Source organism: Devosia indica (genome assembly GCF_003056405.1).
Lineage (GTDB): Bacteria > Pseudomonadota > Alphaproteobacteria > Rhizobiales > Devosiaceae > Devosia > Devosia indica.
On sequence record NZ_PYVZ01000023.1, the window covers coordinates 1 to 41909 of the forward strand.

36 protein-coding genes and 3 tRNA genes are annotated in these 41909 nt (G+C 60.3%); 14 read left to right on the forward strand and 25 right to left on the reverse strand.

Annotated features, from left to right (window positions below; translation table 11 throughout):
* The first annotated feature begins 142 nt into the window (after positions 1–142).
* Positions 143–1018, forward strand: coding sequence for a phage head spike fiber domain-containing protein (locus DDE76_RS17880; protein ID WP_104894071.1), 876 nt, complete (start codon positions 143–145; stop codon positions 1016–1018).
* Here the strand turns inward: DDE76_RS17880 and DDE76_RS20165 are convergent.
* The 17 genes from DDE76_RS20165 to DDE76_RS17965 all read right to left on the reverse strand — a co-directional run bounded on the left by DDE76_RS20165 (position 987) and on the right by DDE76_RS17965 (position 20220).
* Positions 987–1523, reverse strand: coding sequence for a serine O-acetyltransferase (locus DDE76_RS20165; RefSeq protein ID WP_104894072.1), 537 nt, complete (start codon positions 1521–1523; stop codon positions 987–989). The two genes, DDE76_RS17880 and DDE76_RS20165, sit on opposite strands and share 32 nt — an antisense overlap.
* Complete coding sequence (locus DDE76_RS17890) at positions 1510–2892, reverse strand: lipopolysaccharide biosynthesis protein (RefSeq protein WP_104894073.1); 1383 nt, start codon at positions 2890–2892, stop codon at positions 1510–1512. Before DDE76_RS17890 ends, DDE76_RS20165 begins: the two co-directional genes overlap by 14 nt.
* Positions 2885–4222, reverse strand: a complete 1338-nt coding sequence (locus DDE76_RS17895) for a hypothetical protein (RefSeq protein WP_104894074.1) — start codon at positions 4220–4222, stop codon at positions 2885–2887. Before DDE76_RS17895 ends, DDE76_RS17890 begins: the two co-directional genes overlap by 8 nt.
* A complete protein-coding gene (locus tag DDE76_RS17900) occupies positions 4222–5040 on the reverse strand; it encodes a glycosyltransferase (protein ID WP_104894075.1) in 819 nt (272 codons plus the stop codon). Before DDE76_RS17900 ends, DDE76_RS17895 begins: the two co-directional genes overlap by 1 nt.
* A complete protein-coding gene (locus tag DDE76_RS17905; protein ID WP_104894076.1) occupies positions 5037–6104 on the reverse strand; it encodes a glycosyltransferase family 4 protein in 1068 nt (355 codons plus the stop codon). The genes DDE76_RS17900 and DDE76_RS17905 overlap by 4 nt, the downstream gene beginning before the upstream one ends.
* A gap of 27 nt (positions 6105–6131) precedes the next feature.
* On the reverse strand, positions 6132–8264 hold the full coding sequence (locus tag DDE76_RS17910) for a GumC family protein (protein WP_104894077.1): 2133 nt from the start codon (positions 8262–8264) through the stop codon (positions 6132–6134).
* A 100-nt stretch (positions 8265–8364) separates the two neighbouring features.
* Complete coding sequence (locus DDE76_RS17915; protein ID WP_157955899.1) at positions 8365–9168, reverse strand: metallophosphoesterase family protein; 804 nt, start codon at positions 9166–9168, stop codon at positions 8365–8367.
* 20 nt (positions 9169–9188) lie between these two features.
* Entirely contained in the window at positions 9189–10571 is a 1383-nt protein-coding gene (locus DDE76_RS17920) for an O-antigen ligase family protein (protein ID WP_104894079.1), read from the reverse strand.
* 3 nt (positions 10572–10574) lie between these two features.
* The gene (locus DDE76_RS17925) at positions 10575–11240 is read right to left on the reverse strand and encodes a hypothetical protein (protein WP_104894080.1); all 666 of its coding nucleotides are present in this window, start codon (positions 11238–11240) and stop codon (positions 10575–10577) included.
* 260 nt (positions 11241–11500) lie between these two features.
* Positions 11501–12430, reverse strand: a complete 930-nt coding sequence (locus tag DDE76_RS17930) for a LysR family transcriptional regulator (protein ID WP_104894081.1) — start codon at positions 12428–12430, stop codon at positions 11501–11503.
* A 31-nt stretch (positions 12431–12461) separates the two neighbouring features.
* Positions 12462–13079: a flavin reductase family protein gene (locus DDE76_RS17935; protein ID WP_104895004.1), complete on the reverse strand. Its 618-nt coding sequence runs from the start codon at positions 13077–13079 to the stop codon at positions 12462–12464.
* Between the two features lie 31 nt (positions 13080–13110).
* Entirely contained in the window at positions 13111–14460 is a 1350-nt protein-coding gene (locus DDE76_RS17940) for a lyase family protein (RefSeq protein ID WP_104894082.1), read from the reverse strand.
* Positions 14447–16456 carry an ABC transporter ATP-binding protein gene (locus tag DDE76_RS17945; RefSeq protein ID WP_104894083.1) on the reverse strand — a complete coding sequence of 670 codons (2010 nt, stop codon included), beginning with the start codon at positions 16454–16456 and terminating at the stop codon, positions 14447–14449. The genes DDE76_RS17940 and DDE76_RS17945 overlap by 14 nt, the downstream gene beginning before the upstream one ends.
* A 2-nt stretch (positions 16457–16458) precedes the next feature.
* Positions 16459–17364: an ABC transporter permease gene (locus tag DDE76_RS17950; RefSeq protein WP_104894084.1), complete on the reverse strand. Its 906-nt coding sequence runs from the start codon at positions 17362–17364 to the stop codon at positions 16459–16461.
* Positions 17361–18278: an ABC transporter permease gene (locus DDE76_RS17955; protein ID WP_104894085.1), complete on the reverse strand. Its 918-nt coding sequence runs from the start codon at positions 18276–18278 to the stop codon at positions 17361–17363. Before DDE76_RS17955 ends, DDE76_RS17950 begins: the two co-directional genes overlap by 4 nt.
* Before the next feature lie 63 nt (positions 18279–18341).
* A complete protein-coding gene (locus DDE76_RS17960; RefSeq protein WP_104894086.1) occupies positions 18342–19883 on the reverse strand; it encodes an ABC transporter substrate-binding protein in 1542 nt (513 codons plus the stop codon).
* A 261-nt stretch (positions 19884–20144) separates the two neighbouring features.
* Positions 20145–20220, reverse strand: a tRNA-Thr gene (locus DDE76_RS17965).
* Positions 20221–20530: 310 nt separating this feature from the next.
* Here DDE76_RS17965 and cysD point away from each other — a divergent pair.
* A complete protein-coding gene (gene cysD / locus DDE76_RS17970; protein WP_104894087.1) occupies positions 20531–21439 on the forward strand; it encodes a sulfate adenylyltransferase subunit CysD in 909 nt (302 codons plus the stop codon).
* A gap of 2 nt (positions 21440–21441) precedes the next feature.
* The gene (gene cysN, locus DDE76_RS17975; protein WP_104894088.1) at positions 21442–23328 is read left to right on the forward strand and encodes a sulfate adenylyltransferase subunit CysN; all 1887 of its coding nucleotides are present in this window, start codon (positions 21442–21444) and stop codon (positions 23326–23328) included.
* Between the two features lie 54 nt (positions 23329–23382).
* Here the strand turns inward: cysN and DDE76_RS17980 are convergent, their stop codons facing one another.
* Together DDE76_RS17980 and DDE76_RS17985 are read right to left on the reverse strand one after the other, a co-directional pair.
* A complete protein-coding gene (locus tag DDE76_RS17980) occupies positions 23383–24807 on the reverse strand; it encodes a mannose-1-phosphate guanylyltransferase/mannose-6-phosphate isomerase (protein ID WP_104894089.1) in 1425 nt (474 codons plus the stop codon).
* A gap of 193 nt (positions 24808–25000) precedes the next feature.
* Positions 25001–26233 (reverse strand): ROK family transcriptional regulator, encoded by a 1233-nt coding sequence (locus tag DDE76_RS17985; protein WP_157955900.1) that lies wholly within the window; start codon positions 26231–26233, stop codon positions 25001–25003.
* 229 nt (positions 26234–26462) lie between these two features.
* Here DDE76_RS17985 and xylF point away from each other — a divergent pair, with 229 nt between their 5' ends.
* The 7 genes from xylF (at position 26463) to DDE76_RS18020 (ending at position 32976) form a co-directional block, all read left to right on the forward strand.
* A complete protein-coding gene (gene xylF, locus DDE76_RS17990; RefSeq protein ID WP_104894091.1) occupies positions 26463–27497 on the forward strand; it encodes a D-xylose ABC transporter substrate-binding protein in 1035 nt (344 codons plus the stop codon).
* A gap of 112 nt (positions 27498–27609) precedes the next feature.
* Entirely contained in the window at positions 27610–28929 is a 1320-nt protein-coding gene (locus DDE76_RS17995) for a sugar ABC transporter permease (RefSeq protein WP_104894092.1), read from the forward strand.
* A 10-nt stretch (positions 28930–28939) separates the two neighbouring features.
* Entirely contained in the window at positions 28940–29722 is a 783-nt protein-coding gene (locus DDE76_RS18000) for an ATP-binding cassette domain-containing protein (RefSeq protein WP_104894093.1), read from the forward strand.
* 94 nt (positions 29723–29816) lie between these two features.
* Positions 29817–30944, forward strand: a complete 1128-nt coding sequence (locus DDE76_RS18005; protein WP_104894094.1) for an S-(hydroxymethyl)glutathione dehydrogenase/class III alcohol dehydrogenase — start codon at positions 29817–29819, stop codon at positions 30942–30944.
* Between the two features lie 73 nt (positions 30945–31017).
* Entirely contained in the window at positions 31018–31569 is a 552-nt protein-coding gene (locus tag DDE76_RS18010) for an AAA family ATPase (RefSeq protein WP_104894095.1), read from the forward strand.
* Positions 31562–32026, forward strand: a complete 465-nt coding sequence (locus DDE76_RS18015) for a YaiI/YqxD family protein (protein WP_104894096.1) — start codon at positions 31562–31564, stop codon at positions 32024–32026. The genes DDE76_RS18010 and DDE76_RS18015 overlap by 8 nt, the downstream gene beginning before the upstream one ends.
* Positions 32027–32274: 248 nt before the next feature.
* Positions 32275–32976: a polysaccharide deacetylase family protein gene (locus tag DDE76_RS18020; protein ID WP_157955901.1), complete on the forward strand. Its 702-nt coding sequence runs from the start codon at positions 32275–32277 to the stop codon at positions 32974–32976.
* A 10-nt stretch (positions 32977–32986) separates the two neighbouring features.
* On the opposite strand, the gene DDE76_RS18025 is transcribed toward DDE76_RS18020, so the two are convergent.
* From DDE76_RS18025 to DDE76_RS18040, 4 genes are all read right to left on the reverse strand, one after another.
* Positions 32987–34237, reverse strand: a complete 1251-nt coding sequence (locus DDE76_RS18025; protein WP_104894098.1) for an FAD-binding protein — start codon at positions 34235–34237, stop codon at positions 32987–32989.
* Positions 34234–34626 (reverse strand): hypothetical protein, encoded by a 393-nt coding sequence (locus DDE76_RS18030; RefSeq protein ID WP_104894099.1) that lies wholly within the window; start codon positions 34624–34626, stop codon positions 34234–34236. The genes DDE76_RS18025 and DDE76_RS18030 overlap by 4 nt, the downstream gene beginning before the upstream one ends.
* Entirely contained in the window at positions 34623–35378 is a 756-nt protein-coding gene (rlmB, locus tag DDE76_RS18035) for a 23S rRNA (guanosine(2251)-2'-O)-methyltransferase RlmB (protein ID WP_104894100.1), read from the reverse strand. The genes DDE76_RS18030 and rlmB overlap by 4 nt, the downstream gene beginning before the upstream one ends.
* A 75-nt stretch (positions 35379–35453) precedes the next feature.
* Entirely contained in the window at positions 35454–35837 is a 384-nt protein-coding gene (locus tag DDE76_RS18040; RefSeq protein ID WP_157955902.1) for a hypothetical protein, read from the reverse strand.
* A 224-nt stretch (positions 35838–36061) separates the two neighbouring features.
* On the opposite strand from DDE76_RS18040, the gene DDE76_RS18045 reads away from it, so the two are divergent.
* Both DDE76_RS18045 and DDE76_RS18050 read left to right on the forward strand, forming a co-directional pair.
* Complete coding sequence (locus DDE76_RS18045; RefSeq protein ID WP_157955903.1) at positions 36062–38206, forward strand: sensor histidine kinase; 2145 nt, start codon at positions 36062–36064, stop codon at positions 38204–38206.
* Positions 38203–38841: a LuxR C-terminal-related transcriptional regulator gene (locus DDE76_RS18050; RefSeq protein ID WP_198650946.1), complete on the forward strand. Its 639-nt coding sequence runs from the start codon at positions 38203–38205 to the stop codon at positions 38839–38841. Before DDE76_RS18045 ends, DDE76_RS18050 begins: the two co-directional genes overlap by 4 nt.
* Positions 38842–38881: 40 nt before the next feature.
* Here the strand turns inward: DDE76_RS18050 and DDE76_RS18055 are convergent.
* A tRNA-Tyr gene (locus tag DDE76_RS18055) sits at positions 38882–38966 on the reverse strand.
* Between the two features lie 199 nt (positions 38967–39165).
* On the opposite strand from DDE76_RS18055, the gene DDE76_RS18060 reads away from it, so the two are divergent.
* Positions 39166–39239 (forward strand) — tRNA-Gly (locus tag DDE76_RS18060).
* A 144-nt stretch (positions 39240–39383) separates the two neighbouring features.
* Positions 39384–40766 (forward strand): DUF6538 domain-containing protein, encoded by a 1383-nt coding sequence (locus DDE76_RS18065; protein WP_157955904.1) that lies wholly within the window; start codon positions 39384–39386, stop codon positions 40764–40766.
* Positions 40767–40929: 163 nt separating this feature from the next.
* Here DDE76_RS18065 and DDE76_RS19650 read toward each other — a convergent pair whose 3' ends face one another.
* Entirely contained in the window at positions 40930–41487 is a 558-nt protein-coding gene (locus DDE76_RS19650; protein ID WP_157955905.1) for a hypothetical protein, read from the reverse strand.
* Positions 41488–41909 lie beyond the last annotated feature (422 nt).

The window sequence follows — 41909 nt, forward strand, 5'->3', positions numbered from 1 at the left end:
GGCGCCGCCGCCCCGTGTCCACAATCTCAAGCCGCTCAACACGGCTTCTGTCTGTAAGGATATCCATAGCGACAGTCAGCTATCAGACTGACCGCTCAAGCCAAGACGGCCACCAACGGAGGCTTACATCAATGGCACCTATGTGCCCGCCGCGTCGGCTTTCTCGGTCGCGCGCAGTTCGACCAAGCTGGCGCAGGATGCTTCTGGACATTGGTGGAGCTTTGCCAATGACGTTGCCGCGCTCACCAATCGCGGGCTGCTGATCGAACCGGCGGCCACCAATGTCTTGCGCAATGCGTCAGGGCAGGGTGCCGTCGCGGGCAGTCCGGGCACGTTTCCCACGCATTGGGCCCGGTTCGCCGGAGGCGGACCTGTTCTTTCCGTGGTGGGAACGGGCACCGAGCTCGGCCTGCCCTATGTCGATATCCGCCTGCATGGCGAGGCTGCAACCAGCAGTGGCGCTGCCATTCACTTCGAACAAACGACAAGCGCCGCGGCCGCCGCCGGCCAAGAATGGACCAGCTCGGTCTTCGTGCGACTGATTGCGGGTTCACTTGGCAATCTGTCCAATTTGCGGCTGAATATTCAGGAGTTCAATGGTTCGGGCGCAGGCACATACCTCCACTACGGGGCTGATGTGCGGGAGCAGGTGTCTCAAATCCCTATCAGAGTGGTTGAGACCAAAACACTACTTACAGGTGGTACCGAATTTCTCAGGTGCAGCCTTGAATTCACGTACTTGGAAGGAAAATCACTAGATTTGATACTCCGGCTATTCTGCCCGCAGCTAGAAGAAGCCTCGTTTTCTACCTCCCCCATTTTGACTAGCGGGGTCTCTTCAACTCGTGAGGCGGATGTACTGGACCTGCCTTTGGCAGAAGGGTCTCATGATGTGACGATTTATCGTGCCGAGGGATCGCAAGTGCAACTTTTGGGTGTTCTGGGAGGGGGATGGACTAGCATTCCGATGGAAGGTTCAAACCTCATTAAGAGGATCCTGTCAGAGGCGGAGGGCTGACCATTGCACTTAGGGGCCGCGCCGGATTTCCGGCAACTGTCGAGTTCGCAAGGACGCTCTTATTTACAACTGAGTTGGCGCCAATGGTGCAGTTGTCTCCAATCTCTATCCCACCAAATATTGTCACTCCCGCGTAAATCGTGACGTTGCATCCAATCTTCGGGTATTGGCCTGTATTGCCGGACTGGCCAATTGTGACGTTCTGGAAGATGCGAGCGTTCGGACCAATTTCGACGCCATCGCCAATCACAATTCCTGTTGGATGGGGCAATTCAAGCCCATCACCTAGGCGGCTCTTGGGGCTTATGTGGCAACTGGATACTAAGATACTGAATCGCCAGGTTAGCTTTGATGCTGCTTTAAGAACAAACGACCTCTTGTCGGCCCAAGAATAAAACCGATAGAGCTTTGCGCTCATGTACCCAGGGTTCACTAGGAAATATAGAAGCGCATTCAATGCTCCGGACTTTCCGGAATTGGCTTCGAGGTCGCTACGGATCTTCATTGCTTGTGCTTCTAAGTGAGTTGCGAAAGTCCCGAAGTTTGAAAGTGTGGGCCGCGGAACGAATGCCACTAGATGTCAGGCATCTTCGGCTGGCATGGATGTTCCAGCAGATGGTTGCCACTAGCGTCGAAACCGCGGCGCCCAGCACGCCAAAGCTTGTTGCGGCGAAGTAGCTGGCGGACACTCCTATAGTGCCCCAAATGGCCCAGATAGCAGTGAGTTGATTTTGGCCCCCCGTCATAAGCAGGGTCACGACATTCGACCCGGCATAGGTATTGGCCAATTGCGCGGCGGCAAGTACGAGCAGAACCGGATAGGCGCTGGTGTATTCCTGACCGAAGAGCCCAAGCAATTGGGTGCCGAGGAGGCCGTAGACCACCAGGCCGGCAAACGTCACCAGGGTGGCCATGGCGCTGGTTGCTGACGCAATCGTCTGAGCGCGACCCAGGTCACCGCCATGGTAGCTCCTCGCCAGAAGGGGGGCGGAAATCTGTTCGGTGCTGATCAAAGCCATTGCCAGGAGCTTTGCCAGACGATCGGCGGCAAAGTAGGCTGCGGCCGCGGCGGGGCCAAGGGCGAAGGCCACCACGATGGTCGCGGCATAGTCGACAATGGGCTTGATGCTCGTGCTGACCCAGAACTGGCCCACCTCTCTTAAGTAGGCCCCGGAAAACGTGTCGAAAAGTCCACCGGATCTGATGGAACGCACAAAGCCGACAAGCAGGGTAAGTAGTTGCGGAGCGATGGCCAGTGCGAGTGCGAGTGTCGTCAAGGCGGTCGCAATGGTCGCGTCGATTGGCCAGCTATTGCTGGCGAAATAGGCAATAAGGATCATGGCGATTACCCGCCAGGCGATATCTCGGGGTGCCAGCGCGAAAACGATCCGGCCACGTGCACGCAGAACGCTAGCGCAGTATTCGGCGATAGCCAGGGCCACCATGAGCTGCGCCGACAACACCCATGTGTTCTGGCCTGAGACAGTGTTGATTTCGGGAAGCCAGCTGGTCTGGCTGCTCACCAGAATGATTGTCCCCAGCAACAAGCTGCTACATAGGAGAACAACAGCCAGTCCGCGAGACACCACATCGCGTTCTGCCCCGACACCATGGCTTGCGTGGGTGGCGGGAGAGGCCTTGAGTATCGCCACATGCTGCCCCGCATTTGCGACGTAGCCTAGTATGGTGGCTATCGAATAGACGGTCGAAAAAGCGCCGAAGGCCTCCGGGCTTGTATTGCGCGCCAGCAACAGGAAGAAAAGGAAGGTCAGTCCGGCACCTGCGACGCGCAGTCCGCCTGCGATCGCGGCCCCGCCCAGCAAGTTTCCAATGAGGGATCGTGTCCCGCCCGTGCTGTCGTGAATGTCATTCATTGGCAAGCGACTTTCCCGGGGTCCGTGCTTGCTGCACAGTCAGGGCAATCAGAACCCAGCCAATCCAGTATTGAGCAATTCGGATCGTTTCGATCGAGAAGGCAATTGCGAGAAATTGCGAGGCCATTAGTGCAGCAACGAGAAAAAGCCTTTGCGTGAGCGGATCAGTTGATCGGCGAGCACGACCGAACAGCGCTGCCAGGCTCAGGCTGAAGCTGATCCCCAGCGCAATGAAGCCGAGTACCCCAAACTCCCCAATGGTCCGCGCATACCAGGAAAAGATCGGCGGTAATTCGCCGTGTCGGCTGCCTGCGAAGAAGTCGACAAGCTCCCAGCTGTATTGAACGGCCGATGATGTGTTCTGCACCATATAAAAGCCAACCTGTCCGAAACCCTGGCCCCAGAGCTGGCTCCAGCCCGCGTCGATGGCGCCCATCATCAAAAAGCTTCGCGTAATGTTGGAAATGCTTTCGCCCGGACCAATCTGGTTGAAAGCATAGATTGGAACAATGATGCCCAGGGCAAAGGCCGAGACCACCATGAGCCCTCCATCCCAGCCCTTGGGAAGGGCGGACCGCAGCATGCCACGCCAAAGCAGATAGCCTGCGGCCATGGCGGCCAGTCCCACATAGGCGGTACGGGCGCCCGAGAGCAGGCAGAGCAGCACCAGCAGAACAAGCAGCAGATGGCGCATGCGTCTTGCCCTGTTTCCCCCATTGTCCAGCGCCAGCCAGGGGATGCAGGCGAGCAAGGCGAAGGCATTGAAGGACGGCTCAAGAGAGACGCCATCGAGCCGTCCAATCACGGATGTCGCATCGGCGGCGACGATGCGGCGCATGGTTTCCCAGGCGGGCCGGATGGTCGTTACAGACCACGAAATGACTTCCACCACGCCAAGGGCCGCAAGGCCGGTGGCGAGGGCGGTAAAGGCGCGCGTGAGCCAGGCGAGGAAGCGATCGACCCCTGAATTTCGGGCATGGGCATAAAGGGCGACGGCGAGCAGGAAATAATAGGCGAACACCATGACGCTGAGGGCATAGCGTTCCATGCCGGTGCGCGTCCCGTAACTATTGGCGAGGATCGAGGGCAGGTTGATGAGCAGGGACAAGACGATCAGGATGATATAGACGCCCTGGCTGCGCAGCAGCGGGCCGAAGATATCGAGGCGAGGGCGCTGCAGCCAGGCGAGCACCTGCAAGGCGAGGTAGGGTAGCGAGGCATAGAAGAAACCATCGCGCGACAATTCACCAATCTGCAGGGGCGCAGGAATCCCATTGAACGGAATGGACAGGATCAACAGGTAGAGGGCCCAGCGCCGAAGTGTCTCCATCAGCTCGTCCGACCGGCTTGCTGTGCTCCCCAGCTGGCCAGCGAAATACGCTTGGCCAGGCTGTGGGGGGTTATCATGGTTGCCAAAGTGCGCAGCACACCGGCATACCATCGTGGCTTCAGCGGAGCAGGGTGGGCCAGCATGGCCTTGAGGCGCATGCGCAACTGGGCATTGCGCTTTCGGGTGGAAAGACCTGCAGGATCATCGACATAGTCGATCAGGACGTCGTCCAGGCAATCGACCACACCACCCAAGCGCACGATACGCAGGGCGAGCTCATAGTCCTGTGCAACGGGCCAGTCGGCGCTGTAATTGCCGAACCGGCGCAATGAGTCCAACCGGACAAAGAAGGTCGAGTGCTTGAACGCGGCGTTCTTGCATAGATAGTTCCGCACGCTTTCGGGGCCACCCGAGGTGCCATGGATGAACAGCAGCTTTCCGGCAGGATCGATGACCCTGGAATGCGCTCCAAGCAGATCGGTCTGCGGGTGCCGGTGCATGTGCCGGAGCTGTCTGGATACCCGGCTGGGATAGGCATTGTCGCCAACATCAAGCCGGCAGACATATTCGTAGCCATTGGCCAGGGCATGATCGACACCGGCGCGCAGGGCGGCGGTAATGCCGCCATTGGGGGTCAGGCGCAATATTGTCAGCCCGGGCCTTGGGGGCAGGATCTCGCTTACGGGCGTGGGACTGCCATCGTCGATCACGCAAATATCGACCGGGCTGTCCTGGGCCTCCAAAGACGCAATGGTGGCCTGCAGTGCTGCCGTGTCTGGTGCATAGGCGGGGACAAGGGCGAGAACCGGAGTGGTCATGAGCGGGTGTCCATCAATTTGCGATAGACCTGATCTGTTCGGGAGAACATCAGGTCTGCGGTGTACAGCTCTTCGTAGCGTCTGCGGCCGTTCAGGCCCATTTCGCGCAGGTCCATGCCGGCCAGTCGGTCAACGCCGTTCAGCAAGGCGGCTGGGCTTTCGGGGGGCACCAATATGCCGGTGTCACCATCAATTATGGCTTCGGGGAGGCTGCTCACGCTGGCCGCAATGACGGGGCGGGCGGCGCGCATCGCCTCCAGGGCAACCAGGCTGAATCCCTCCCAGCGGGACGGCATGATGATGGCGTCGGCTTCGTTCATGGCCGCTGCGACGGCGTCGGGTGGTTGCCAGCCGCGATGATCGACATCTTCCGGGATGGTGGCGACCGCGGGTTTGCCGATCACCGCTCCTCCGATCATCGTTAGGGTAATGCCGCGCTCGCGCAGAGACGGAGCGATGCCGACCAGCAAGTCTGCGCCTTTTTGGCGGTCGTAGCGCCCGACAAACAGCAGCCGCTTGAGTTTGGTGCCCGCCGGAAGCGGGGTGAACGGTGCGTCGCTGATGCCATTGTGCACCAGGTGGCATTTGTCCAATGCGACCCGGGCCGCGCGAGCGTGACGTTCTTCGCTATGCGAAATGTTGATGATCGCATCGGTTCGTCGTGACAGCACGTTTTCGACCATGCCATAGGCGGCCCGCGCGGGGGCGGAGGTTCGCATTCCCTGGGCCCAGCCATGCGGGCAATAGACTATGGCTGCGCCCCTCGAGCGGATCGAGCGGCCTATGGCGCCAGCGAACGAGCTATGCAGGTGCACGATGTCATAGCGATTGGACTGGAGGTGCCGTTGCAGGTGGCTACGGACCCCCAACAGGGAACTCAGGCGACGACGTGAGGGCGGGTAGGTGTGAATTTTCAGCCGATCATGCGGCCTGATCAGCGTGTCCTGCTGTTCCGGCACCAGCACAGATATGCTGTCATAGGCCGTCCCCTGGCGGGGGAGCAGCTCATTGAGGTAGCTGGCGATGCCGCCATGATAGCTCTCGGCGAAATGCAATACACGCATGTCCTGACCTTTCCGGAAGGCTTCGACCTAGTCGGAGGTGTAGGAGTAGTAGCTGCCGTAGCGCCTGTAGTAGGCGGAGCGCGTTTCGTCCTGTTGATTGAGGACGGCCAGCACCTGAGTATCGGGCTGGCGCGCTGCCATCAATCCGGTCACGGCCTTGCGCACATCGGACTGCGAGGTCGTTGCCCAGCGGGTCACGAAGACAATGGCGTCCGCATGGGGGGCCACGTAGTGCCCGTCAATGACCGGGCCGACCGGTGGGGTATCGAGCACGATGACTTCGAAGCTGTTGCGCGCTGCTCTTATCAATCTGGCGAATGAAACGGCGCTGAGCAATTGGTCGGTCGGGAGATTGCTGCGGCGCGCGCCAAGAATGGTGGTGACTGAGGTCAGCGGATCGCTGGAAATGATCGATTGCAGTGCAACGCCGTCGCCATCTGAACTGAGATAGTCCAACAGGCCGGTGGAGGACTCGATGTTAAGATGGCGGTGCAGGCTCGGCTTTCTCAGGTCGCAATCGATGATCAGGGTCCGCTGACCGGTCAGGGCATAGGAGCGGGCAAGCGACAGCGAGAGAGTGGTCTTGCCTTCATTGGGCGCGGTGGAGGTGACCATGATCACCTTTGTTGCCGGGGGCTTGTCGGGGCTGGCATGGCGGACCGACTGGTCGACATTGGCGCGGATGCGCCGGATAGATTCCGAGAATCCCGACAGGGGAGCGGTGACCACCGTATTGGCGAGGCTCTCCTTTTCCGACTTGGCGCGCTGCCGGGGCACCGTTGCCGCCACTGGCAGCTTGAGAACCTGGGCGAGTTGCTCGTCACCAGTAAAGCCACCAATCAGGTTCTCATAGAGGAAGGCGAGGGCGAGGCCGAGCAGAATTGCACAGAACCCGGCCAGAGCTAGGATCAGGGTTTTGTTCGGAAAGGCTGCATATTGCGGCGCGAGAGCTGGAGAGACAACACGGCTATCGGCAATCTGCAGATCAGCCTGGGCTTCGACGTCCTGAATGCGCGAGAGCAGTGTTTCATATTGGCGCCGAGCGATTTCCGAGCCGCGCTGGAGTTCATAGAGCTCAGTCAGGACATCGGCTGACAAGGACTGGTCCAACACCAGGGATCTGAGTGATTGGCGCAGCGTATCCTCAGTGTCCTGGCTTTCCTGGATCTGGTCGGCCAGGCTGGTCGTTGCAATCCGCGCTTCCTCCAGCATGCGCTGCTCGATGGCAGCGAGTTCGTCCCTGAGATTGATGGCGGTTGGCGTGCCATCCGCTGTGCTTTCCAGATTGGCGAGCAGATCGGCGCGTTGCTGGTCCAGTTCAGCAATCGCATCGGACTGCAGGTCGCTGACAATTGTTTCGAGGTCCTGTGTACGCAGGGCCATCTGCATAGAGTTCACCAGCGAGCTGTTCTGCGTGCGCGACGAACGCAGTTCATCGATCTGGCGCTGCAGGGCGATCAGATCGGTGCGTCCACTATCCTGGCTGATCCTTGCAATATTACTTTCGACGAAGTCATCGAAGCTATTCTCCGAGGCCACAATGGCCTGGCGGGCTTGCTCGGCTCGCGCCTGCAGGATGTCGCGGGAGGCCAGAATGCCCTCGATCTTGGCGTCGACCTGGTCAGCAATGTAGGTCTGGGCGACAGCGTTTGCCAAATCCGCCGCGAGTGCACGATTTTCCGCGCTTGCCTGGATGGAAATGAGATAGGTCAGGGCGCGCCGCTGGACATGGATCGCGCCGCGCAGCTTGGACAGGGTCTGATTGACAGCATCTTCGCCCGAGGGCAGCGTCGGTTCCGCCAGGCGCAGGAAGCTCAGGATCCGGGCCCAAGTCCCCAGCGAAACCCCGAACTCGGGATCGGCAATTAGATTTTTCTCCTGGATAACCTTGAGCAAGACGCTGTCTGACCGGGCCAGTTCGACTTCGGAGTCAATTCTGGCACTGTCCGCACTGGCGCTGTTGATCTGGTTCTGCGGGTCGAGCAGATCCTTGTTGCTCGGATCCACCATGATCAGCGCCGAAGAGGTGTAAACCGGGGTCAGCGAGAAGGCGACGACTGCAGCCAGGCTCATCACAGCGACGATTGTCGTCAGGATCAAACGGAACTGTCTTCGCAGAAGTCCGAAGATGCTACGAAGTTCAAATTCACTGTGGTCCATTGAAGAAAACCTTCTTCCGCAAGTCTGGGGTCACGCTTGCAGGCTGATGCCTGAGGTCGTGTTGTGGGTGCGATAATAGAGTGAGGTTACAAAGAGGATGCTAACCTTGTGGTCCCGACGTCGGGGAAATTGAGGACTGAAGGATATTTATGGCGCCATCCGGTGTCAGTCTTACGGCACTGAGGATGCCAGTGGCAAAAGCCCCGGTATCGACGCAAATGCGTCCTTCGGCCTGAACAACGGCAGGGCCAGGAGTATGACCATGAACGACCCGGAGCCCGGGCGTGGGAGGAGCGTCAAAGAAGTCGCTTCTGATCCAGAGCAGGTCCGACTCTGACTGCTGGTCAGGCGCAATGCCGGGCCTGAGCCCCGCATGCACGAAGACGTTGCCCGGTACGGACAAGGTCAGGTGCAGGTCACGCAGGAAATCGAGATGTTCGCGTGGAATGTGGCTCCTGACGATGTCTCCGAGGGCGCGGGCAGATGCTCCGGACCATGCGGATTGCTGGATACCGTAGGAAGCGAGCGTCGTGTCACCGCCAAATTGCAGCCAATGGGCATTGGCGCGCGGTGCATTGAAGAATTCGAGGGCCATGGCCTCGTGGTTTCCGGCCAGGCAGATGCGCCGGATACCGGCCGGAGGTGGATCGATCAAGCGGTCGAGTACGGCGGCTGAGTCAGGGCCGCGATCCAGAAAGTCGCCGAGATAGACAATCCAGCAATCACCCTCATATGACGCGGCGTCAGCACATATTTTGGCTTCAAGATCGGTGAGCTGGTCGATGCAGCCATGAATGTCGCCGATGGCATAGATAGCCGGCGGCCAGTTCGGCTCGACCAGATGCTGCCAGTTGCGCGGTGATTGTCCATCGCCGCCCCCGATCAGCCCAAGCAGTCTACTCAAAACCATGACATCCCGGCCTTTCAGTCAGAAGTCGTTGCTGCGGATATGCCTAATGCCAGTAAAGCTACAAACAAAACGGTAACAGCGGGTATCTCCAGGCTGAAATCGACCAGAGCGTGTGTGCTGCAAACAGTAATTGCGCCAATAGAAGTGGCCTTGGTTGCCCATCCTTTCAGGGTCCCCCCTAAAGAACGTAGAATTTTCCAGGCGAGATACCCGATCCCCAGCATTGGCAGCGTTCCAACCAAGAGACCCATCTCAGTCCACAGGGTGAGGTAGGTGCTATGGGCGTAAGCCCATACGTATTCAGGACTGAGTGGCAGGGTGTGAACGAGCTGGAAGGCCTGTTCGAAACTGCCGCCGCCAAAACCTGTTAATGGACGAAGGCGGAGCAGATCCAATGCCTGCTGGTAGATGAGCAACCGGTTGCTGGTGGACAATTGATCATCGCCAATCCGGCTGAGCAGCCCGTCTCCGTAGAGAATGAGGGCGATGGCGATCGGCACGATCATCGCCGGCACTAACCAGGTGAGCTGGCGCAATTTGCGCGTGGTCGCCAGCGTGAGAACCAGAATCGCGATGGAGCCGGCAATTGTGGCGACGAGCCCCATGCGGGATTGGGTGGCAACCAGAACCGTGAGGAGGAACAGGTAGGCCACGATATGCAGGATCAGTTCGCTGACGAGGTGCTTGATCAGCCCATCGCTCTTGTGGCGCTGGGACTGCCGGACCACGAGGGCGCAAGCGCGACCCAGCGCAATCATAGCGCCCATGCCAAGAAATGTTGCGAACGCGTTGCGATTTACAAAGGTGGAGGTGGCAGAGCCCAGATAGGCCCATTTGGGCATGCCCAATATCGTGTCGCCCGATTGCAGACCAACAATGCCATAAAGAGCATAGCCTAGGACGATTGCGAGCAGAGCATAAGATATCAATTGGCGTCGCCGACTGTTTGCCGACACCTGCATGAACAGCAGAAAGAGCAAGCCATAGGTGAGCTGCTTGAGCAGCGTCAGCAGTGTCATGTTCGGTGACACCGATATCTGGGCGGTGCCGAGTGAAACACCATCCCGGACGGGCAGCGGGAAGCTGCCAAGCGGGACGAGCTGGATGGCCAGATAGGCGTAGGTTGCCAGGAACAACAGCGCTGCTGGCCAGATGACATTGGGCGGAACACGCCATTGGTGTTTCCCGGCCAACATGACCACGGCATATGTCAGCGCGACGAGACCGAGATAGACAGACCAGATCGCCCAATAGAGCGGACGGGCACTGGCAAAGGGCAGTGGAACTGCTGCCACCATGAGCACCAGTGCAATGGAGGTGAACAAGTGCAGCCTGGCCGGGCCGCCGCGCCGGGATACTGGGCCCGTGAGAGAAGGAGCGGTTCGCTTTTGGGTCATGGGTTATTGTCCAGCCCGCGCAACGGTGCTGACGAACCGTCGCTGTATCAAGGGCGGCTCGGTCTCCAGACGGGATTCAATGAAATCGCGCGCAGGGGGCAGCGACACATAGTGTTCCGCCAATAGACGTGCGCCCGGCTCAGTGCCGGCAAGCATGCCGACATCCATCTCCAGGGCCTCGATTGCGGTCGGACCAAGCTGATCGAGATGCGAGAGGCCCAGTTCGAGCCGTATGGTGGCCAGCCAATTCTGCGTCGGGGCGGCTGCCTGAGAGGCGCTCAGATCAGCATCCACGCGCTGCCATGATCCTGTTTTCGCCGCGGCCATTGCCCCAACCAGCCACGCATGTGCGTCAAGGGGCGACGCCGCGGTCAGCGCCGCGGCCAGATCGGCGCATTTCTGATCCAATTGCAATTTCTGCTGTTCATCGAGAAACCGCAGGCTCAGCGCGTTCGGATGGCGCAGGGCTTCGAGGCAGAGCGTCAGTCCGCCCTGGTGCGCGGAATAGGACACACCTGCGATTGCCGTGGGGTTGGTGGCCTCAGTCAGCGCGGCGAGGCTCTGTGCGCTCAATTTGGGGGGTACTGCGGCCAATTCCCTGATGGCAACGAGAGAGCCGCCGATAATGCAGACCAGGGCAAGGACCAAAGCCAGAGAAAGCTCGGTCAATCTAAGCATTTTTCACCGACGCCCCCGACAGTCAATTCCTGCAAAGGACTTTATCTTTTGAACGCGGTCAAGGGGTTGGCACTTTTCTAGGTTAAGTTGCGTCCGGCAGAGACAACAACGAAATATTCTGGCGGGTTAACTTGGCTGTTCTGACGGCCTGCTTATTTTGCAGGGTGTTGAGACACTGGACGCCTATAAGTGAGCGCCGGAGGTGGCGTTCGCCGATTGCGTTACCCCGGCTGGAACAGGGGCTGTTCGGTTCACATCAGGCGCAAGGTGGCAGCGATGTCAGGGCTTCGGTGTCGTTCGGCATCGACGAACTCCTGCATGCTGCGAACGAAGTGCTGCTCAAGGGAGGGGCGTGGTCCGCGTGGATGAATTGTGGCGTAGGTGACCCAGCGCTCTTGCGCCAGGGGCCGAAGCACCAGCGGTTCGCCCTCCAGGATGCGCCCACAGACCCGGTCGACGATGGTCAGTCCCAGCCCGTCGCGCACCAACTGAGTGACTACTGGCGTTGAGGTGGTTTCGTATGGAATGGGTGGCGACAGGCCCGCCCCGGAAAACACCTCGTCCATTCGGGCCCGCCAACGTTGCCCCTTGCGCAGGGCAACCAGCGGCTGGTCGACAATATCTTCGGGGCTGATCGTACTCCGGTCAGCCAGCGGATGATCCGCCCGCATCAGTACGCCGATCCGCGCCTCCAGGAAGGGTTCAACCGTCAGCTCAACAATGGCATTTTCAAGGGGTACGGAGATGATGCCGAAATTATAGGCTCGTGCAGCAACCTTGCTCTCGATGCCGAAGCGTGTTTCGACATTGATATCGCACTCGAAGGCCATGCCCTGCTGGCGCATCAGTGCCAGGGTCGGCGCGATAACCCCCATGGCCAGCGGTGCCGCTGTGACCAGGCGCAACCGATTGTTGGTCTGTTGCCGGATGTCCTGGGAAACCGCGCCCATTTCGTCCAGTCCGCGCAGAATATGCTCGGTCTCCCGATAAAAACGGTCTCCCTCCTCGGTCAGTTCAAGACGGCGCTTGTGACGGGCGAACAGGGTCAGGTTCAGCTCGGATTCGAGCAGGGAAATCAGCCGGCTGGCGGCCGAGGGCGAAATATTGAGCTCACGGGATGCCTGAGCCAGCGAGCCCAGGGTGACGATGCGGCGGAAGATGCGCAGCGATCTCAGATTCAAGACGATGTCCCCGGTCGTGCGCGGAGCAGGCCTAATCCAGCCTGGGGCGCAGCATTTCGAAGGTTTCGGTCACCGCAACATAGTCGCCGCGATAGCCGCAGCGTGCAATGGTGCCGGCCCGGACGATATCGAACATGCCATCGACAAGCAGGTCCTGACGAATATGGACACGCACGACCTGGCCGATGACCAGGTGGCTTGAAACCGGCTGGCCATCGATATCGAGCAACTGGCGGATTTCGAGCAGCTTGCATTCCATGGAAGCGGCTGCACCGGCCACGCGCGGGGCGGCAACCACCGCGCTGGGTACTGGCGTCAGCCCGGCCTTGTCGAATTCATCGACCTCGGGTGGATAGGCGCCGGACGACTGGTTCATCCGCTCGGCAAGATCGCGTGTCGCAAGGTTGAAGACGAATTCGCGCGTCTCCTCGATATTGGAGACAGAGTCCTTGCGGCCCTCGCTGCCGAAAATCAGGATCGGCGGCTTGTGGCTGAAGATGTTGAAATAGCTGTAGGGCGCCAGATTGACGTGCCCGGCAGCACCGACCGATGAGATCCAGCCGATGGGCCGTGGCGCAATGATGGCCTTGATCGGATCATGCGGCAGGCCGTGGCCCTTTGCGGGATCAAAGCTGTGATACTGGCTCACGCGGCGCACTCCCCGTTCTGCGCGGCAGCACTCAACTGGCCGAGCGCCGCCGTAGCTCCATAGACAGTTCTGCCGCAAGCGCGGCCGACTGTCTGGCGATGGTCGCGCTTTCCCCCAGATAATTGGCCGGGTCGAGCGCGCGCTCAAGCGCATCCCGGCTGATCTGATCTGCAACCTCTGGAAGGTCGAGCAGCAAATCGACCAGTGGGCGGTTGCTGGCGGTAGCGTCGGCGACAGTGTGGTGCACCACGTCATGCGCCCGCGTGCGGCCAATCTTTGGCGCCAGCACCATCATCAGGTTCTCTGAAGCAATGACATTGGCGCTCAATGCCAGATTGTCCGACATGGATTGGGGGCGGATCTCGATCCGGGCCAGGGTGGACTCCAGTCTTTGCGCCAGCTCCCAGCCCAACATGCAGGCGCTTTCGAGGGTCCGCGACATCAACTGGTTGCTTGGTGCATCGCCCTCATGGCCGGGAAGGCCTGCCTCAAGAGCCGGCGCCACCCGGGAGCGCAGTTGTGCGGCCGTGGAAATCAGATGCACAACATGCTTGGGATTAATCTTGTGCGGCATGGTGGAGCTGCCGATCACCCCTTCAGCCAGCAGTTCAGCCACTTCGTCCAACTCATTGGCCATGAGTCTATAAAGCTCATTGCCGATGCGGCCGGCGGCCATAGCGAACAGCCCCAGCGCGGCCACATATTCGGCCTGGCTGTCGATCGAGGCGCGCGAGGGCACAAGGACAGTATCAAGCGCCAGCCGGCGGCCAAGCGCCCGTGCCAAATCGGTGCCGCGCCCGTCAAAGGAATGCATGGCGCCGATGGCTCCTCCAAAATAGAGCGAGAACACGCGCTTTTCGCATTCCGCGAAGCGCTGGTTCTGGCGCGAGAGTTCTTCGATCCAGCCCGCCACCTTGAAGCCAAAACTGATCGGCAGAGCGTGCCGGTTATTGGTCCGCCCGGCCATGAGAGTTTCAGCGTGTTCTTCTGCCCAGATGCCCAATGTGTCGATGGCGCCGGCCAGGTGACCGAGCATCTGACTATGGCCCCGCCGTACCAGCAGAATGAGGCCGGTAGACATGATGTTCTGCGTGGTGCCGCCCCAATGGACATAGCGTCCGGCGTCTCCGCAAACGTCAGTCAAAGCGCGTACGAGCGAAACGATTGGCGCCATGGTTTTGGCAACCGACCGCTCCAGCGCCTCCAGATCGAAGAGCTCGAGCCGTGCCTTGCTGGCAATTTCGTCTGCCGCCCATTGCGGGATCATGCCAATTTCGGCCTGGGCCTGGGCCATGGCCGCTTCGACATCGAGCCAAGCCTGCCAAAGATTTGTGCGGGAGAACAGGGTTTGCGGCGTCAGGCCAGCATCATGAAAGGTCATGGGTGACCACCTCGTCGCGAATACAGCGGGTCAATTGCGGACCGGCATGAGCCGGACGCAGTTCGGGCATCTGAGCCCGACAGGCATCGACAACATAGGCGCAGCGTTCCGAGAAACGGCAGCCTGGCGGCAGGTCGAGCGGATTGGAGACGATGGCCGAGCCGGGCCGCCGCGGCTTGCTGATGCCATCGAGTTCGGGAACCGATGAGAGCAGCAATTGCGTATAGGGATGCCGGGGGGCCGCGAGCACATCGGTGGCATCACCCATTTCAACGATCTGGCCCAGATACATCACCGCGATGCGTGAGGCGACCTGATGCACCACGCCGATATCGTGGGTGATGAGCAGATAGGTCAGCCCCAGATCGCGCTGCAGATCCGAAAGCAGGTTGAGGATCTGCGCCTGAACCGAGACATCGAGCGCCGATGTCGGTTCATCGCAGACCAACAGGGCCGGCTTCATCACGAGGGCGCGGGCGATGGCCACGCGCTGGCGTTGCCCGCCCGACATCTGGTTGGGATAGTTGTGCATGACCCGGCTGGGCAGGCCCACCCGTTCCATCACCTCGACGACAGCGGCCTCGCGACTCTGCGCATCGCCAATACCGTGGATTTCGAGCGGCCGGCCGATCAGGCGGGCGATGGTGTGGCGCGGATTGAGGGAAGAGTAGGGGTCCTGGAAGATCGGCTGCATCAGCCTGGCGCGCTTGAGCCGGTCCATGGCGGCGATGGGTTCGCCCTCGAGCAGGACTTGGCCATTGGTCGCCGGGTTGAGGCCAAGCAGGATCTTGGCAAGTGTCGTCTTGCCTGACCCGCTTTCGCCGACCAGCGCAAAGGTCTCACCGCGGCGAATGTCGATCGAGACATCCTCCAGCGCATGCAATTGTCGCGTGCGGGCAAAGATCGAGCGCTTGATGTCAAAGACTTTTTCGATGCCGCGCCCCTGCATGAGCACGGCATCAGGCGCCGCCTTGAGCGGGGGCATCTCGATTTCCGGCTGCGCAGGAGGTAGGGCAGCGACCTCTTCGGGGGTCAGCACGCAGGCATAGTTGCGCGCACCAAGCTCGCGCAAAGGTGGGCGCTGTGACCGGCATTCGGCCCGTGCCTGGGGGCACCGGGAAGCGAAGACGCAATAGGTCACGTCGCCGATCAGCGAGGGCACAATGCCGGGTATCGCTCCGAGCCGCCGCGGTACGTCCGAGATTTTGGGCGCACTGGCGAGAAGCCCGCGCGTATAGGGATGGAGCGGGTGGTGCAGGACCTCGTCGCAGCTGCCCTGTTCGACGATCTCCCCGCCATACATCACCGCTACCTTGTCGACCGTGGAGGCGACCACGGCCAGGTCATGGGTGATCAGGATCATCGCCATGCCGAATTCGCGGCGGAGATCGGCAAGCAGGTCCATGATCTGAGCCTGCACGGTCACATCAAGCGCGGTCGTTGGCTCATCTGCGATAATCAGGTCCGGCTCGTTCATCAGCGCCATGGCGATCATCACGCGCTGGCGTTGTCCGCCCGAAAGCTGGTGCGGGAATTGTTGCAGGCGCCCGGCGGGATCGGGAATGCCGACCTTGGCGAGTAGTTCTATGGCCCTATCGTGGGCGGCGGCCTGGCTGAGCCGGCCAATGCGCGTTGCCGCCTCGGTCATCTGCCGGCCAATGGAATAGACCGGATTGAGTGACGTCATGGGCTCCTGGAAGATCATGGAGACCTTCTGCCCGGCAACCTCATTGGCAAATTGCCGATCACTCATGGTGCCCAGCCGGTCGCCGCAAAGGGTGATGGCTTCGGCCTTGACCTGGGCATTGCGTGGCAATAGCCGCATCAGCGCCAGGGCGGTCATCGACTTGCCAGACCCGGATTCCCCCACAATTCCAATGGCTTCGCCGGCCTTGAGGTCGAGGCTGGTGCTGCGCACTGCTCTAAGTGGCCCCGCAGGCGTCGGCAGAACGACCTCGAGGTCGCGTACGGAGAGAATTGTGCGATTGTCGAGCATGGTCAGTTCCTCCCCTGCGGTGAGGTGACGTCGCGCAGCCCGTCACCGAGCAGATTGGCGCCAATGACCAGCAAGAACAGCATCAGGCCGGGAAACAGGACGAGGCTGGGGCGGAAGAACAGCGCCTGCTTGCCCTCTGCGATCATCAGGCCCCAGGAGGGGATCGGAGGCTGAATGCCAACGCCGAGGAAGGAGAGCGAGGATTCTGCCAGGATGGCGATGCCCAGCTCGAAGGTGAAGATGACGATGATCTGGCTTGATACATTGGGCAGGATTTCGCTGCGCAGCACCTGCCAGCGGCTGGCGCCCATGGCATTGGCGGCGGCCACGAAGTCCTGCGATTTGAGACGCTGCGTCGCCGAACGCGTCACAACCAGATAATAGGTCCAGTGCAGGACGCCGATGATGCCGATAACCACCCAGACCGACGGGCCGATGATGAAGACCAGAGCCATGGCGAGCAGCAGGCCGGGCAGGGCAAGCTGTGCGGTGAGTACAAATGAAACCACCGTATCGATCCAGCCGCCGAAATAACCGGCGCAAACGCCCAGAGTGACGCCTATCACCAGGCCAACAGAGGCGGCGCCGAAGCCGATGATGAGCGAAACCTGTGTGCCGTAGATCAATCGGCTGAGATAGTCGCGGCCGACCTGATCGGTTCCCAGAATGTGATCCCAGGTGCCGCCTGCTTCCCAGGCTGGCGGCAGGAGCCGTTTGGCAAGGGATTGTGCATATGGGTCGTGCGGTGCCAACAGGGGCGCAAACAGCGCCACAAGGATCAGCGTACCGACAATGAAGCCGCCGATGAGCAGGCCCTTGTGGGACAGGGCGCGGTGCAGGAGCTGGCTGCGCGGGGAGGGGGCGAGCACGTCCTCGGGAAGCAGTTGGGGGTCTGTCTCGACACTCATCCGATGCGGATCCTTGGGTCCAGGGCAGCATTGAGAAGGTCCGCCAGCAGGTTCATCAGAACGAAGGTGATGGCGAAAATGAAAATCAGCATCTGCACGGTGGGGATGTCCGACCCGAGGATCGACTGCAGTGCAAGCCGCCCCAGGCCGTTGATGGCAAATACGGATTCGGTGATTACCGAGCCACCGAATTTCTGCCCGAGCTGGACTGCGAGGACGCTCACCACGGGCAGCAAGGCATTGCGCATGGCATGGCGGGTGAGGAGCGAGAGGCCGCGATAGCCCTTGGAACGGGCCGTTCGGATATAGTCGGATTCCATCACCTCGATCAGGCCGGTACGGGTCAGGCGCATGACCGCAGGCACCGAGCTTGAGCCGAGCACAAAGGCGGGCAGCACGAAATGCTGCCAGGTGCTGTCGCCCGAAATGGGCAGGATGGGCACCATGACGCCAAACAGGATGATCAGCAGCAGGCCGAGCCAGAAATTGGGCATGGCCTGCGCTGAGACGGCGAAGGTCAATGCGAAGCGATCAGCCCAGCTATTGGGATTGAGCGCAGCCATCGCGCCGAGTGGAATGGCGATGACGATGGTGACGAAAAGTGCCGACAGGGCCAATGTGATCGTGACCGGTGCCCGTTCCAGCACGAGCTGCCCCACAGCCTTATTCCAATAATAGCTTTCGCCAAAATTGCCCTGGGCGACCCCGCCGAGCCACTCGAAATAGCGGACCAGAACCGGCCGATCAAAGCCATAGGCCTGGCGAATACGCTCGACCACTTCCTGGGTTGCGTCTTCACCAGCGATGGCGGAGGCCGGGTCACTGGCGAAATTGAGCAGCATGAAGGTGGCAAAGGACACCACCAAGGCGACGGCCAAAGCCAAAGCCCCGCGCTGGAGAATGTATCTGAACATGGCTGTAATCCGATCTTCGACCGGCGCGGCTAAGCCCGCGCCGGTCCCTGGGCCCTGGGCCGGTTACTTCCAGCTTGCCTGATAAAGCCGGGGCAGGCCATCGGCGCTGAGCGGGAAGTCGAGATCAGGGCTCACCAGATAGTTGACCGAGTAGCTGGTGATCGGCACCCAATAGGCCTGATCCGCAATCAGGTTGACGGCCTCGGTATAGATGGCGAGGCGCTCGTCCTGATCGCTGGTTTCCTCGGCCGCCTGTACGAGGCGCGAAAGTTCGGCGTCGCCCGACAGGTTGCGGTCGGTGGTCTCGTTGAAGTGGATCGAGGCAATGGCCGCCGTGTCGGCGGTGCCACCGGAACCCCAGGTGCCGATATAGGCCGGAATATCGCGGTTGGCGCGCGCCTGATTGAGCGATTCAAGCTGTACGTAGCGCAGGTTGACATCGACACCGGCCAGTTCGAGATCAGCCGCAATTGCCTCGGCCATGGGGCGTTCACGATAGGCCCAGAGGTCGAGCGGGAAGCCGTCGGGGTAGCCCGCTTCGGCGAACAGCTCCTTTGCGCGCTCCGGATTGTATTCGTAGTTGGCGATGTCGGTGACGCAGCCAAATTGGGCCGGGTGACAGGGCGTATGGATCGCCTCTGCCGAACCGCCGACGAGGTATTGGGCGATATCGGCCTTGTTGATCGCGTGATTCATGCCCTGGCGGACCAGCTGATTGGTCAACGGGCCTTCGGGATCTGTGTAGCCAGCAGCATCGAGGACGATGAAAGCCACGCGCAGGTCGGGGCCGGAGAGATGTTCGGCGACCGGAGTCGCCCCCATGCTCTGGGCCACGTCCAGCGGCACATTATACATCCAGTCGACGCCACCACTCATCAGCTCGGCCTGCTGCGTGCCGATATCGGGGATGGTGCGGATGACAATCCTTTCAATGGCAGGATCGCCCTTGGGGCTGTCGGCATAATAGCCCTCATAGCGCTCCAGGATCAGCTCCTGGCCGGGCTCGAAGGAAGCCACCTTGTAGGGGCCAAGGCCAACGGGCTCCAGCGCGGCAGCATTGCGGACCACTTCTCCGTTTACGTGATAGGTGTTTTCGGGGCGGATGCGCACGCGGCTAGCAAGATCGCGAATGGCCAGCGGGTAATCATTGAGCAGGTGGAAACGCACGGTCAGTTCATCGACAGCTTCCACGCTTTCCAGCCAGCTCTCATGGGTGGCGCCGGCATTGGATTCGCTTTCCGGGTCGATCATCCAGTTATAGGTGTAAGCGACGTCCGCGGCGGTCAGCTTCTGGCCATTGTGGAAGGTGATATCGTCGCGCAGAGTCACTTCGATCGTGCGGTCGTCGATATATTCGTAGCCCGAAGCCAGGGCCGGCAGATACTCATTGGTCTCAGGATCGACGCTGAACAGCGTGTCGTCGATCAGGTCAGAAATGATGATGTATTCCCGCTTGGTCGTGTAGTTGTAGTCGAGTTCGAGAATTTCTTCGCTGAAGCTGACATTCAAGGTGTTGTCCGCCTTGCCGGCGAGGGCCGTGCTCATCGGCGCAACACTCATCAGGGCCGCAAGCGCGATGGCGCGAAATGGATAAGCTTTGGTCATGTTTTCCTCCCTTATGGGAAGCAACATGGCAGACGGCGTTGCCTGCCAAAAGCGCAATTGATCCAACGATAGTTGCATAAATTGGAACAGACGAGGCCTCTCTTTCCAACTTTGCTCGAACGGACGATCTTGCCGCTATTGTACGAAATGATCCGATACGCGCGGGCCAAAGGCGTTGCTTCGCGATGGCCCAGCCGCGTTGTCTGGTCCATCATTCTGCCCAAGTCTGCGGCGCGCTATTGAGAGTAATATGAGGAAGTGTGGTGCCGGCAGCAGGGTTCGAACCCGCGACCCCCTGATTACAAATCAGGTGCTCTACCAACTGAGCTATACCGGCATTGCGGTGCCGTTTATCACCGAGTGGGGCGATCGCACAACAGATAAAAATGCGCATCTCCGAGCTCTGTGCCGGCCGAACGCCGGTGAACTTTTTTTTCGCCAATCGCGGGACGCGCGCATCGTGCGATGCGGCGGCCAAGGCGCTTGGGGTGGGCTTTCATACGCGCCGCCCCGTTGGTGCACAAATTTGCCTCAAGACCCTGTAGTGCCAGCGATTCAGGCATATTTCGGGTTGCTGGACGAGGGTGCAGGAGGGTACGAAACCTGGTCAAATCTCCGCCGCCAGGCCCCAGTTCCGGATAAGAGTGTTGGACCAGAATCGACTGACGCATTTGCAGACCCTTGAGGCTGAGAGCATCGAGATCCTGCGCGAGGTTGCCGCAAGCTTTGAGCGGCCGGTGATGATGTATTCGATCGGCAAGGATTCGAGCGTCTTGCTGCACCTGGCGCGCAAGGCGTTCTTTCCGAGCAAGATTCCGTTCCCGCTTTTGCATGTCGATACGACGTTCAAATTCCGTGAGATGATCGCTTTCCGCGACAGGACCGCGGAGGAATACGGGTTCGATCTGATCACCCACACCAATCAGGATGGCGTGCGCGATGGCATCAATCCGTTCGATCACGGGTCGTCGCGCTACACAGACATCATGAAGACGGCGGCCCTGCGCCAGGCCCTGACGGCGGGGCGCTACGATGCGGCCATTGGCGGGGCGCGGCGTGACGAGGAAAAGTCACGCGCCAAGGAGCGCGTTTTCTCACATCGCAATGCCAGCCATGCCTGGGATCCCAAGAACCAGCGGCCGGAGCTGTGGCGGACGTTCAATACACGGCTTAATCCAGGCGAGAGCATGCGGGTTTTCCCGATTTCGAACTGGACCGAGCTGGACGTGTGGACATACATCTATTCCGAGCAAATCCCCATTGTGCCGCTCTATTTCGCTCGTCCGCGTCCGGTGGTCGAGCGTTCCGGCACGCTGATTATGGTCGACGACGAGCGCCTGCCGCTCAATCCGGGCGAAACGCCCAAGCAAGAAGTGGTGCGGTTCCGCACACTGGGCTGCTACCCGCTGACGGGCGCCATCCGCTCTGACGCCGCTGATCTGCCCTCCATCATCATGGAAATGCAGGCAAGCCGTACTTCGGAACGCGAGGGGCGCCTGATCGACAGCGATAGCGTTGGTTCGATGGAGAAGAAGAAGCAGGAAGGGTATTTCTAGCCATGTCCGCAATTCCTGCCACTGCCGATAACAGCCTGGATCTCTGGCTCGCCCAGCAGACAGAAAAATCGCTCTTGCGGTTTCTCACCTGCGGCAGCGTCGATGACGGCAAGTCCACTCTGATCGGGCGGTTGCTCTACGATAGTCAGCTTGTCCTTGATGACCAGTTGGCGAGCCTCAAGAAGGAAAGTCACAATCGCACGGTGGGCGATGAGGGTATCGATTTCTCGCTGCTGGTAGATGGCCTGGTCGCCGAACGGGAGCAGGGCATCACGATCGATGTGGCCTACCGGTTCTTCTCGACCGACAAGCGCAAGTTCATTGTGGCCGACACGCCAGGCCATGAGCAGTATACGCGCAACATGGCGACGGGCGCCTCCAATGCCGAGCTGGCCCTGGTGCTGATCGATGCGCGCAAGGGTGTGCTGACCCAGACCCGGCGGCACAGTTTCATTCTCTCGCTGATCGGGGTGAAGCATGTGGTGCTGGTGGTCAACAAGATTGACCTGGTGGATTACGACCAGGAAACGTTTGATCGCATCGTGGCTGAGTATCGTGCCTTCGCAGAGCCTTTGGGATTCAAGACGCTGGCCGCCGTTCCGGTGTCTGCCTTGCGGGGGGACAATATCCTGCGCCTTAGCGAGAATACGCCCTGGTATGAGGGCGAGGCGCTGGTGCCCTATCTCGAAGCCATCGACGTTTCCGAGGATCGTACGAGGGAGAAATTCCGCTTTCCGGTGCAGTGGGTTAACCGGCCGAATCTTGACTTCCGCGGGTTCTCCGGAACGGTTGCATCGGGGACGATAGCAGTGGGCGACGAGGTGCTGATTGCTGCATCGCGCAAACCGGCCGTCGTCAGCCGTATTGTCACCATGGATGGGGATCTGGACCACGCCGTTGCCGGGCAGGCGGTGACGCTGGTGCTTGATCGCGAAGTGGATATCTCGCGTGGCGACGTGCTGTCGCGGCCGGGTGAGACTCTGGACTATTCCAACCAGTTTCAGGCCAGGGTGGTCTGGATGAACGAGGAGCCGGCCTATCCGGGGCGCTCTTATCTGCTCAAGATCGGCACACAGACGGTGCCGGCGACGATCACCGACCTCAAGTTCCGAACCAATGTGAATACGCTGGAACAGACGGCGGCAACCAAGGTCGATCTGAATGAGGTTGCCACGGTCACGCTCAACACCGACAAGCCGATTGCTTTCGATCCCTATGCCAGCAATGCGCGCACTGGCGGCTTCATCCTGGTTGACCGGATCTCCAATGCCACGCTTGGGGCAGGGACCATCGAATTCGGCCTGCGGCGCGCCCAGAACCTGACCTACCAGTCCTTTGACGTGAACCGTGAGGTGCGTGCACAGATGAAGGGGCAGTCGCCCCGTATCATCTGGTTCACGGGACTTTCGGGCTCAGGCAAGTCCTCGGTCGCCAACCTGCTCGAGAAGCGGCTGACTGCCGAAGGGCGGCACGCCTATATCCTGGACGGCGACAATGTCCGGCACGGACTGAACAAGGACCTGGGGTTCACAGAAGCAGCGCGAATAGAAAATATTCGTCGCGTGGCGGAAGTGGCGCGGCTGATGGCCGATGCCGGATTGATCGTGCTGGTGTCCTTCATCTCACCGTTCGAGAAAGAGCGTCGGCTGGCGCGCGAGATTGCCGGGGATACTGATTTCACCGAGGTCTATGTGGATACCCCGCTTGAGGTCTGCGAGGCGCGTGACCCAAAGGGGCTCTACAAGAGGGCGCGTGCTGGCGAGATCAAGAATTTCACCGGCATCGACTCGCCCTTCGAACCGCCTGAAAATGCCGAGCTGGTATTGCATGGCGCCGAAGCGGGCCCCGAGGTCCTGGCAGATCAGCTCCACGCCTTCCTCAAGCTCTGAAACGGCGCGGAGTGTGGCCGGTGCCAATTGTACCGGTCAGCCTGGCGCGCAGGGTCAGACGCGGCCGAATTCATCTTCGATGCGAATGATGTCATCCTCACCGAGGTAGGAACCGGTCTGGACCTCGATCAGCTCCAGGTCGATTTTGCCGGGATTGGCGAGGCGATGCACGCAGCCGGGCGGCAGGTAGATCGACTGGTTTTCGGTCACTACGCTGACCGCGCCATCAATGGTCACCTCCGCCGTGCCACGCACGACCACCCAATGTTCAGCGCGGTGGTGATGCTTTTGCAGGCTGAGTTTCCTGCCGGGCTTAACGAACAGGCGCTTGACCTGGAAGCGGTCACCACTGAGCACCGATGAATAGCCACCCCATGGCCGATATGCGGTGCGATGCACTTCGGTCAGGCCGGTGGTTGCGGCGTCGGCGCGCATGCGCCGAACCATGTCGCCAACCTTTTGCGCGTCCGAGAGCCGACCGACATAGACCGCATCGTTGGTCGCGATTACGGCAATATCCTCTACGCCGTTGACCGCCACATGGGCGTGGTCGGTCACGACCAAGGAATCGGATACGCCATCCAGGGTAACGGCGCCCTGCGTGACATTGCCGGACGGATCGCGCTGAGCCGACTTCCACACGGCGTCCCAACTGCCCAGGTCCGACCAGGGAAAGTCGACGGCTACGACCGCGGCCTTGTCCGTCTTCTCGAATATTGCATAGTCGACCGAAATATCCGGCGCGTCCGCAAATGAGGGTGCGTCGAGCCGTATGAAGTCGAGGTCCTCGCGGGCGCCAGCCACCGCGGCTTGTGCTGCCTCAAAGGTCTGCGGCGCCAGCCTCCGGCACTCACTGAGAAAGGCGCCGGCGTCCAGGACGAACATGCCCGAGTTCCAGAAATGTCCCCTGGCGGAGAGCATCTCAATGGCCCTCTGCATGTTGGGTTTCTCAACAAAACGTTGCACGGCGCAAGGGCCCGCGCCAACCCTGGCATCCGCCTGGATGTATCCAAATGCTGTTTCCGGATGGGTCGGTACCAGTCCGAAGGTGACCAGCTTGCCTGCCTCGGCGGCCATTATGGCCTGGTTGACTGCCAGCCAATATCCCTCAGTGATTTCAACCGCATGGTCCGAAGGCACGACATGGAGGATGGCGTCGCCGTGGCATTGCACGATGTGAGCCGCGGCAGCAGCCATGGCAAGGGCCGTATTTCTCCCTACGGGCTCCAGCAGAATGCTTGAGGTCGCTATTTCGACCTCGGCTGCCTGCTCGGCAACAAGGAAGCGGTACTCCGCATTGGTGACGACGACGGGCGGGGCAGAATACAACGGACTGTTCACACGCTGCAGCGTCTTCTGGAAGAGGCTGAGGGGGCCTGTGAGGGGCAAGAACTGCTTTGGACGCGCCACGCGCGACATCGGCCAGAGCCGCGTGCCCTGGCCACCGGCCAGAATGACAGGAATTACCTTCTTGGCCATAGTTTCTGCTCCGATCGTCCAGGCGTTATCGGATAAATACTGCGCGTCAGATTTGTAGTGGCAGTGTCACAATTTCAAAACCGCTAGCTCGCGCCAGTTGATGTTTGATACTGGCGTGATGAGGATCAGACTTTACTGCAGCGCCAGGTGTCAACTCCAGAATAGTCATTGAATTGCAGACAGCGTGAACGTGTTAGACCCGGCTGCCTGTTTCGAGGGCAGCGAAGTCGGTCTGGTCGAGTGCCGACAGGGTCTTCATCATCAGGCCCCTGAAGATGGGCTCTCGCTCGTCGGGGTGAGCGAGAATCTTGGGCAGGCCATTGATCTTGCAGACCAGGGAGGCGGCCAGCGCGGCCTCGACTTCGGGCCTAAGCAAGTCCAGTGCACGCGCACCGGGTCCGACAATAAGGATGTGACTGGGGTCGAACATGGCCATCATGCGGCTCAGCCCATAGCCGATGGCACGGCCGGCCAGATTGAAGCCATGGGTTGCGTCTCGGTCGCCGGCCTCTGCGCGCTGGATCAGTGCATCGAACTGCTGCGCAGGGACAGCGGGGGCAGGGGGCGTCGTGTCGGGCACCGAGTAGCTGGTGCGCAAAATGCCATAGTCGGCCGCATAGGCCTCGATGCAGCCGCGCATGCCGCAACGGCAAAGGGCGCCGTTGGGCATATGGTTCATATGTCCGAACTCGGTGGCGCCGCCTTCGCTGCGACCGGTGATATGGCCGTGGAGGCTAAGGCCCATGGCGACCGTCGAGCCGACAAAGACCGTGGCGACGCTGGATTGAAGCAGGCCGGGGTCGAGCCAGCGCGTGCCTTCGGCCAGCAGACGGCCACGCTTGTAGAGGGCGACCGGCAACCCCGAGTCCCGGGCAAGGTCATGCGCGAAGGAAGACCCGGCCAGGCTGGCAATGGGCGACCATTTGAGGCCACTATTGTCCGGGTTGAGAATGCCTTGAACACTGATGGCGATGCGGCGGAGTGTCCGGGCGGCCTGTGGGGTACGGCCGCGAAGGCTATCCAGATGCGCGGCGAAGAAGTCGCCAGGCGGTGTTTCGACAAAGGTCGATGGTGATACGGCTATTTCGATCCGGTCCACCAGCACACCTGAATAGTCGACAAGCGACGCGCGCAGGCGATTCACGTCGATCTCGAAAAGGGCCACATAGGCGGCTGCGCGCTGGAAGCCAACCAGGGTGGCCGGCCTGCCGCGCATGCGCCCGTCGGTGCGCTCGGGGCTGGTGAGCTCTTCAACTATCCGCTGCGCAAGCAGGTCCTGCATGATGGCTGTGACGCTGGCATGGCTAAGGCCCGTAATACCTGCCAAAGCAGTGCGCGACTGAGGGCCGCCCGAGCGCAGGGCACCCAGGATCAGTCCGCGATTTTGCCGCCGGACGCTATCACTATCGCTGACGTTTCGCGTCAAGCGGCCTTCTCCCCCAACCCCAATTTCCAAAACAGCATTGTGCACGCCATATCGCAACACGCGAATTTCTTCGAGGCCCGAAAATGACGTTGACATGTCGCGGCGGCGCGTGCGAGACCTTTTTTCGAGCAGTAAAAATAATGCTCAGGGCGCAGGGAGGCGGCGCCCGGTTGGGGACAAGCCGCCAACTTGCATTGCGGGCAGCAAATCTGCCCATGGGAGGACAGATATGAAAAAGTTTGCAGCAGTCCTGCTGGCGTCGACCGTGCTTATCGGCTCGGCTGTCGCGCAGGACCAGATTGTCGTCGGTGTATCCTGGAACAATTTCCAGGAAGAACGCTGGAAAACTGATGAAGCCGCTATCAGGGCTGCGCTCGATGCTGCCGGCGCCGAATACATCTCGGCAGACGCCCAGTCGTCCGCGTCCAAGCAGTTGACCGACATCGAGAGCCTGATCAGCCAGGGTGCAGATGCGCTGATCGTTCTTGCGCAGGATAGCGATGCCATCGGCCCCGCCGTGGCTGCGGCTGTCGCAGAAGGTATCCCGGTGGTTGGCTATGACCGTTTGATCGAGAACCCAGACGCCTTCTACCTGACTTTCGACAACAAGGAAGTGGGCCGCATGCAGGCTCGCGGTGTGTTCGAAGTGCAGCCTGAGGGCAACTACGTCTTCATCAAGGGCAACTCGGCTGATCCGAACGCCGACTTCCTGTTTGCCGGACAGATGGAAGTGCTCCAGGAAGCCGTGGATTCCGGCGCCATCGTCAATGTCGGCGAAGCCTATACAGACAACTGGAACCCCGAAGTTGCCCAGGCAAACATGGAGCAGTTCCTGACCGCGAACAATAACGAGGTGGACGCGGTTGTGGCGTCCAATGACGGTACTGCCGGTGGTGCCATCGCGGCGCTGAGTGCGCAGGGACTGGCCGGTGCCGTGCCGGTTTCCGGGCAGGATGGCGATCATGCCGCCCTCAACCGTATCGCGCTGGGCACCCAGACGGTGTCGGTGTGGAAGGATGCGCGCGAGCTGGGCAAAAAGGCCGCAGAAATTGCGGTTGAACTGGCCGGCGGTGCAGCCCTGGACGAAGTCACCGGTGCAACCAAATTCTCCGATGGCCCCAATGGCGTCGAGATGAATGCAGTGCTGCTTGCTCCGGTCCCGGTGACCCAGGACAACCTCGACGTCGTGATCGACGCTGGCTGGGTGTCCAAGGACGTCGTCTGCCAGGGCGTTGCGGCTGGATCCGTCGCTGCGTGTGACTGAGGTCATCTTGTACTAGACTGACCAGCAAGTGCCGCGGCGTGACGCGCTGCGGCACTTGCTTGATCAGACTGCGCCCCGGCTCGCCGGAGCGCTTCTTCCATGGGGGAATTAGATGGCCGAACCGCGCGCCATGACAAGCACCACGCATCCAAGCCAGACGGTGCAGAATCCGCTTCAGCGGTTCCTGATCGCGACCGAGATCGACACGCGCCTGTTGGGCATGATCGGTGCGCTGGCCATCATCTGGGTCGGGTTCAACTTCTTTTCGGGCGGGCTGTTTCTGACACCGCGCAACCTCTGGAACCTGTCGGTGCAAACCGCATCGGTGGCGGTGATGGTCACCGGCATGGTGCTGGTCATCGTGACCCGCAATATCGACCTGTCCGTCGGCTCGATCCTGGGCGTGGTGGGCATGGTGATGGGCGTGATGCAGACCCAGATCCTGCCGACCCAGTTCGGGTTGGGGCTCGGACATCCATTGATCTGGGTGTTGTCCCTGGCGACGGGTCTGGCCGTTGGTGTGGGTATTGGCGGATTGCAGGGGGCGATCATTGCCTATTTGCGGGTGCCGGCCTTCATCGTGACCTTGGGTGGGTATCTGGTTTGGCGCGGAGCGGCCTGGTGGGTCACGGCCGGTCGAACTGTGGCGCCCATGGATTCAACGTTCCAGCTCATGGGGGGGGGTCCGGATGGATCGATCGGTGCCCTGTGGAGTTGGGTGATCGCGGGTGTGGCCTGTGCGGCCATCGTCGTCGGGCTGTACTTTGGGCGTCGCCAGCGCCAGCGGTTCAATTTTCCGCAGCGACCGGTCTGGGCGGAAGTCTCCCTCGCCGTAATCGGCTGCGGTGCGACAATTGCCGCTGTATGGGTCGCCAATGCCTATCCCTGGCCGATACGCATTGCCGAGCGGTTCGCGGAGACCAATGGCATCGCGGTACCCGAAGGCGGGCTGTTCATCTCGCATGGCATTGCCATTCCCGTGTTGATCGCGGTCGGCGTCGGCGTGGTCATGACGTTCCTGGCCACCCGGACGCGCTTTGGCCGCTATGTCTATGCCATGGGCGGCAATCCCGAGGCGGCGGAACTGGCTGGCATCAATACGCGCTGGGTGACCGTCAAGATTTTCATGCTGATGGGGGCGCTCTGCGCCATCGCAGCCGCCATTTCGACGGCCCGTCTCAACGCGGCGACCAACGCCCTGGGGACGCTCGACGAGCTTTATGTCATCGCCGCAGCGGTGATTGGGGGTACCTCCCTGGCCGGTGGCGTGGGCACGATTGCCGGGGCGCTGCTGGGGGCTCTGGTGATGCAGTCGCTGCAGTCGGGCATGGTGCTGATGGGTATCGACAGTCCGCTGCAGTCAATCGTGGTTGGCGTGGTTCTGGTCTTTGCGGTGTGGCTCGACACGCTCTACCGCCGGAACAAGCATTAGGAGTTGCGTTATGCTGGATACCGGCAAGCCTCTGGTCGAAATGACCGATATCTCGATCTCCTTCGGTGGCATTCACGCCGTGGATCGCGCCTCTATCGACCTGCATAGCGGGGAGGTGGTGGGGCTACTCGGCCATAATGGCGCGGGCAAGTCGACGCTGATCAAGATTCTCTCGGGCGCCTATAAGCGCGATGAGGGCGAAATCCGCATCAATGGCGAACCCGCCACGATCAACAATCCGCGCGACGCCAAGGCCTATGGCATCGAAACGATTTATCAGCAGCTCGCTGTTGCCGACAATGTCGATGCCGCGGCAAACCTGTTTCTCGGCCGCGAGATGGTCACCTCGCTCGGTACGCTGGATGATGCCGCCATGGAGTCCAAGGCGCGCGAGGTGATGGGGCGACTGAACCCCAATTTCCGCCGCTTCAAGGAGCCGGTGAAGGCTCTTTCCGGCGGGCAGCGGCAGTCGGTCGCGATTGCCAGGGCGATCCTGTTCAATGCACGCATCCTGATCATGGACGAGCCGACGGCTGCCTTGGGGCCGCAGGAAACTGCGCAGGTGGGCGAACTGATCAAGCAGCTCAAGTCGGAGGGTATCGGCATCTTCCTGATCAGCCACGACATTCACGATGTGTTTGATCTGGCCGACCGGGTCGTGGTGATGAAGAACGGGCAGGTTGTGGGGCAGGCCAAAACGTCCGAAGTCACCAAGGATGAAGTTCTGGGCATGATCATCATGGGCAAGGTGCCACCGGGTGCTCAACCAGGGCCGGGCGCGATAGCGGACTGACTTCGTCGGTGGACGGGCGGCTTGTGTGGCGCCGGGAGTTGCCGAGGCGCACCTGATCGTGCGAGTTTTCGCCAAGTTTGGTAGGAGATTCCGTATGAAAACCCGCGCCGCCGTTGCCCTTGCTGCCGGTAAGCCGCTTGAGATTGTCGAAGTGGATCTGGAGGGCCCGAAGGCCGGGGAAGTCCTGATCGAGATCAAGGCCACCGGGCTTTGTCACACCGACGATTTCACGCTCTCGGGTGCCGATCCGGAAGGGTTGTTCCCGTCCATTCTGGGGCATGAAGGGGCCGGCGTCGTGGTGGATGTCGGCGCCGGCGTCACCAGTCTGAAGAAGGGTGACCATGTCATCCCGCTGTACACGCCGGAATGCCGCGAATGCTATTCGTGCCGGTCGGGCAAGACCAATCTGTGCACGGCCATTCGCGCCACCCAGGGGCAGGGGCTGATGCCCGACGGGACCTCGCGCTTCTCTCTCGAAGGCAAGCCGATCTTCCACTATATGGGGTGCTCGACCTTTTCGAACTATACCGTGATGCCGGAGATTGCTGTCGCCAAGATCGATCCGGCCGCGGCGTTCGACAAGGTTTGCTATGTCGGCTGCGGCGTGACGACCGGCATCGGCGCGGTGATCAACACCGCGAAGGTCGAGATCGGAGCAACTGCGGTGGTGTTCGGCCTGGGCGGGATCGGGCTCAATGTCATTCAGGGCCTGCGGCTAGCCGGCGCTGACATGATCATCGGTGTGGACATCAACAATGGGAAGAAGGAATGGGGCGAACGCTTCGGCATGACCCATTTCGTCAATCCCACCGAAATCGGCGAGGATGTGGTTCCCTACCTGGTCAATCTGACCAAGCGCCGTGGGGATCTGATTGGCGGTGCCGATTACACGTTCGACTGTACAGGTAACACCAAGGTTATGCGTCAGGCGCTCGAATGCGCGCATCGCGGCTGGGGCAAGTCGGTGGTGATCGGCGTGGCCGGGGCCGGGCAGGAAATTTCGACGCGGCCGTTCCAGCTTGTGACCGGTCGGACCTGGATGGGCACTGCCTTTGGTGGCGCAAAGGGTCGGACCGACGTGCCGAAAATTGTCGACTGGTATCTCGACGGCAAGATCGAGATCGATCCCATGATCACGCATACGCTCCGGCTCGAAGACATCAACAAGGGTTTTGACATGATGCATTCGGGCGAAAGCATCCGATCAGTGGTGGTTTACTGATCAGAACGCCTCGCATAGATTGGAGGGGCGGCGACTGTGCCGCTTCCCCCAACATTGTTTACGAGGCAACAGCATGACGCATGCTGGCGAAAGCCTGTTTGTGCTGACTGGCGCGCCGGGCGCAGGCAAGACAACCCTACTCAATGCCGCGTCAGCGCGGGGTATCCGAATCGGGCGCGAGGCGGCCCGGGCGGTGATCCAGGTGCAGACGGCCATTGACGGCCCGGCACTGCAATGGCGCGATCCGGCCCGATTCGCCGAACTCATGCTGGACCGGGATATCCGGACCCATGAAGAGCTTTGCGCAGGCGAGGGGCCGGCATTGTGTGACCGTGGCATTCCCGATCTGGTGGCTTATGGCCGGATTCTTGGGCTGGCAGAGACTGAGCATTTTGCGCGGGCAGCGCGGCTCTATCGCTACAATCGGACCGTTTTCTTCGCGCCGCCCTGGCGCGAGATCTACGCCGACGACGCCGAACGCACCGAGGGTTGGGACCACGCACAGCGCATTTATGGGCCAATGCGTGACGCCTATGCGGAAATGGGATATCGCGTCGTCGAACTTCCCAAAGTCTCCGTGGAAGACCGATTGACCTTTGTGCTGGACGAAATCACGCATGGCTGAGCCGACCATCTTCGTTGATGCCGATGCCTGCCCGGTCAAGGACGAGGCCAGGAAGGTCGCCGAGAGGCTGGGGCTGGTCATCACCATTGTCAGCAATGGCGGGATCAGGCCATCGCGTGACCCGATGGTGCAGGTTGTGGTCGTGCCGGCAGGGGCCGACGCGGCGGATGACTGGATCGTGGACCATGCCAAGGCCAATGATATCGTGCTGACAGCCGATATTCCGTTGGCCAGCCGGGCCATCGACAAGGGCTGCCACGTGCTGGGCTTTACCGGAAAGCCTTTTACACCGGCCTCCATCGGCATGGCTCTGGCCATGCGCGATCTCAAGCAGCATCTGCGTGAAACCGGAGAGATTTCCGGTCACAATGCAAGCTTCCGTCCAGCGGATCGGTCCGCCTTTCTCAGTGCCCTCGATACTTTGGGGCGCAGGGCCAAGACTCTGGCGAGTAAGTAATTCTTAAGGTCTTGCGAGGGGATTGTTAACCATAAACCGAGAAAAGTAAGCCCACTTGATTTGGATGGGTGGGCTCAGTCTTGCGGTTGTTTTCTGCGCTTTTGTGTTCGGGCCTGCTTGCTTTGAGCTTGGCTGGCTGCGCCAAACCGATCAGTCAGAACTCTGTTGCACAATCACCCTCCATGGCTGGTGACAGCGTGGTGACCGGAAGTGTGGCGCGCAGTGCATCGGCGCGGGTAGAGCAGGCAATGCCGAGGCGCATTTTCGGCACCAGCCAGCTTGCGGGTCGAACGCTGGAAGTCGCCTCGACCACCGATATCATCCTGCGACCGGGTGAGGTCATCCTCACGTTCGATGATGGCCCCAGGCCGGGCAAGACCCCCAAAATTCTTGATGCGCTGGATATGTATGGCGTGAAGGGGACCTTCCTCATGCTCGGTTCGGCCGCCAAAGCCAATCCGGCCCTGGCCCAGGAAGTGGCCCGGCGCGGTCATAGTGTGGGCAGTCACACATTCGACCACACCAATTTGGCCAATCTGTCTCGCCAAGCTGCCCTCGACGAAATTGCCCGCGGGGAAGCAGCGGTTGCCGAGGCTCTGGGTGGAGCAGGGCGGTTGGCACCGTTCTTCCGTTTCCCCTATCTCGCACAAACCGGGTTTCTGCGGACAAGCTTGCTGCACGGCGACATGGTGGTGCTGGACGTCGATATTGACAGCAAGGACTACTACAAGGACAGCGCGCAGACTGTAGCCAACCGGACATTGGATCGGCTGGAGGCACGCGGCAGCGGCATCATTCTGTTCCACGACATTCACCAGCGTACCGTCGAGCTTCTCCCCGGCTTCCTCGCCGAACTGGAGGCGCGTGGGTACTCGGTGGTCCGTTTGGCACCCAAGGCGGACGGCGTGTTCGGCCGCAGCGTGATCACGGCGGACGCCAGCAGCCTTTGAGCAAAAAACCCTAGCTGAAGATCAGATCGGTAACGAAGCTGTTGCGGAATTTTCCTGCCGGATCAAGGCGCTGCGCCAGATCACGGAAGTTGGACATGCGCGGGAACCGCGTTGCAATTACCTCAGGGGGCAGGGTGAAGAGCTTGGCCCAGTGCGGACGTGGGTTGAACGGGGAAAGGGCCGCTTCCACCGCCTTTACGGCCGCGATGGCCGGCTCCCAATCCGGGCGCCAGGTGAAGTGGAACCCGATCGTGTCCTGTTGATAGGCGGAACTGAGCCAAAGCGTGTCGGCGGCAACCGATCGGATTTCGGAAATGAACAGCGCCCCGGAGAACTGTTCCTGGGCTGCGTGCAGGGCGGCGATGGCGGCGGGCGCATCGGCGCGCTTCACAAAAAACTCCGACTGCAACTCTGCCCCCGCAGAGGCAGTATTGCCGATGGCGAAGTGAAACAGCCGCTCGTGCCAAGGGCCAGCCACACCGAACTGCGCAGTGCAATTGGTTCCATCCATATCGGGAATGGGGTGGCAGGCTCTTGTTGCGGCTCTGGCTCCGAGCACGTCAACCGGCGGTTCCCCGGCGCTGGCCAGCGCCTTGACCCAGATCTGGTCGATGGCCGCGCCCTGCCAGCGTGTGAAGAGGCTTACGCTATAGGCACGCGACATCAATGCATCAAAGTTTTCGATGACGGTGGCGACCGGCAGATCCAGATAGACATTCTGCCGGACGTCAAAACTCGGCACGATGTCGAGCGTCAGTTCGCAAATGACCCCGAGCGCGCCCAGGCTGACGACGGCGCCATCGAACTCGGCGTCTCCGCGGTTGAGGCTCAGGATCTCGCCATTTGCAGTAACCAGCTTGATCCCGGAGACGGCGGCGGCGAGGTTCCTGTTGGCGTCGCCCGAGCCGTGAGTGGCCGTCACGACGGCACCGGCAATCGTGATGTTGGGCAAGGACGCAACATTGGGCAGGGCAAAACCGGCCGCATACAGAACCGGCGCCACATCGGCATAGGTGGCGCCACTATCAACGCTCACTGTCCCGGCGGCAGAGTCTATTTCTATCCTGCGCTCAAGGTCGGAGAGAATGATGAGTGTGTCATCGGTATCGGCAATGGTGTTGAAAGAATGCCCGGAGCCCAGTACGCGCAGCTTGTCCGACCTGCGCACGATGTCCTGCAGTTCAGCGATTGTGCGGGGCCGCGCGACAGTGCGCGCGGCGAATGCGATATTACCTGCCCAGTTGCGCGGCCCGGCGTTCATGCGTCTTCGTCGTCCTCTACGTCGGTGAGATAAACGGAAATCTCTATGTCGATGCCATGCCCGGAGATTGCTGCCGCAGCATGGGCGGGCAGGCGGGCGGACATGGATTCGCCCTCCGCGGGATAGTCGAAGGCGATATCGAGCACGGCCTTGCCGATGCGGCGGTCATCGAGCATGGCGGCAATTGTTGTTCCAGAGCGTTCCGCCAGCTCAAGAATTGCCCGCACCGGGTTGGCCGTGGGCACGTCCACCTGTGCGTAGAAGCTGTCTTCTGCGTCTTCGGGCTCGAACCGAGACGTCAACTGCTTGAGTGCGGTATCGAGTTCCTGCTGTCGCAGCGTGACGCCAGACAGTCTCAAGGCGATTGCGAAGGGTTCGAACTGGCTCATGCGGTTCTGCCTGCGGTGGCCGCAAAGAGGGCAATGGCTGCGGCGTTGGAGACGTTGAGCGACTTGATCGGGCCAGGCATGTCGAGCCGAACCATTTCGTCGCAGAGCTCCCTTGTGCGCTGGCGCAGCCCCTTGCCTTCGGCCCCCAAGACCACGGCCAGCGGAACGGCGTCGGTGCGCGGGCGTATCGGCGCTTCAGCTTCTGAATCAAAGCCCAGCACTAACATGCCGCGCTGCTTGAGGTTTTCCAGCGTGTCGGCCAGATTTCGCACTTCAATCATCGGCACCAGGTCGAGCGCCCCGGAGGCTGCCTTGGCCATGACGCCGGTTTCTCTGGGGGAATGACGGGCCGTGGTGATGACTGCATCTGCGCCAAAGGCACAGGCGGTGCGCAGGATAGCACCGACATTGTGCGGATCAGTCAATTGATCGAGCACGACGACCAGCTTGAGTTCGGCAATATCCTTGAGGCCGTAGCGGCTGACGGGGTCGACCTCCAGCGCCACGCCCTGGTGCACGGCTTCGCCGCCCAACAGGCGATCGAGCTCCTTGGGCGTTGTTTCGGAAAGCGGGACATTGCCGATGTCCCCGGTCTCCTTTAGGCGATTGAGGGCATTTGGCGTCGCCAGCAAGGCCTTCTTGATACGGCCGGGATTGTCCAGCGCGGCACGGACCGTGTGCAGTCCATACAGATAGACCGGACCGGCATCGGGATCATATTTTGGTTTGGGCGGAAATTTGTTGCGGCTCATGCCTGGAGCGGTAGCTGGTTTGCCGGGTTTCCGCAAGGAATCCGCATGCCGATTGCACCGGCCGATATTGCGCCTTCAGAGACAACGCCGATAGGCGTGCGGATTGTCCCAGCGCGCACGTCCGGTCGTCAGGTCGACTGAGTAGAGATAGAACTCGTCAGTGCTGATCCATACGGCGACAAGACTTTCCCCCATGACCGGAAGCCAGGTCGTCCGGCCCGAGAACGCCGAAAGCTCAAACGCTACCTCGTCTCCTGTCGGCGAGAGGTAGGTCAGCGTTCCATTGCCGCTGCCGTTCAGGGTAACGGGCGCCGCACAGCTTGCTATGGGTGCGCCATTGATCATGCCTTCGCCTTCGGGAAAGCCGACACTCCAGAGCCCGACAAATGGTTCGAGCACGCCATTGGGGATGTCGGCGATGCTCTCGCGCGGAAATTCGGTCGCTTCGATGCGGGGCAAGAAAAGCACAGTCGTCAGAGCGGCGATCAGCATTATCGCAAGCAGGGTGAGGAGGGAGAAACTCCGACGGCGACGTCTCCAGCCAGTATTCGACACGATCAATTTCCCGCTCAATTCACTTTATGCGGCTAAAACTATGCAAGTGTGCAATTTTGTGGCATCCCCGGTTCAGAGGATATGGGGGCGAGCGCATGGGCATGGGGCAGTCCGGTGAGGGGGCGGCTATGTTGCGCCTGTCGCCGCAGGCGCGGCTGATAGTGGTCGCTGCGGTGTTTCTGATTGTTGCTTCGGGCGCGATATGGCTTGCCGCCAGCCAGTCCTGGATGGGTCTTGCCCTGGCGCCGGGCGATGATGGGCTGGTTGTGATACGGGACGTACAGCGGGAGGACCTGCCGGCGGTGCTTCAACCTGGTGTTCGCCTCGATACCCTGGCGGCCCCTGGCCAGGGAGACCCGCTCGACCTTCGGGCGCTCGATGTGATCGAAGAGCCGGACACGCTTGATACCTATGCCGAACTCAATGCCTTCCGCGCGCGCCAGTCTGCATTGGATCGCGTGCTCAGTGCTGGTCAGGTCGTGCTTGGTGTGACCCTGGCGGACGGCAGCAGCGCTGAGGTTGAACTGACCGCGCTGGGGTCCAGGCCTGTCTGGTCGCTCCCCTTTGAATTCTGGCTCCAGCTTGGGGTCGGTGGGGCGGGTATTCTGCTGGGCGGCTGGGTCTGGGCGCTGCGGCACGAAGAAGCCAGCACCTATTTTGCGGTATCCGGCTTTGGCCTAATGCTGTCGGCCACGGCGGCCGCCATCTACAGCACAAGGGAACTGGCGCTGGAGGGGGGGCTGTTCCGCCTGTTGTCGGCGGGAAACTACACAGGCACCAATATTTTCGGGCTGGCCTTGATCAGCTTGCTGCTGGTCTATCCGCACCGTCTGGCCGGGCGGCGGGTGATTGGTGCGGTCTGGGTGTTGGGGCTGAGCGTGGTGCTGTCCCATGTCCTGCAGCTCGCCCCGTCACAGGCCGTGGGGGCCTATGCACCAATGCTGGCACAGTTCGTGGCGCTGTTCGCGCTGATCGTTGCCCAGCTATACTATTCAAGGCGCAATCCGCTGGCGCGCGCGGCCCTTGGCTGGTTTGGCCTCTCGGTTCTGCTGGGAACCGGGCTGTTCGTGTTTGCCATCGCAGCGCCCACACTGTTGGGGTTGGCGCCGCAGGCCTCTCAGGCCAATGCCTTTGCCATTATCCTTTTGATCTATGCCGGGCTGGCCATTGGTGTTGCCCGCTATCGGTTGTTTGATCTGGGGACTTGGGCCTTCCGCCTGATCTCCTACCTGATCGGCGCCTTGTTGCTGCTCGCGCTCGATGCGGTACTCATCTATGGCGTGGCACTGGAGCGCCTGCCGGCTTTCGGGCTGGCATTGCTGACAGTCGCCTTGGTCTATCTGCCGCTTCGCAACATGATCGGAACCCGCATATTGAGACGGGATCATCTGGACGAGCAACGGTTTCGCGAGATTCTCGATATTGCCCTGGCGCGCAGCAGCCTCGATCAGGCCGTCGGTTGGCATGAGCTGTTGTCGGAAGCCTTCAATCCGCTGACCATCGAAACGGCGACTGGCGGCAGCATGGTGGAGCTGCGTGATGCGGGGCAAGAGTTGCTGGTGCCGGCATGCGGGCCGCTGCCGGCCCTGGTGCTGCGCTTTGCCGATGGTGGACGGCGGCTGTTTTCCCAGGCCGACGTGAATCGGGTCTCGGGGATGATCCAGCTGATGCAGCATGCCCTGGATAGCCGCGATGCCCATGAGCAAGGTGCGCGGCAGGAGCGGTCGCGGATCGCGCGCGACCTGCACGACAATATCGGGGCGCAATTGCTTCGCACGCTGCACAGCAGCGAGACCGAGCGCAAGGATGCCATTGTCAGCGAGACCCTGACGGATCTGCGTGACATCATCGCCAATGCGCATGGCAATGGCATCAGGCTGGACGAGGTGCTGGCCGAACTGCGCTACGAGACCAATGAGCGGCTCGTACAGGTCGGGCTGGCGCTAGACTGGTCGGTGTCAGGTGATGAGGGCAGGATCGTCAGCGCCCGGCTTGCCCACACGATCCGCTCGATAGTCCGTGAGGCAGCCAGCAACGCGATCCGGCATGCCAAGGCCACCCGATTTAGCGTGGCGCTCTTGATTGCGGACGAGCGGGTCAGCCTTTCGATTGCCGATGACGGCGTGGGCTTTGACGAAAAGAGCACGCATTCCGGCGATGGCCTGGGCAATATGCGATCACGCACGCTGGCGCATCGCGGAACTTTCGCCATCTCCGGCACAGGGGGGACCAGGATTGCAGTGCAGCTCCCCCTGGGGGATCCGGCACCATGAACGTGGACAACCTACTGATCGTCGAAGACATTTCCGAGGCGATGACTTCATTGATCCGGATTGCGCAAGCCGCTTTTCCCGAAGCCCGCGTCGACACGGCCAGGAACATGAAGGAAGCGCGCCTGCAGATCGTGCAACGGAAATGGTCCATGGCGCTGGTCGATATTGGCCTGCCCGATGGCTCGGGGCTCGACCTGGTGCGGCTGTTCTCGGAGCTGACGCCTGAAACCATCTGCGTGGTCAGCACGGTTCTCGGCGATGATGCCCATATCGTGGCGGCGCTTTCAGCGGGCGCACAGGGCTATATTCTCAAGGGGCAGCCGGAACCGGTATTGTTGCGACAGCTTATGCAGATTCAGCATGGCGTGCCGCCGCTTTCCCCAACCATTGCACGGCGGATCATGGAACATTTCCAGCGCACCGGCCCGGTCGAAAGCGAGGGTGATAGCCTGACCCGCCGTGAACTCGAAGTGCTCAAGCTGCTGGCCAAGGGGCTCCGCAATACAGATGTTGCGATGGCCCTGGATCTGGCTGAATCCACCATCGCTACCCATATCAAGAGCATCTACCGCAAGCTGGGCATATCCTCACGCGCCGAAGCGGCCCTGCACGCGACGCGCCTGGGGCTGACGTAAACCAGGTTCTGCGATTGCGGCTTTCGCTTGGGCGAGGGGGTGGTGGAGGGGACTGGATTCGAACCAGTGTAGCCTGAGGCGTCAGATTTACAGTCTGATGGATTTAACCACTCTCCCACCCCTCCACATTTCCGGGTAGGAAACGACATGAACTTGCGTGTCGTCGGGGCGGTTTATGGTTGGCTGTCGCATTAGTGTCAACACCCTAGCACGCAAGATGCGCAAGAATTTGGTCTGGCAGGCAAATTGTGGAAAGCGGGACGGTGTAGCCCTTGCCAGCCAGCCCCGGTTCGCGCTAATCGGTGCCGGTGGCATTGCCCTCGGGCGGGTATAGCTCAATGGTAGAGCAGCAGCCTTCCAAGCTGAATACGCGGGTTCGATTCCCGCTACCCGCTCCATTTTCTCAACATCCAAATTGACTACGCATCTGGATTTGCTGGCATTTTTGCGGCGATCTTGGTATGATCGTGCGCAATCGGCAGAAAAATGCCCTACAAATTGCCCTACAATGTGCCCTACAGCGGTGTGAATGGGAAGCGCGAATGCCTAAGCCGAATGAGCTCGACCGGTATCTAAAGCGCCGCGGCTACAGCTGGCTTTACTATCGGCGCGTACCTACCAGACTAGCACGGCTAGATAGCCGATTTCCGGTCATCGAACAGGCATTGGGCACTCGCGATCTAGTCGTGGCCAGAAAAGCGCGCGACTTACTTGCAAGTGCCGATGACGACCTTTGGGCCTCGATGATGCTAGGGGAGAATGTTGAGCGGTCACGTGGCCGGTACGCCGCCGCCCTGAAACGTGTCAAAGCTATGGGATTTGGGTATGTGCCGGTGGAGGAACTGAGCCGCACCGCTAGCTGGGATGACATTTCCAGCCGCTTTGAGGCGATTTTACCGGTGTCGACGCCGCGAGAGATCGAACAGGCGGTCTTAGGGACAGTCTCAAAGCCGACGCACCGATTTGACGATGCACTTAGGATTTTCATGGAAGGTCCGGGGAAAATGAGCTTAGCAAACAAGAGCCCAAACCAATTGCGCATTTGGAAGAACATTCCGAAGCGCGCTATCCGAAGGTTTGCAGAGGTCGTTGGCGACAAGCCGCTTGCTGATATTACGCGCGACGATGCGGTGCGGTTCTATCGCTATTGGCTCGCACGCATCGTGCCCGAGGACGATGCAGAGCCCTTGAATCCAAGCGGTGGGAACAGGGAAATCGGTGAATTGCGGAAGCTGTACCGAGAGTACTTCAGCTTCGAGCATAACGACAATGACAGGCTAAACCCATTTCTAGGGCTCAGCTTTGCGGAAGACGGCAACGTTCGCCGTCCCTCTTTCCCGGTAGACTGGATCGAAAGCCGGTTCTTGCGCGCCGGCAAGCTATCTGGTCTCAATCCAGAGGCCAGAGGTGTGTTGCTTGCGATGATAGAGACTGGCTGCCGCCCTTCCGAGATATGCAATCTCACGCCAAGCGCTATTGTCCTCGATCATGCGGTGCCCCATATCGCTGTTCGTCCACGACGCGCTGGCGACCGAAAGAACTCTGACGTTAAGCAATTCGGGCCGCATGAGGTCAAAAGTACGGCCTCTATCCGCACCGTTCCTCTTGTCGGCATCTCGCTCCAGGTGTTCAAGGCGTTTCCCGCCGGTTTTCCGCGCTACATGGACAAAACTGGTACGGCTTCGCAGACGATAAATTCCTTCTTGGGGGAGAATGGGCTTCTGCCGACCCAAGAGCACACGCTCTACGGACTGCGTCACAGTTTTGAAGACCGCATGAAGGTTGCGAAAATCGATTACGAGGTGCGCATGGATATCTTCGGCCACACAGTCTCTCGCCCCAAATATGGCTCGGGTGGAGGCCTCGCCTGGCAGCGCGGCCTCCTCGCCAACATGGCGCTCCCTTTCGATGAAGGGATTATTTGATCTTCCTGTCAGCAAGGTCGTCCAGTCTATGCCATGTGATCGTCACATGGTGTACTAGAGGTTACAACTGCGTCTGGCACAGCGCCGGGAGCGTAGAGGCTCGCATTCCGGAATGTTGGAAGGCTTATTACTTGGTGCTGTCGCAAGAAACATTGTAGACTAATTAATCATTTTTCTTGCTTGAATTTTGACTTTGCGATCCATTAGACCAATACCTTAAATATGTAGCACTTTCCATGATGTTGCTGGTTAGGTGGTCATACAGTGGTTTTCCTGACATCCTGCCCACCTTCGACAGTGGGAAATTATCACATTCGATGCTCAGTACTTGCCCTTGTATTCCTTTTACTCTCCAATCCCAACCAACTCGTAGCGAGGGGTTTGTGATGTCATCGAAAAATGAACGTCGATCTGGAACAAGGATGCAAAATTTCCTGCCATTCAAGTGATCTAACAATTCAACAAGTGCATCTTTTGAGCCGGTATCGTGCTCCAGTATCATGTTAATTCCATCATATATACCAATCACTGAGGTGTAGTCCTGATATTCAGGTCCACAGAAAGGTATTATAATTGGAGAAGACTTTTCGAGTATTTTGACGGCATGAACGATCTTTTCAATATTCGATCTGTCTCGTTTCGACTCAAACTGCGCCCATTTTCGCCCCGTCTGCATTGCTGGAACGTAGGCGAATATTGGTAGAAATACTGTCATCTTCATTTTTTCAGCTTGTTCTGTCTGACTAAATGATACCCTTAAAATGTTACCGAATACGCCCCCCCCTGGGGGGCTAGTTTGCCTCGTTGCGCTGCCTCAAGCTTTCGATCCATCAATTGTCGAAGGCCCGGTAATGCTTCCGCCCGCAGCCAAAATCCGAACAGCCAAACAGTGTGAGATCTATCTCGCTCGCCTGGCCGCAGTCATGCGGAAGGGGAGCGAGGCAAATGCTCGTCGACTGCTGCCGCTGGTTGCTAGGCTCAAGGCAGAGCTGGAGGCAGCGAGGGCGGAAGACGAACGTAAGCGCCAAGGCGCCCCCGTCTGACGTGCCGGTGGTTGGTAGGGTATTGGCACCGTGGATTTGATGACGGTGTGAGTTCCTATGTCTGCGCATATGCCCAGTGATAGAAGTTTCCAGTTGTTGG

What these genes read in the sequence shown, in the direction of transcription:
- cysN (WP_104894088.1), top strand. Translation starts at nt 21,442, where the DNA reads ATGTCCGCAATTCCTGCCACTGCCGATAACAGCCTGGATCTCTGGCTC.
- DDE76_RS18010 (WP_104894095.1), top strand. Translation starts at nt 31,018, where the DNA reads ATGACGCATGCTGGCGAAAGCCTGTTTGTGCTGACTGGCGCGCCGGGC.
- DDE76_RS17995 (WP_104894092.1), top strand. Translation starts at nt 27,610, where the DNA reads ATGGCCGAACCGCGCGCCATGACAAGCACCACGCATCCAAGCCAGACG.
- DDE76_RS18015 (WP_104894096.1), top strand. Translation starts at nt 31,562, where the DNA reads ATGGCTGAGCCGACCATCTTCGTTGATGCCGATGCCTGCCCGGTCAAG.
- DDE76_RS19650 (WP_157955905.1), bottom strand. Translation starts at nt 41,487, where the DNA reads ATGAAGATGACAGTATTTCTACCAATATTCGCCTACGTTCCAGCAATG.
- DDE76_RS20165 (WP_104894072.1), bottom strand. Translation starts at nt 1,523, where the DNA reads ATGAAGATCCGTAGCGACCTCGAAGCCAATTCCGGAAAGTCCGGAGCA.
- DDE76_RS17940 (WP_104894082.1), bottom strand. Translation starts at nt 14,460, where the DNA reads ATGACCTTTCATGATGCTGGCCTGACGCCGCAAACCCTGTTCTCCCGC.
- DDE76_RS18045 (WP_157955903.1), top strand. Translation starts at nt 36,062, where the DNA reads ATGTTGCGCCTGTCGCCGCAGGCGCGGCTGATAGTGGTCGCTGCGGTG.
- DDE76_RS17920 (WP_104894079.1), bottom strand. Translation starts at nt 10,571, where the DNA reads ATGACCCAAAAGCGAACCGCTCCTTCTCTCACGGGCCCAGTATCCCGG.
- xylF (WP_104894091.1), top strand. Translation starts at nt 26,463, where the DNA reads ATGAAAAAGTTTGCAGCAGTCCTGCTGGCGTCGACCGTGCTTATCGGC.
- DDE76_RS18005 (WP_104894094.1), top strand. Translation starts at nt 29,817, where the DNA reads ATGAAAACCCGCGCCGCCGTTGCCCTTGCTGCCGGTAAGCCGCTTGAG.
- DDE76_RS17980 (WP_104894089.1), bottom strand. Translation starts at nt 24,807, where the DNA reads ATGGCCAAGAAGGTAATTCCTGTCATTCTGGCCGGTGGCCAGGGCACG.
- DDE76_RS17890 (WP_104894073.1), bottom strand. Translation starts at nt 2,892, where the DNA reads ATGAATGACATTCACGACAGCACGGGCGGGACACGATCCCTCATTGGA.
- DDE76_RS17950 (WP_104894084.1), bottom strand. Translation starts at nt 17,364, where the DNA reads ATGAGTGTCGAGACAGACCCCCAACTGCTTCCCGAGGACGTGCTCGCC.
- DDE76_RS18050 (WP_198650946.1), top strand. Translation starts at nt 38,203, where the DNA reads ATGAACGTGGACAACCTACTGATCGTCGAAGACATTTCCGAGGCGATG.
- DDE76_RS17955 (WP_104894085.1), bottom strand. Translation starts at nt 18,278, where the DNA reads ATGTTCAGATACATTCTCCAGCGCGGGGCTTTGGCTTTGGCCGTCGCC.
- rlmB (WP_104894100.1), bottom strand. Translation starts at nt 35,378, where the DNA reads ATGAGCCGCAACAAATTTCCGCCCAAACCAAAATATGATCCCGATGCC.
- DDE76_RS18000 (WP_104894093.1), top strand. Translation starts at nt 28,940, where the DNA reads ATGCTGGATACCGGCAAGCCTCTGGTCGAAATGACCGATATCTCGATC.
- DDE76_RS17945 (WP_104894083.1), bottom strand. Translation starts at nt 16,456, where the DNA reads ATGCTCGACAATCGCACAATTCTCTCCGTACGCGACCTCGAGGTCGTT.
- DDE76_RS17895 (WP_104894074.1), bottom strand. Translation starts at nt 4,222, where the DNA reads ATGGAGACACTTCGGCGCTGGGCCCTCTACCTGTTGATCCTGTCCATT.
- DDE76_RS18065 (WP_157955904.1), top strand. Translation starts at nt 39,384, where the DNA reads ATGCCTAAGCCGAATGAGCTCGACCGGTATCTAAAGCGCCGCGGCTAC.
- DDE76_RS17960 (WP_104894086.1), bottom strand. Translation starts at nt 19,883, where the DNA reads ATGACCAAAGCTTATCCATTTCGCGCCATCGCGCTTGCGGCCCTGATG.
- DDE76_RS18025 (WP_104894098.1), bottom strand. Translation starts at nt 34,237, where the DNA reads ATGAACGCCGGGCCGCGCAACTGGGCAGGTAATATCGCATTCGCCGCG.
- DDE76_RS18030 (WP_104894099.1), bottom strand. Translation starts at nt 34,626, where the DNA reads ATGAGCCAGTTCGAACCCTTCGCAATCGCCTTGAGACTGTCTGGCGTC.
- DDE76_RS18020 (WP_157955901.1), top strand. Translation starts at nt 32,275, where the DNA reads ATGCCGAGGCGCATTTTCGGCACCAGCCAGCTTGCGGGTCGAACGCTG.
- DDE76_RS17910 (WP_104894077.1), bottom strand. Translation starts at nt 8,264, where the DNA reads ATGGACCACAGTGAATTTGAACTTCGTAGCATCTTCGGACTTCTGCGA.
- DDE76_RS17900 (WP_104894075.1), bottom strand. Translation starts at nt 5,040, where the DNA reads ATGACCACTCCGGTTCTCGCCCTTGTCCCCGCCTATGCACCAGACACG.
- DDE76_RS17905 (WP_104894076.1), bottom strand. Translation starts at nt 6,104, where the DNA reads ATGCGTGTATTGCATTTCGCCGAGAGCTATCATGGCGGCATCGCCAGC.